41 protein-coding genes and 5 pseudogenes (2 of these 46 running past the window's edge) are annotated in these 57671 nt (G+C 67.2%); 21 read left to right on the top strand and 25 right to left on the bottom strand.

Translation table 11 applies throughout. The annotated features are described in order from the left end of the window. Window positions 1-333: the start of a hypothetical protein gene (locus ACGFIW_RS19575; protein ID WP_393317382.1), read on the bottom strand. It extends 468 nt beyond the left edge of the window; the window shows 333 of its 801 coding nt (coding positions 1-333); its start codon is at window positions 331-333; its stop codon lies off the left edge, out of view. 103 nt (window positions 334-436) lie between these two features. Between ACGFIW_RS19575 and ACGFIW_RS19570 the strand changes: the two genes are divergently transcribed. The 5 genes from ACGFIW_RS19570 to ACGFIW_RS19550 all read left to right on the top strand — a co-directional run bounded on the left by ACGFIW_RS19570 (window position 437) and on the right by ACGFIW_RS19550 (window position 12077). After that, a complete protein-coding gene (locus tag ACGFIW_RS19570) occupies window positions 437-3259 on the top strand; it encodes an AAA family ATPase (RefSeq protein ID WP_393317379.1) in 2823 nt (940 codons plus the stop codon). Between the two features lie 482 nt (window positions 3260-3741). Beyond that, window positions 3742-5328, top strand: coding sequence for a TIGR02677 family protein (locus tag ACGFIW_RS19565; RefSeq protein WP_393317376.1), 1587 nt, complete (start codon window positions 3742-3744; stop codon window positions 5326-5328). Window position 5329: 1 nt separating this feature from the next. Next, the gene (locus ACGFIW_RS19560; RefSeq protein ID WP_393317373.1) at window positions 5330-6565 is read left to right on the top strand and encodes a TIGR02678 family protein; all 1236 of its coding nucleotides are present in this window, start codon (window positions 5330-5332) and stop codon (window positions 6563-6565) included. Window positions 6566-6582: 17 nt separating this feature from the next. Next, window positions 6583-10767 (top strand): TIGR02680 family protein, encoded by a 4185-nt coding sequence (locus tag ACGFIW_RS19555; protein ID WP_393317370.1) that lies wholly within the window; start codon window positions 6583-6585, stop codon window positions 10765-10767. Further along, entirely contained in the window at window positions 10764-12077 is a 1314-nt protein-coding gene (locus ACGFIW_RS19550) for a TIGR02679 family protein (RefSeq protein WP_393317368.1), read from the top strand. The genes ACGFIW_RS19555 and ACGFIW_RS19550 overlap by 4 nt, the downstream gene beginning before the upstream one ends. 81 nt (window positions 12078-12158) lie before the next feature. Here ACGFIW_RS19550 and ACGFIW_RS19545 read toward each other — a convergent pair. From ACGFIW_RS19545 to ACGFIW_RS19490, 12 genes and pseudogenes are all read right to left on the bottom strand, one after another. Then, a pseudogene (locus ACGFIW_RS19545) lies at window positions 12159-12306 on the bottom strand (IS256 family transposase); the annotation flags it as partial. Window positions 12307-13293: 987 nt separating this feature from the next. After that, window positions 13294-13617 carry a hypothetical protein gene (locus ACGFIW_RS19540; protein WP_393317365.1) on the bottom strand — a complete coding sequence of 108 codons (324 nt, stop codon included), beginning with the start codon at window positions 13615-13617 and terminating at the stop codon, window positions 13294-13296. Continuing rightward, entirely contained in the window at window positions 13593-13868 is a 276-nt protein-coding gene (locus ACGFIW_RS19535; RefSeq protein WP_393317432.1) for a hypothetical protein, read from the bottom strand. The genes ACGFIW_RS19540 and ACGFIW_RS19535 overlap by 25 nt, the downstream gene beginning before the upstream one ends. Then, window positions 13848-14270: pseudogene (locus ACGFIW_RS19530) on the bottom strand (transposase family protein); the annotation flags it as partial. The pseudogene ACGFIW_RS19530 and the gene ACGFIW_RS19535, both read right to left, overlap by 21 nt. 957 nt (window positions 14271-15227) lie before the next feature. Continuing rightward, window positions 15228-16676: a TIGR02710 family CRISPR-associated CARF protein gene (locus ACGFIW_RS19525; protein ID WP_393317362.1), complete on the bottom strand. Its 1449-nt coding sequence runs from the start codon at window positions 16674-16676 to the stop codon at window positions 15228-15230. Window positions 16677-16678: 2 nt separating this feature from the next. Continuing rightward, window positions 16679-18865 (bottom strand): hypothetical protein, encoded by a 2187-nt coding sequence (locus ACGFIW_RS19520; protein ID WP_393317359.1) that lies wholly within the window; start codon window positions 18863-18865, stop codon window positions 16679-16681. 6 nt (window positions 18866-18871) lie between these two features. Beyond that, window positions 18872-21184, bottom strand: coding sequence for an AAA family ATPase (locus ACGFIW_RS19515; protein WP_393317356.1), 2313 nt, complete (start codon window positions 21182-21184; stop codon window positions 18872-18874). 106 nt (window positions 21185-21290) lie between these two features. Further along, the gene (locus ACGFIW_RS19510; protein WP_393317353.1) at window positions 21291-22646 is read right to left on the bottom strand and encodes a hypothetical protein; all 1356 of its coding nucleotides are present in this window, start codon (window positions 22644-22646) and stop codon (window positions 21291-21293) included. A 178-nt stretch (window positions 22647-22824) separates the two neighbouring features. Further along, window positions 22825-26082, bottom strand: a complete 3258-nt coding sequence (locus ACGFIW_RS19505) for a DEAD/DEAH box helicase (RefSeq protein WP_393317350.1) — start codon at window positions 26080-26082, stop codon at window positions 22825-22827. Continuing rightward, complete coding sequence (locus ACGFIW_RS19500) at window positions 26079-27470, bottom strand: hypothetical protein (RefSeq protein ID WP_393317347.1); 1392 nt, start codon at window positions 27468-27470, stop codon at window positions 26079-26081. The genes ACGFIW_RS19505 and ACGFIW_RS19500 overlap by 4 nt, the downstream gene beginning before the upstream one ends. Beyond that, on the bottom strand, window positions 27461-28201 hold the full coding sequence (locus ACGFIW_RS19495; protein ID WP_393317344.1) for a PP2C family serine/threonine-protein phosphatase: 741 nt from the start codon (window positions 28199-28201) through the stop codon (window positions 27461-27463). The genes ACGFIW_RS19500 and ACGFIW_RS19495 overlap by 10 nt, the downstream gene beginning before the upstream one ends. Window position 28202: 1 nt before the next feature. Continuing rightward, window positions 28203-28871 (bottom strand): VWA domain-containing protein, encoded by a 669-nt coding sequence (locus tag ACGFIW_RS19490; protein WP_393317341.1) that lies wholly within the window; start codon window positions 28869-28871, stop codon window positions 28203-28205. Between the two features lie 349 nt (window positions 28872-29220). Between ACGFIW_RS19490 and ACGFIW_RS19485 the strand changes: the two genes are divergently transcribed. The 3 genes and pseudogenes from ACGFIW_RS19485 to ACGFIW_RS19475 all read left to right on the top strand — a co-directional run. After that, a complete protein-coding gene (locus ACGFIW_RS19485) occupies window positions 29221-29460 on the top strand; it encodes a transposase (protein WP_393317429.1) in 240 nt (79 codons plus the stop codon). After that, window positions 29457-29642, top strand: coding sequence for a hypothetical protein (locus ACGFIW_RS19480; RefSeq protein ID WP_393317338.1), 186 nt, complete (start codon window positions 29457-29459; stop codon window positions 29640-29642). Before ACGFIW_RS19485 ends, ACGFIW_RS19480 begins: the two co-directional genes overlap by 4 nt. Before the next feature lie 15 nt (window positions 29643-29657). Continuing rightward, window positions 29658-30290 (top strand): annotated as a pseudogene (locus ACGFIW_RS19475) (IS3 family transposase); the annotation flags it as partial. Window positions 30291-30640: 350 nt separating this feature from the next. Here ACGFIW_RS19475 and ACGFIW_RS19470 read toward each other — a convergent pair. The 5 genes and pseudogenes from ACGFIW_RS19470 to ACGFIW_RS19450 all read right to left on the bottom strand — a co-directional run. Continuing rightward, window positions 30641-31537 (bottom strand): annotated as a pseudogene (locus ACGFIW_RS19470) (IS630 family transposase); the annotation flags it as partial. A 1161-nt stretch (window positions 31538-32698) separates the two neighbouring features. Further along, window positions 32699-33574: an enoyl-CoA-hydratase DpgD gene (gene dpgD, locus ACGFIW_RS19465; RefSeq protein ID WP_393317336.1), complete on the bottom strand. Its 876-nt coding sequence runs from the start codon at window positions 33572-33574 to the stop codon at window positions 32699-32701. Then, window positions 33571-34668: a RimK family alpha-L-glutamate ligase gene (locus tag ACGFIW_RS19460; RefSeq protein WP_393317333.1), complete on the bottom strand. Its 1098-nt coding sequence runs from the start codon at window positions 34666-34668 to the stop codon at window positions 33571-33573. Before ACGFIW_RS19460 ends, dpgD begins: the two co-directional genes overlap by 4 nt. Before the next feature lie 272 nt (window positions 34669-34940). Continuing rightward, window positions 34941-36209, bottom strand: coding sequence for a peptide ligase PGM1-related protein (locus ACGFIW_RS19455; protein WP_393317330.1), 1269 nt, complete (start codon window positions 36207-36209; stop codon window positions 34941-34943). A 98-nt stretch (window positions 36210-36307) separates the two neighbouring features. After that, on the bottom strand, window positions 36308-37300 hold the full coding sequence (locus tag ACGFIW_RS19450; protein ID WP_393317327.1) for a hypothetical protein: 993 nt from the start codon (window positions 37298-37300) through the stop codon (window positions 36308-36310). A gap of 194 nt (window positions 37301-37494) precedes the next feature. On the opposite strand from ACGFIW_RS19450, the gene ACGFIW_RS19445 reads away from it, so the two are divergent. From ACGFIW_RS19445 to ACGFIW_RS19420, 6 genes are read left to right on the top strand one after another with little or no spacing between them, the layout of a single operon-like run. Further along, complete coding sequence (locus ACGFIW_RS19445) at window positions 37495-38667, top strand: glycine amidinotransferase (protein ID WP_393317324.1); 1173 nt, start codon at window positions 37495-37497, stop codon at window positions 38665-38667. Window positions 38668-38679: 12 nt separating this feature from the next. Next, window positions 38680-39738: a 3,5-dihydroxyphenylacetyl-CoA synthase DpgA gene (gene dpgA / locus ACGFIW_RS19440; protein WP_393317321.1), complete on the top strand. Its 1059-nt coding sequence runs from the start codon at window positions 38680-38682 to the stop codon at window positions 39736-39738. A 22-nt stretch (window positions 39739-39760) separates the two neighbouring features. Next, the gene (dpgB, locus tag ACGFIW_RS19435) at window positions 39761-40477 is read left to right on the top strand and encodes an enoyl-CoA-hydratase DpgB (protein WP_393317318.1); all 717 of its coding nucleotides are present in this window, start codon (window positions 39761-39763) and stop codon (window positions 40475-40477) included. Then, complete coding sequence (dpgC, locus tag ACGFIW_RS19430) at window positions 40474-41823, top strand: (3,5-dihydroxyphenyl)acetyl-CoA 1,2-dioxygenase DpgC (protein ID WP_393317315.1); 1350 nt, start codon at window positions 40474-40476, stop codon at window positions 41821-41823. Before dpgB ends, dpgC begins: the two co-directional genes overlap by 4 nt. Window positions 41824-41831: 8 nt before the next feature. After that, window positions 41832-43127 carry a PLP-dependent aminotransferase family protein gene (locus ACGFIW_RS19425; RefSeq protein ID WP_393317312.1) on the top strand — a complete coding sequence of 432 codons (1296 nt, stop codon included), beginning with the start codon at window positions 41832-41834 and terminating at the stop codon, window positions 43125-43127. Beyond that, the gene (locus ACGFIW_RS19420; RefSeq protein ID WP_393317309.1) at window positions 43124-44341 is read left to right on the top strand and encodes a cytochrome P450; all 1218 of its coding nucleotides are present in this window, start codon (window positions 43124-43126) and stop codon (window positions 44339-44341) included. Before ACGFIW_RS19425 ends, ACGFIW_RS19420 begins: the two co-directional genes overlap by 4 nt. On the opposite strand, the gene ACGFIW_RS19415 is transcribed toward ACGFIW_RS19420, so the two are convergent. From ACGFIW_RS19415 to ACGFIW_RS19405, 3 genes are all read right to left on the bottom strand, one after another. Beyond that, the gene (locus tag ACGFIW_RS19415; RefSeq protein WP_393317306.1) at window positions 44331-46163 is read right to left on the bottom strand and encodes an ABC transporter ATP-binding protein; all 1833 of its coding nucleotides are present in this window, start codon (window positions 46161-46163) and stop codon (window positions 44331-44333) included. The two genes, ACGFIW_RS19420 and ACGFIW_RS19415, sit on opposite strands and share 11 nt — an antisense overlap. Beyond that, entirely contained in the window at window positions 46160-47779 is a 1620-nt protein-coding gene (locus ACGFIW_RS19410) for an ABC transporter ATP-binding protein (protein ID WP_393317303.1), read from the bottom strand. Before ACGFIW_RS19410 ends, ACGFIW_RS19415 begins: the two co-directional genes overlap by 4 nt. 125 nt (window positions 47780-47904) lie before the next feature. Next, window positions 47905-48942, bottom strand: coding sequence for a methyltransferase (locus ACGFIW_RS19405; RefSeq protein WP_393317300.1), 1038 nt, complete (start codon window positions 48940-48942; stop codon window positions 47905-47907). Between the two features lie 495 nt (window positions 48943-49437). Here ACGFIW_RS19405 and ACGFIW_RS19400 point away from each other — a divergent pair, with 495 nt between their 5' ends. Next, window positions 49438-49686 carry a hypothetical protein gene (locus tag ACGFIW_RS19400; RefSeq protein WP_393317297.1) on the top strand — a complete coding sequence of 83 codons (249 nt, stop codon included), beginning with the start codon at window positions 49438-49440 and terminating at the stop codon, window positions 49684-49686. 86 nt (window positions 49687-49772) lie between these two features. On the opposite strand, the gene ACGFIW_RS19395 is transcribed toward ACGFIW_RS19400, so the two are convergent. Further along, window positions 49773-49943: a hypothetical protein gene (locus tag ACGFIW_RS19395; protein ID WP_393317294.1), complete on the bottom strand. Its 171-nt coding sequence runs from the start codon at window positions 49941-49943 to the stop codon at window positions 49773-49775. Between the two features lie 243 nt (window positions 49944-50186). Between ACGFIW_RS19395 and ACGFIW_RS19390 the strand changes: the two genes are divergently transcribed. Both ACGFIW_RS19390 and ACGFIW_RS19385 read left to right on the top strand, forming a co-directional pair. Then, window positions 50187-51296, top strand: a complete 1110-nt coding sequence (locus ACGFIW_RS19390) for an AAA domain-containing protein (RefSeq protein WP_393317291.1) — start codon at window positions 50187-50189, stop codon at window positions 51294-51296. Window positions 51297-51305: 9 nt separating this feature from the next. Beyond that, window positions 51306-51461, top strand: coding sequence for a hypothetical protein (locus ACGFIW_RS19385; protein WP_393317288.1), 156 nt, complete (start codon window positions 51306-51308; stop codon window positions 51459-51461). 93 nt (window positions 51462-51554) lie between these two features. Here the strand turns inward: ACGFIW_RS19385 and ACGFIW_RS19380 are convergent, their stop codons facing one another. After that, the gene (locus ACGFIW_RS19380; protein ID WP_130402258.1) at window positions 51555-52100 is read right to left on the bottom strand and encodes a TetR/AcrR family transcriptional regulator; all 546 of its coding nucleotides are present in this window, start codon (window positions 52098-52100) and stop codon (window positions 51555-51557) included. A 177-nt stretch (window positions 52101-52277) separates the two neighbouring features. On the opposite strand from ACGFIW_RS19380, the gene ACGFIW_RS19375 reads away from it, so the two are divergent. The 3 genes from ACGFIW_RS19375 (at window position 52278) to ACGFIW_RS19365 (ending at window position 55644) form a co-directional block, all read left to right on the top strand. After that, window positions 52278-53120: an oxidoreductase gene (locus tag ACGFIW_RS19375; RefSeq protein WP_393317285.1), complete on the top strand. Its 843-nt coding sequence runs from the start codon at window positions 52278-52280 to the stop codon at window positions 53118-53120. 141 nt (window positions 53121-53261) lie between these two features. Continuing rightward, entirely contained in the window at window positions 53262-54134 is an 873-nt protein-coding gene (locus tag ACGFIW_RS19370; protein ID WP_393317282.1) for an SDR family NAD(P)-dependent oxidoreductase, read from the top strand. Between the two features lie 61 nt (window positions 54135-54195). Further along, complete coding sequence (locus ACGFIW_RS19365; protein ID WP_393317279.1) at window positions 54196-55644, top strand: aldehyde dehydrogenase; 1449 nt, start codon at window positions 54196-54198, stop codon at window positions 55642-55644. Window positions 55645-56005: 361 nt separating this feature from the next. Here the strand turns inward: ACGFIW_RS19365 and ACGFIW_RS19360 are convergent. Next, window positions 56006-56787 (bottom strand): annotated as a pseudogene (locus ACGFIW_RS19360) (transposase); the annotation flags it as partial. Between the two features lie 303 nt (window positions 56788-57090). Further along, window positions 57091-57465 carry a carboxymuconolactone decarboxylase family protein gene (locus ACGFIW_RS19355; protein WP_393317276.1) on the bottom strand — a complete coding sequence of 125 codons (375 nt, stop codon included), beginning with the start codon at window positions 57463-57465 and terminating at the stop codon, window positions 57091-57093. 171 nt (window positions 57466-57636) lie between these two features. On the opposite strand from ACGFIW_RS19355, the gene ACGFIW_RS19350 reads away from it, so the two are divergent. After that, a protein-coding gene (locus ACGFIW_RS19350; RefSeq protein ID WP_393317273.1) for a hypothetical protein crosses the window boundary here: on the top strand, window positions 57637-57671 show its 5' portion. 271 nt of this gene lie beyond the right edge of the window; 35 of the gene's 306 nt are visible here — the first part of the coding sequence; the start codon lies at window positions 57637-57639; its stop codon lies beyond the right edge, outside the window.

Genomic DNA, 57671 nt, shown 5'->3' with positions numbered 1-57671 from the left:
CTTGCCCGCCGCGATCCCAGTAGCTCCGGCACCATAGAAGGCGGCGTGCACTTCGGCGATCAGTTTGGGTGCGGCCGGCACGGACAGCAGGGTGAGCGCATGGTGCACCTGCTCGCGCACCGGGACCAGCGGCGCGTCAGACTTGGCAGCTGAGGCGTGATCCTCTGCTGAGTCGGCCAGATCCGCGAGCGCCTTCTCCCACTCACTTTCGGCGGCTCGTAGCTCAGCCCGCATCGCTCGCGTTCGGGCGGCGTCACGCGCGATCACGGCCCGACGAACCGCTGTTCGCAGGTCTTCAATCCGACGCTCGAGGCATTCTATGGACTCGGCCATGAGGAGCATGGTACAAGTTCCAGTGTATTCCAGCAATCACCCGTCGGGGAGGTTGTTGGTGTGGGCAACAGTACTTACCGTCGGCCCTTGAAGGGAGACCCGTATGGCCCCGGACCAGTCGCTACTTGACCAGGTTTTCGACCGGTTGGCCGAGGACAACGTCCCCGACGACCTCGTAGATCTCGTGCTCGCCGCGTACGTTGGGGATGGGCAGCTTGCGGCCGTTCTGGGTGGAGATGCCGTCGAACTGCCTGCCCGGGACCCGTCGACGAGACCGCGTCCACAGCCGCTCTACCTCGAGTCGATCTCCGTCGCAGGCTTCCGAGGAGTTGGTCCACAGCAGAGCCTCCGGCTGCAGCCGCACGCGGGGCTCAGCCTCGTCGTGGGTCGAAATGGCTCGGGCAAATCGAGCTACGCGGAAGCCGCCGAGCTGGCCCTGACCGGCGACAGCGTGCGCTGGGCCGACCGCAACAGCGTTTTCAAGGACGGCTGGCGAAATCTGCACTGCGGGTCGCCCTGCGAGATCGAGGTGCTGCTGCGCGCCGATGGAGCCGCGAAACCCATCCGGGTACGCCGCTCGTGGCGCGATGACCACACGCAGGCACACCAGGGCGTCAGCAACATCCTGGCCGGTGACGGCAACCGCTATGAGAAGACGGCCGAGCTGGGATGGCAGCAACCGCTCGAGGTCTACCGGCCGTTCCTCACCGCGAGCGACCTCGCCCGACTCGTCACTTCCACGCCCAGCGGGCTCTTCGACGCGCTGGCCCCGATTCTCGGCATGGACCCGATCCTCGACGCCGACAAGCGGCTGATGCGGATTCGCAAAGATCTCAGTGATCAGATCGCCCTCGTCAGGTCGGCGCGCGACGCGCTCCGTGCCGCGCTCACCGGTGTAGACGACCCACGGGCCCAGACAGCGCTCGCGCTCCTCGCGAAGCGGGCCCCCGACCTCGATGCACTCGACCAGCAACTCGCCGACGCCGGCAGCGACGTCAGCGACCCGGCTGCGGTCGCGGCTCGCCGCCTGGTCGCCGTAGCGCTTCCGGACGTGGCCTACGCCAACGAGGTGTCGAATGAGCTGACGGCTGCGGCAGCACAGGCCGCCGACCTCAGCGCCACCCGGGCCGGCACGGCCGATCAGGCGGCCCAACTGCTCCGCATGGCAGTCGCCTTTCACGACGAGCACGGTGACGGCCCTTGCCCCGTCTGTGGCTCGGGGACACTGGACGCCGACTGGCGCACTCACGCCGGCGAGACTCTCGAGAAGCTTCAGCGCGACGCCGTCGCCGTGGAGGAGGGGCACCGACGGCTTCAGGACGCCCGTGCCCGGGTCGCGAGGCTGCTCGACCTCGACCGGCGGATCAGTACCGACGATTTGGAGGTGTTGGCTGGCGCCCTCGACCAGGCTGACGTGGTGAAGCGGTTCCGTTCACGGGCGGATGAGCTCCGCCCTGCTACCGGCCAGCTTTCAGACGACCAAATCGCCGGAGACCTTCAGGCGACCTATCCGCCGCTGCTCGAGGCGCTGACGGATTTGCAGGAGGCGGCGAGCGCTTGGCTTCGGCACCGCCACGACACCTGGCGTGAGCACGCCGTAGCTCTGGAGGACTGGCTGGTCCGGGCACGGGTCGCCGCCGAGAACGAGGCGAAGCTCAAGCGCGTCAACGCCGCCCGGGACTGGTTGAAGAGCGCGATCAGCGCGCTGCGCGATCAGAGGTTCCAACCGTTTGCTCAGCGGTCCCAGGAGATCTGGGACGAGCTACGTCAGGAGAGCAACGTCGAACTGAGCGGGATGCGCCTCGACGGCACGAACACCCGCCGAAAGATTTCCTTCCCCGCCAAGGTTGACGGCACCACCACCTCCGCCATGGCGGTCATGAGCCAGGGCGAGCTCCAGGCTCTCGGTCTGTCGGTGTTCATGCCTCGTGCCTGCGCCGACGACAGCCCGTTCCGTTTTGTCATCATCGACGACCCGGTCCAGAGCATGGACCCGTCGAAGGTCGACGGCCTGGCGCAGGTGCTGGCCAGCCTGGCGGAGACCCGGCAGGTCGTGGTCTTCACCCACGACAACCGGCTGCCCGAGGCGGTACGCCGGCTGCGCATCGAGGCCACCATCTGGGCGGTCACCCGGCGGGACGAATCGGTAGTGGAAATCCGGAAGAACAGCGACCCTGTCGAGCGGTACCTCAATGACGCCAGCGCGATCCTCAAGGCCGAGGAACTGCCCGATAACGCACGCTACCCCCTGGTTTCCGGGTTCTGCCGCTCGGCTCTTGAGGCCGCCTGTCATGAGCGGATCCGGCGGGAGCGGATCGCGCGCGGCGAACGACACGGCGACGTGGAGGAACTCATCGAGAAGGCGTTGACGCTCAACCAGGTAACCGCACTGGCGCTCTTCGGCGATCTGCACCGCGGTAAGGATGTGCTCGGCCGAATCAACCGTTTCGGTGGTTGGGCCGGTGATGCGTTCCATGCCTGTAAGCAAGGCGTACATGGGCCGGCACCTTCGATCTCGAGGTGCTGGTGCGGGACGCACGCCGACTTGCGGAGCACCTGCGATGACGGCCGGTCAGCTCGTGGCCGTCCCGCAGAACTGGCTGGAGGCTGCCGACCAGCTGCTGTCCAGCGTCGTACGGGGCACGCGCGGCGCCTGGCCACGAGCCTGCGCCTGGCTCCTTCGGCTCGCGCTCGAGGCTGCCATGGACGACTACTGGCGGCGCTGTCACCCGGAGGTCTCGCCGATGCGGGCCCGGTCGCCCCAGTTCCTGATCCTCGACCGCTACGCTGGCCGGTCGATCGCCGCCCGCGCCTGATACGCCTGGTCGGCGCTGTCTCGAGCAGGCCACCACCACTGCTACGAGCTTGGCCTCACTGCAGGGGAACTGCGCCGTCTGCGGGAGATGGTGGCAACGATCATCAGTGACCTCGCTGCGGCACAGGGTGGGCGCGAACGGGGATCCGATGACCAGGATTGACGTGGGACGCACGCGGTGCGTCGATGACCGGAGGCCGCCTGCGGCCGCCAGGTCGGTGGGCGGTGGCGGAGTCCGGGTGCAGTCGCGGCACCAGCGACCTCTCGCTGCCTGCGCCAGAGACTCCACTCAGCACCTGGGGGATTCGTTGCGGACGTGGTCCCGATATCTGAGCCAGATCGCTATGCAGAGCGACATGACCAGGGCGGGATGTGGGGGCGCCTGCGTCAGCGTGTTGGCGCGCTGCGCGGGCCGCAATTGCGGGGCTCCGCGGCGGGCGCTCCGGTTGGGTGGCCGGCGCCTCTTGGTCGACGGCGCCGGAGGAGCATCCCGGTCTACGGTAGCCAATCGAGTACCTTCAGTGGCTGGTCGGGAGTGTCAGAGGCTCACCGTAGTGTTCGCGGGCAGCGACGCGGTGGCATCAGGGAGTGTGATGGGCGACGAGTTTGGCGCTGATGATCGCGTTGGCGTGGGGGACCGTTCAGATCTCGATCGCCTCGATCTGTACCGGTATGCGACCGCGGACGACCCGGCTGTGCGCGGCCAGTACATCGCGATCATGGGATTGTTCGCCGACACCCTGCTCACCGACCTGTCGGCCGCCGAGGTTGCCGCGCAACTCGCTGAACGGGGAATCGGCCTCGCTCTTGACGACGTGGAGACCAGGTGCCGGCAGCTGGAGGGGTGGGGCAACCTTGTTCGGTCGGTACGCGACAGCCGGGTAGCTACGGTTGCCGATTTTCTACGGTCTCGTTCTCGATTTCAGGTATCCAAGCTGGGTGGCCGGGTACACCGCCAGGTCGCGGACCTGCTGCGTGCCACGACCGGAGTGCGGGAGGTCGCTCGTGAGCTCCTCGGCGGCATGGCGGAGACGCTCGACCGCATCCAGACCCGGCTTTCTGACGCGCCCGGATCTGTGGATGCCGAATCACTCGCCGCCGACGTCACCACTTTGTTCACCAGCCAGCAGTTGTTCACCGACAGCGTCCGCGACTTCTACGCCTACCTACATCAGGTCCTCTCCCGTTATGACCTGGTCGGCGACGAATATGCGGCGTTCAAGGAACTCCTCCTGTCGTACGTCGATCTGATCACTGCGGACGTGGCGCGGCACTCACCGGCGGTCGCAGCTCGCGCGGCAGCCCTGGTCGACCACCTCGACGCACTGCTCGGAGTCCTCGCGACGCTTCCGATGATGACTAGCCCGGATGGCTCGCCGGCCGAGCGGCTACCCGGCCGGACCCGGGCCGACTGGGAAGAGTTCGCCGCCTGGTACGGCGGGCACGACGGCCGATCCGGCCCGCAGCAGCTGCGCGCCGCAGCCGAACAGGCCCTCGGTCAACTGCTGGCCAATGCCAAACGAATGCTGGCGGCCGCAGGCACTGGTGTGTCGCGCCGCGGAGATCTACTGCGACTGGCTCGTTGGTTCGCCGATGCCGACACCACTGCGGAGACAGAGAAAGCCCATCGGCTGTTCGCCGCGGCGTTCGGTGTCTATCCTGCCCGGCATTTGCTGCTCGGCCCGGACGAGGTCAGCCCGCGTGCCAGCGCCTCGACTTCGTGGTGGGACGCCGACCCGGTCGACGTGCCGGTGTCGCTGCGCGAGCGAGGCGATCGCGCAGCCCGAGGGAGGACCGCCCGGGTTCCCGACGTGGCGATGGAACGCGAGATCCAGCTCGCCGAGGCACGCGCCGAGCGTGAGCGCGATGAGGCCGCAGCGGCGGAACTCATCGCAGCCGGCGTCCTTGACCGGGTGCGGATCGCGCCCGCAGCCCGCGACATGGCCCTCGACAGGCTTGGCGAGCTGCTCGCCATGGGCCAGGACGACAGCGACGCGCTCGAATGGGCCGACACCGACCTCGGATTCATCCTGCACGCGCGACGCGCACCCGCCCGGTCCAGCGTGATACACGCCCTCGACGGCGATCTGACGATCGACGGCCTGATCCTCGAGGTCACCGCCATCGACAGCGTCGCATCGGGAAGCGCTCCCGGTGCGGCAACCGGAACGGACGGCTGAAGTGGCGGTATCGATTGTTGCCCATGAGGTCACCCAACGCAGAGACGCCGCACGGGCGCTACTGCGCACACCGCTGCTGACCGCGGCAACCGACCCGGACGCCCTCGCGCTGATTCGCCACCACGCCGCAGCGCTCAAGAGCAGCTTTGCGACCGCGCTTGGCTACATCCTGGTCGTTGAGCCGACTTTCGCCCGCCTCGTCAAGGCTCCGCTACCGGCCGCGGCACCTGTCCGGCCGGCCCGCCGCAACAGCGGCGGAGAGTTCACGGCTCGCACCTACACATACCTGGCATTGATATGTGCCGCGGTACTCGCCCCCGACACGGGCGAGCAGGTGCTCGCCTCTGCCTTGGTCGAACAGCTGCGCGCGGACGCCGCCACGGTGGGCATCGACCTCGACGACTCACGCATCGAACAACGGCATCTCGTCGCCGCGCTACGCCAGTTGATCGCCTGGGGCGTGATCGAGGAGACGGACGGCAGCATCAGCGGCTGGGGAGAGCGTCAGGAAGAAGCCCTGTTGACCGTTCATCGGCAGATGCTTCCGCACTTGCTGGCTCGGCCTCTTGCCGCGCTTGACGGCCCAGAGGCGCTGGTCACATCGAGCCCCGATGTGACGGAGCAACCTCGACGCAGCCTGCGCCGCAAATTGGTTGAGAACCCCCTGGTGCGCCGTGAAGATCTCACCGACGCCGAGCGTGACGTGTTGTCTCGGGAACGCACTGACCTGACCCGCACGCTCGACGACCTGTTTGGCCTGGTGCTCGAGGTCCGCGCCGAGGGAGCACTCGCCTACGACCCCGACCGGCACCTGTCCGATGTCGAATTCCCCGGTCCCGGCAAGGTGAAGCAGGCCGCGCTGTTACTTGTTGACGAGCTACTGCGGGTCCACAAGCCGACCGCAGGCAAGACCGCAGAACTGCACGGCCGCCAGGTACCCGGGTTGCTGTGCCCGTGGCCGCAGGTGACGGAGATTGTCGGAGACCTCGCGGTTCGCCACGAGAAGATGTGGGGCCCAGAGCACGTTTCCCACCCCAGCGTGCTGTGCAGGGATGCCATATCCGTCCTCACCTCGCTCAGCCTCGCCGACCCCACCGAAGACGGCCTGGTCCTGCACCCGGCCGCCGCTCGTCACCGTCCTGACGTGCAGCTCGCGCCCTCCCAGACTCGCGCCCACGAGCGTCTGGAACCCGACGCCCCCGTCGCACCGTCCCTGTTTGACTTGGAGAGTCTGTGACCCCCGCCGCTCCGACCATGGCCGCCGAAGACCTCGACCAAACTCCCCCCAAGCACCACCCGTCGCGATGGCGCATCAACCGTGGCGGCATCGTCAACGTGTGGTACTACTACGACTCCGAGTTCACCTGCTCCGGCGGGCGGATCATTTGGCGCGGCACGAATGGCGCCGGTAAGAGCCGTGCCCTGGAGATGCTTCTCCCTTACCTGCTGGACGCCGATCGACGCAACATCGACGCTTCCGGGGCGAAGAAGGTTCGCCTTGAAGACCTCATGGCTGCTGGCGCAGGTGAAAAGGCTGGCGGTAATCGCGTCGGATACCTGTGGCTGGAACTCATCGGCGAGTCCGATGACTCGGAAACCGAGTACCTTACGCTCGGCGCCTTCATCCGGTTCTCGAAAGCCACCGCCGAGGCGAAACCTTGGTACTTCATCACCCCCCTGCGGGTGGGAGTCGATCTCCACCTGCTGGACGACAGCCGCGAACCGCTATCGCGTGACCGGCTTGCCGAAAAGATCGGCTCTGACCGGGTCACCGACACCGCAGAGACACACCGCGAGCGAGTGCGCACCCAGGTGTTCGCCCTTACCGGTGACTCCGGTCGCGAACGTTACGCCGGATTGCTGCAATTGCTGCACGTACTGCGCAACCCCGACGTCGGCAACCGCATTGAAGCGGGCCTGCTCCCGGCGATCGTCTCTGACGCGCTGCCGCCGCTGTCCGAGGCCGCGTTGGCCGCCGCCGGACAGCAACTCGATGCGCTGTCAGACACACGCGATGCCCAGCAGCGGCTGGAGACGGCGGCCAACGATGTGGGCACCTTCCTGGCGACCTACCGTCGATACGCCGCTGGGGTGCTGCTGGCCGCCAACGACCAAGCGAAAACCACAGCCGCGAGTGCGCGCCGGAGCGCGCGGGACTCAGACGACGCCCACAGCCAATACGAGCATCTGCAGGCGCAGCATAAGCAGACTGCCGACACGCTGAACCAGCTGGCGGACCGTGCCGGTGAACTCGACGCGACGATCCGCGGCATCAAGGCATCCCGTGAGTACACAGACGCCCAGCAGCTCATCGAAACCGAGCGACGTATTGCGGCACTCCACCAGACCGCCGAACGGGCACTGACCAACGCCCGAATATCACGGGACGCCGAAGCCGGCCTGGTCGCCACCTCCGACGAACGCGCCGGTGAAGTGATCGCCGCAGCAAGCGCCGCTGCGCAGACCCTCACCGAAGCGCGTGACCTTCTCACGAAGGCGGGTCTGACCGCCGACCTTCTGCCCGCCGCAGCCACCGCTACTATCGACGACGAACCCTCCACCACCGAAAGCGTCCGCACCGACTGCGATAGCGCGCCCAGCCCGGTCAGGCGTCCCACGCCCAAAACTCTCACCTTCACTCCGGACGAGCCGAGACGGGCAGCCGAAACCGCTCGCCACGTCGCTCGCGCCGCCAAGGACCGAGCCGGTCAGACCCTCAACCGACATGCAACCGCGGTGGCCCTGCGGGACCAGATGCGCAAGGTCGAGGCCGCGGAGGAGCGTGCCGGCGACGCCAGAGACGAAGCGGACATCGCCGCCGAGGAAGCCGGTCAAGCAGCCGTCCGGCGCGACGACGTCGCAGCCAGCCTCGCGGTGAACTGGCGCAGTTGGGTCGCCGACCCCGCCACCGAAGAACTCCTCGGACCAGTCGACTGGCACACAACCGCCCTCGCGGCGGTCCTGGTCGACATCGAGGCCCTCGCCGTTGACGACGGCATGCCGCTCGACGGCTTCGACCGGGCAGCCGACGAGGCCGCCCGGCCGGCCCGGCAGCGGATATCCGACGGCCGCGCCGACCTCAAGCGGCGGAAGAAGGACGTCACCGACCGTCGGGAAGCCCTGCACGCTGAGGCAGCCGACCTCCGCCGGGAACGGGATCCGGAACCGGCACGGGCGCCTTGGCAAACTTCGACTCCCACCGGGTGCGTGCCGCTGTGGCGTGCCGTCGACTTCACGGACCCGAAGCTCAGTGACGACGACAAGGCCGGAATCGAAGGGGCGCTGCACGCCGCCGGACTCCTCACCGCCGACCTCACTCCCGACGGGGCCGTCACCGCCGCCGATGGCCAGATCCTGCTCACCGCTACCGGCCCGACCGTCAACCGACCGCTGAGCACCGTCCTCGCACCGGACCCAACCTGCCCGATCGAGCCCGGACTCTCCGCTGGCGTCCTCGCTCGAATCGCCCTGGACGACCCCAACGCCCCCGTCTGGGTCGCCCGCGACGGCAGCTGGGGCAACGGCCCGCTGACCGGACGCCATCGCGTACCCGCCGCCTCGCACATCGGCGCCCAGGCCCGCGCCGCCGCACGCGCCACGCGCCTCAACGAGATCGCCACCGAACTCGACGCACTGGCTGACATCGACAGCCAACACAAGGCCGAAGGGGACGCGCTGGCCGCTCGGCAACAACAGCTCGACTCCCACCTCGGCACCGCACCCCGCACACGACAGCTGACTCAGGCACGAGCGGACGCTGCCGCCCAGGCCCAGCAGGCCCGCAACACCGCCGCCAAGGCCACGCGTCTGCACGCAGAGGCCGAGCGGATGCGCCGCGATCTCGACGCCCGCCGCCGACAACACGCCGAAATGTGCCGCGCGTCCGGTGTGCCGACCGGCGTCGACGAACTTGCCGCAGCACGGCAAGCCGCCGAATCCGCTGCGGGCTCCTGCACGCGGCTCGCCGACGGCTTCACCCACCTCGGCGAATGCATCGACCGACACATCCGCGGGGTCAGCGAAGTGCAGAAGGCCACAGCAAACCGGATGAAGGCCGAGTCGACCGCTGACGAGGACTGGGCGCTATGGCACCACGAGGCAGTAGAGTTGAGTGCTCTACGCGAAACCATCGGCGCTGACCCCGAAGCGGTCTTCACCCGACTGAAGACCGCCGAAGAGGAAGCCCGCCGGACCAAGCGCACACTCTCAGACACCCGGAAGGTTGAGGGTGAACTGGGACGTCAAGTCGCCGCCGCAGCGGTGACTGCCAAGCACAAGGAGGAGGAGGCCAGCGCTGCGCGGAGGTCATTAGCGGACGAGGTAGCCCGGCTGCACCGTGTCGCCACCCTGCCCGGCATCACCGAAGCCGCCCTGAACCCAGGCCAGTCCCTCCCACACCTGCCGGCCGCAGACCCTGTCTCCATCGACCCGGCGACAGTGGAGACCGCGGCCCGACAACTTGCCGACACCGTCGACCGCAGTGGCCCAACCGTTGACGAAACCGCCGTCGTACGCGCACAACAACGCCTCGAACAGGACCTCACCGGCACATTCGACGTGCAACCCACCGTGACCGACGGAGTTCGGCTGGTCGACCTCGTCGACGCCGCCGGCACCCACACCATCGCCGCCGCACACACCACATTGCAGCGCAAAGTCGACGAAGGCCGGACGGCTCTGTCTGACCGGGAACGTCAAGTGTTCACCAAGTTCATCCTCGACGGTGTCGCCGACGAGCTTCAGCGACGACTGGGCCAAGCGCATAAGCTGATCAAGGCAATGAACGCCAGCCTGCGAGCCATCCACACCTCGCACGGCATCGGCGTCCGGGTGCAGTGGACGCTCAAATCCGACGCCACATCAGCCCTGACCCGGATCAGCGAACTCATCGCCGTTGCCAACGACGTTCGCTCCGAGGCTGACAACGCCGAACTCATCGACCTGCTCAAAGCCCGCGTTGACGGACAGATGAACGTCGACGCAAACGCCGGGTACACCGCTCACCTCAAATCCGCCCTCGACTACCGGTCATGGCACGATGTCGAAGTCATCATCCGCGGCCCCGCGGCAGGACAAGAGCGGCGCATCAGCAAACGGTCGAAGCTCTCACAGGGCGAGACCCGCTTCGTGTCCTACGTGACCCTGTTCGCGGCCGTCGACGCCTACCTCTCCGGCCTGCCCGACACCTCCAGAGCACTACGGCTCATCGTCTTGGACGACGCGTTCGCCAAAGTCGACAACCGCACCATCGGCGTACTGATGGGCCTACTCGTACGCCTCGACATCGACTTCGCCATGACCGGCCACGCCCTCTGGGGCTGCTACCCACAGGTGCCGTCGCTCGACGTGTACGAGGTCCGTCGCCGTGAAGGAAGCGCCGCAATCACCACCCACGTGCACTGGGACGGACACAGTCGGCACCTACGGTCAGTGGCATGACCGAAGCCCCGTTGCCCGACCGCCTGCGCGCCTACCTCGGACACCAGTCACTGACCCCGGTATGGGAACGCGCCCGGCACCGACTGGAACGCAACCGGCTCCAGCTCACCGGAACAATCAGCGTTGACCTCAATGAAGAGGCAGCAACCCGGCTCGGCGGTCTGCTCCGCCGGCCATATGCCGCAGGCCCGGCAAGACTACAGCTGGCAGCACTCGACGAGGCGCTACGCCGCAGCGCCGCCGCAGCCGGCCTCGTCGCTGTCCTCGGCGCCCTCACCGGACCGCTCGTCGACCGTGCCGCTGCCCGCGACCAGAAGGCGGCAGCCTGGTCGCAGGTATGGTCCGCACTCGACACCGGCCTCGCTGCGGCAGGCCTCGCCAACGCGTCATGGGCACCCGCGTTCGCCGGCAGTGTGCGACGCTCCGGGCTGCTCACCCGGGCCGGCGCACCTGCCGCGTACGCCGCAGTCAATACAGCCGTCGCCGTCCTGGCCGAAATCGCCGACGGCACCGTACTTTCGGGAGGCGAGAAGTTGGTCGAATCCCGGTGGGAGCTGGGCGAACTCGCCAGCACAACCACCGGAAACGCGCACGGGCTCGACGACGGCACTCTCACAGCCGCCCTGGTGTTACGCGCAATCGCCGAGGCCGCACGCGAACCCGCACCCACTTCACAGAGCGAGCGCCGCGCTCTCTGGGAAACGGTCGGCGTAACAAAAGATCAGGTATCGGGCACCGTCATGGTCTGGGCGCTGCGCCCGCCAGGTACACAGCGATGGTCGACCATGATGACGGACCGCGCCGACCTCGGGCTGGTCACTCACCTCACCCTGCACGAGCTGCGCGCCATGGCCGACCTTCCTCTCGCCAAACCAGGCCAGCGGGTGTACGCATGCGAGAACCCCCAAGTGCTGCAGGCCGCCATCCGCGCCAGTGCCCCAGAGCCGCTGCTGTGCTTCGCAGGTAACCCCGCCTCGGCCGGCCTCGTACTGCTATCTCGCCTGATCGCAGACGGCGCGACCGTGAACTACCACGGGGACTTCGACTGGCCCGGAGTTCGCATCGCCGCTCGGCTGTTTGCCCGCGGCGCAACGCCGTGGCGGATGGGAGCACACGACTACGTAGACGCAGTAAGCAGTCTGAACGCCAACGCCCGCCTCGCTCTGTCCGGGGCCGGGGCAGCCACACCGTGGGAACCTGGACTCTCTGCGGCAATGGAGCACGAAGGCATTGCCATCCACGAGGAAGCACTTTTGCCCACACTGCTTCCCGACCTCGCCGGGCGTGCCAACTCGCCTGTGCAAAGCTGAACCGCCCGTCAAACAGAGGCAGGCCGCGACGACAGCATGCGATCGGGCCTGTCCCGCTAACGGTATTATCGGCGATCCTGGTTAGTAGGTTTCAGTGACGCGGAAGCGGTCGCTGAAGTGATGGCGAAGGCGTTCAATGCGGTTTCCAGGGCATCGTTCATCGGGTTCTACCTGCTCCAGTGGGGTCCAGGGATCGGGTCACCAGGTACAGACACTTCGACGCGGAGCGCCTCACTCGTCAGAGGAAAACAGTGACTAGCGTCAAGCTACTGCTACCGCGGGACACGAGGTATTCGCCGAAGGTTGCGTGCAGGAACTCCTACGTCTACCGGATCGTTTCTCTTGAATGGCCTGAGCGCGTTGGATGAACGCGTTGGATGAAGAAAAGCGCCCCACCAGCTCCTGACCGGCGGTGAGCGGGCTGTTGAACGCCTCGGTGCGGCCTGGGCGCGATGGGGTGATGCGAGGTCGTCGTCCAGCTCGCGTTCGGCGGCCCACAGCCGCAGGCGGTGAAACATTGCGAAGGCGACCACCGACAGGCGCAGGAGTTCCTGTTCTACCAACCCCGGCAGGGCAGAGTCGGGCCGACCCAGGTGTACCCGTCGCACTTCGCGCTCGGCGAAGGAGGCCAGCAGCCGTTCGTAGAGCTGACCAGCGCCGAGGGCTCCGGACGTCGTCCTGCAGAGCATGGCCAGTGGCGGCGTAGAGGGCGAGCATGAGCAGTAGCAACGGCTGTTCGGCAAGGTCGCGGAAGTGTAGGACCACGTTTGCTGTCAGGGGTTTGACGAGCGGATTGGTCTCGTTCCAGGCGGTCAACCAGCGCTCAATCTGGGCTTCGTCGAATGGCTCGAGGCGTACGGCGAGGGCACCGACGGGCAGGCGGGCGCGGTCCGCGACGGCGATTCTGGTAGTGACAATGACCGCCACCGGGCGGCCCAGTGCTGCCTCCCGCTCCTGGAACCTGGCGACTTGTTGCAGGAGTCGGACTGGTGCAAGCCTGTGGCTTGCAGGAGCTCGTCGGAGCCGTCGAGGAGGATGACCGGCAGGGCGCCGTCAGCGTCGCGGGAAAGCTCTGCCCAAGAGACCGTCTCGCCGGTTGCGAGGCGCAGGGCCCGTTCGACCTGGTCCTGGATCTCGGCTTCGGCAGACACTTCGCGCAGCGCGACCCAGCAGACGAAGAAGTCACCGACAGGCAGGCGGGCAGCGAGGATCCGGGTCAGCGAGGACTTCCCAGCGCCCCGCTGACCGAGCAGCAGCGTCGGAGGGGACAACTCGGCGCGGTGAAGGCTCGGGTCGCGGCCCGAGCCGACCCGCAGCAGCAGCCCTTCGAGGCGTTCCAGGCCCGAGAGGTGGCGCGCGCCTCGAGGCTCTCGGCCCAGAGCGCAAACTCGGGAATCTCCTCGTCGAGGCGGCGATGGATTTCGTCGTAGCGGGCGACGGGCGCAGCGGGTAGCCGCCGTTCAAGCAGTTCAGCCAGTATGCGACGGGCGTGCTCGTCGGCCTGATCCCAGACGGCTAGCCCAGTGAGATGATGGTCCATGCGTGCCGCCTCGTCGGCCAACCAGCTCTACAGAGCGACAGGAGGCCCGCGTACGGAAGGTCGGGCCCTGGCAGGGGGACCGGCGTGTCCAGTAAGCGCTCGACCAGCGTCTCTATAGCTCGGCCGGCGGCGAAGCCAAGCTGGTCCTCCCGGGTCAAGCCAGGCTCGCGAATGCCGGCCGTGGTCAGGCAACTGTCAAGCCACTCGAAGAACGCGATGACCACCAGGACGGCGCTGCGGTAGACGACCATGTCGTTGCGGTCACCCGGCTGCAGGTCCCCCACGGCGATGACCAGGCGGGTGGAGGCGTCGATGGCGACCTGCAGGTTCGTTGAGTACCGGTAGTTCTTGCTCCGGGCCGTCAGCCGGTGATTGCGGGCCGGGATCAGGGTGCCGCTAACGATCGCGATCTGCGCGACCGGCCGCTTCCGCACCGGCGCCAGGGCCAGCAGCGGCGCGAGAGTGTCGATCACCCGATGCGCGGCGGAGTGCGACACCCCGAACAGCGGGCCGATCTGGCGCATCGTCAGGTTCGTGCGCCAGTACGCGGCGACCAACAACACCCGATCGGCGAGGCCAAGGGCCCACTGCGGGCCCGGCCGGCCGTCGGCGATGCCGTCACCGCCACGCTCGGCGACCAGCCGGACCAGCCGCCACTGCGGGGGCCAGCCCGCACACGCCGCCAGCACGGCGAGGGTAGTCCAAGCACGTCGAAGAGTGCACTCCAACCACCTCGGCGTCCCCGCAAATCTCGGCGGCCCCGATGCGAAAGTCGCCGGCAGTGCTGGCCGGGCTCTCAGCGGCCCGGTGGACCGCAACACGGAGTCGATCACCGGAAGGTACTTCCGCACCTGCTCCCGGTCGCTCTCCTTCTCCGCCTCAGTTAGATCGGCGTAGGCGGTCGACATTTACTCGGTCCACCTCGCGACCAGAGCGGCCGGGATGATGAGCGAGCCGTCATCGGCCGGGACGCACTGTGAGTGCAGGTAGCGTTGCCAGTGCGACCAGCGTTCGTGCCTTGTCCGGCTGACCGAGAAGGGTGGGACTCTGCGTTGGCAGCCCATCACTCTGGACCTGGCAGCGAGCCTTGGCGAACAGGCCCGACACCGTGGCGCGGTCCCAACCACCGACGCCCTGCTGCGATTCCGCCACGGCGGGGCGCTCACCAGTCGCCGATACGACCATCTGTGGAAACGCATCGGCGAACGCCTGTCCTGGGTCGCCGCCCAGGGCATCTCACCCACTGGCTGCGCCATACCACTCTTACTTGGGTGGAGCGCCACTTCGGCTATGGGGTGGCCCGCGCCTACGCCGGCCACACTGACAGCACCCGGCCCAGCCACCACCACCTACATCAAGGCTGACCTACACGCCGTCGCCACCGCCCTGGCCGCCATGACCGGACAACCCCACCCACTCGCTAGCCCCACCGACAATCCAAGAGCGAGGCAGCGGTCCTCGCTATAACCGCAGTCACAAACCCATGCTGCGGCGATCGCCAGTCGCGCGAGAGTCCGAATTAGCGACCGCTGCCGACCCGCTACCTCCCAGGCATCGGCTCCTACAGGCCGGATGAGGTTTCGGCCGGGGCCCCGTGTGGTTACGAAGGCTCATCGGTCATTTGATATAAACTGTAGTCGACCACATAGTTCGCGGACGTCGGTGTCTGTTCCGTGTAGCTGCCAGAATATCGACAGTAGGTGATCGGCTCGACCGCGCAATCGCTCGGATTGTTCGGGGGTGATTGTGCGGTATCCGTGCGCGAGAACCGAATTGTTGCGGATCTCCGCTAGATCGCGCAGGTTGGCGATCGCCGAGGGGGTGTTCAGCTTCGCTTTAGCCGCGAACTCATCGCCGAGCGAGTAGAGCAGGGTGGCGGACTGGATGAGGCTGATGCTTGATGGCAATTCGCTGCTGGGCTGACCTCCTGTAGCCTGTAGTGCCCGCTGGTAGCCGCTGGCAACGGTATCCAAGCTGCCCAAGAGGCTGTAGTCGGGATTTTTGCAGGCGAAGCCCGGAGATGTCAGTTCAAGGTGGCGCGCCAGGCAGCCCTCGATGGTCCTATAGAAAAGCAACGCGGCAAAGTCCTGGCGCCCGATTTTTCGGTAGTGTTTGCCTAATACGAAGAAGCAGACCAAAAGGGCTGCCGGATTCGGTGGTTCGGTGGTCAACTCCCGAAGGAAATTTAACTGATCAGCAATGGTCTTGCTGGTCTGATGGGTCAGTTCACGCTCAGCCGCTTGCTGTGCCACGTCGACGGCCATGATGCACTCTTGTAGGCGCGACAGATCGAGGTCGCACCACGCGCGGTACAAGGCGCTGACCGAGCGCATAAAACGCGCGCGGGTTGGTTCGGCGATTTGCTCGCACAGGTCGTGATACTGGGCGTGGGCGCTGTCGAACGCTCCGCTGCGAAACGTTTCCAGCGCTGCCGCCATCTCCTGTTCTCCAAAGAGGGCGGTCGGGTTGGCCAGCAGTAGCGGTCGTTCGTCGCCCGGCACGACACGACGGAACTCCGGGTCGTATTCTCCGTCGATATAGCAGAGATCGAGGTTCAGCTGCCAGGCGGCGAGGGCGGCCGCCGCGCTCATGACCTTCTTGCCGCCGGTTATGTCGATAATCGCCGATAGCTTCCTCCCGTCCGGTGTGTCGTATCTCGCCAAGACGTCCTTCACCTCCCGGTACACGCCCTGCGGATCGGTCGGCTGCACGGGTCGATGCATAAAGTCCTGGTACCGGAGGCGGCCGCCGCCGACGACGTGCTTACCGATGAAGTCGATGCTCGCGTCCGCCTGCGCCGAGTAGATCACGAGCAGGCGGGTGGGACGGATCAGCTCATATGCGAGGATCGTGGTGAGCGGCGAAAAGCCGCTCATGCTGATCAGCAGGTCCACGGGGCGGGTGAGGGCCGGATTCTCCCGCCGGATTCGGGTAACCACCTCGTCAAGCATCTCTCTGAGGAAGTAGGACGTCGCCTGGTCCGACGGCGATCCGTCATCCCACCGGTCCTCGCCTCGCAGGATCCGTCGCAGCTTGACGTCGTGCTGGATCGCGCCCATGGTCATCTCCTGGTTTCCCATTCGTCAGAGTCCGGGCATCGAGGGCACTCTGGCCCGGACCGCACGGCCGATCCGCCGCATTTGCCACAGTTCGGGCAGATGTATGCTGCGGTTACGGCGGCCTGCCAGCACGGCACCGCGAGCACCTCGTTGCCGGGGCCGCTCGTCGCGTCCGAGCGGCCTTTCACCGTCTGCCGGTTCCCTGGCTGGATCACCGGGTAGTTCGTCCCGCACGAGCCGCATGATCGGGTTCCCCACTCGTTGTGGCACCTGCGACAGCTGGCGACGAATGTGCCCGATCTGGCGTGGAAGTCTCGAGGGGACCCGAGCTCAGCGCCGCACACCGGACAGTGGGCCAGTCGGTGCAGGCGCACCAACGCGGCTTCGACGGCCTCGTTGAGGGCATCCGCGGCGATGTGGTGTTCCCGGCGCCTGCTCGGAGGTACGCGCTGCGCGCGCCAGCGGGCGACCCGGTCGCGCAGAGCCATCCGCTCCGCCTGGGTCGGTGGACGTTCCAAAGCGAGGTGCCGCTCGTCCGTGGTGGCGCTTAGCCACCTCTCGCCCGCGGCCGCCAGCTCGCCGAGCAGGTCCTTGGGGCAGTGGACCCGGGGCGGGTATTGGGCAGCGTCCGACGCGATCCGAGCCCACTGAAGAGCCCGCGTCATGCGTTCCACGCTGTCGATCTCGGTCGGGGTCGCCGGCAGCAGCCCGATGCCCGGGCCGCCTGGCAGGTCGTTGCCGACGGTGTCGGCGCGGGCGCGCAGGCGCGGGGGTAGCGCCTGAAGCTCCTGGCGGGTACCCGGGTAAACGACGACGCGCGGCGCGTCGGCGTGGGTGCGGGTCTGGTCCAGTTCGTCGACGAATGCGAGCAGGTCTGGGGCGCCGTTGGCGGTGAGCGGGTGCGGCAGCGGTACGCAGACCAGCAACGGGCGGTCGTTCCGGTTCACCTCTACGCTGCCGTCAGTCCTGATGCGCAGTACGACTGTGTCGTCACCCGGCCCCGTGTAATAGATGTCCGGTCCGCCGGTGGTCGGGGCATCGGCAGTGGTGGTCTGGTAGCCGAGGGTGTCCATCGACCTGGCGACGAGCAGTGCGACGAATTGGTCGTAGCTGTTGCAGAATGCGCGGGGCGCGATCGAGAAGTGAAGCCCTACCTCGCGCCTGACCCGCGCCCAGGCCCGCCACAGCGCCGCCACGCGGCGGTAGTCCTCGTGGTGGATGAACATGTTGGTTTGTCGGAGGTCCGAGGAGAACTCCGTACGCCGGCTCACCCGGCGGTCCCGGTATAGCCGAGAGGTGAGCAGCCGGACGAGCCGTCGGCGGTGCTCCCGGGTGCGCCCCAGGAGACGTCGCACCTCGTCGTTGAGATCCAGGTGGTTGGCGAACTCACCGACGAGCCGGGCGAGCCGGTGTCTGGTACGCCAGGGCCGGTCCCTGAGCTGGCCGGCGAGCTCGTCGAGGTCGGCCAGGACGCTGCTGGTCGCCTCCAGCTTCTGCCGCCGCCACTCGAGGAACGCGATCAGGTGGTCAACCAGCTGGACCGCGGCCTGATTCTCGTACAGGTCCGGGTCCGGGTCATTGTGGATCGCCCGGAGGCGTCGGGGGAACACTCCGGTGACGGACCGTCGCTGCCAGTCCTCGGTGTGTGCGGCGAGGTAGGTGATGGCATCCTGGGCCATCCGACGGGTGCGCGAGAGGAGAACGACGCTCGTCTCGGGGCGGAGCCTCGTCTCGGGGCGCTGGCACACGGCTTCCAGGCGACCCAGGTCGGCGTCGATGGCCTGCTCCAGCAAGTCCACTGGGTCGTCGCTCACCCCACGCAGTTGGGCGATGAGGTCGGTGGCCAACGGTGGCACGGCGACCCAGCGCTCGTAGGCCGTCTCATCAGGCGAACCTGGCTCGGCCGGAGATTCGTGGGCGGCGGCGCCCAGGGCATTGGCGATGGCGACGGTACGCGCCGCTAACGCTCGGTCAGGCAGCGCATCGCGGGAGAAGTATCCCTCGCCGACGCTGCCGGACATGCGGACCGACCAGCGGCCGGAACCCGTCGGAGTGACGGGCGTGTGTGGCCCAGCGTCGTGCCCGTTGGCCTTGCCGGGCACTGTCAGCTGGTAGCGGCCGAGCAGCGGACGGGCCGGTAGTCGCCCGGCCCGCGCTCCGGTTACCCGGTCCCAGAACTGGTGCGCCACGGATCCTCAGGCCCCTGCTTCGATGAGTTCGTCGAGCAGCGCCCGCGTGGTGACCGGACCGTCCTCACCGTCGACCTGGGTCGCGCCGAGCTGGGGCCAGCCCTCGTCGATGAGGTCACGCAGTTCCTGGAGCTTCTCCGGTCGCAGGTCGTAGCGGCCGCGTAGCCGTCGCAGGATCCGAGTGGCGAGGATGTGGTCGGCGGCCTCGCCGGGTGACCCACCGGCAGCCACCACGACCGGAGCGAAGTCCCTGACCTGCTGTTCGAGCCGAGGCCCCCAACCGATCTTGAAATCACTGGCGAAGGTACGGGCGAGATGTTCCCGGAGGAAGGAGACCACCTGCTCCTGCGCGTCATGGTGGTCACGGCCCGCGTTGCCGAAGCTCCTGACCAGGGCCCGGCGAGAGATCGCCTCCCGGGGCGGGACCTTCCGCGGCGTCAGCGAGGGTGGTGTGGTGGGCAGTTCGATGACGTGTGCACGGTCGTACGTCTTGTCGGCGAACTGCACGGTCGTCTCGTCGTGGTTCGACGTCCCGAAGAACCATACATTATCGGGAATCGGCAGGTGGATGCCCTTGTCCACATCGAGCAGCCGTGGCCTGGGCTCCATTTGGTGGCTGGTGAGCTGCAGCCGGAACCGCGAACCCACGTTCTCCAGCCCGGAGAGCACATCGGCGAAGTACTGTTCCGGGTGGGCCAGGTTCATCTCGTCGAGGATGATGAAGAACGGGCGGTTCCGGTGGGCCGGGCAGGCGGCCTGGTAGATCGCCTTTGTGAATGCGGTCTCGTAGTACCGGCGTTCAAAGGCGTTCAGATGGCCGATGAGGTCCTGCCGGTCACGCCATCCGGCCTGCACCTCGATGACCGCGAAGTCGGCACCGATTGCCCTGGCGAACGCCTTGGGGAACGTGGTCTTGCCGATCCCGCTGATGCCCTGGAGGATGTGCAGCCTGCTCATGGCCATGCCGCCGAGTAGGCAACGGATGTCTCGTGCACGGTACGCCAGCGGCGTGCTGCCGCGTCGATTTGTCTCGTCTGCCAGGATGCGTTGCTGGGCGTAGGCGACCAGGTCGGTGAGGTCCGGCGAGTTGTCGGTGGCCCTCCGTTCCTGCTGAAGGTCCGGATTGTCATCCAGCTCTGTCAGGCCCGGGAACGGATTGACCCCGTGCGTACTGCTGACCAGCTTGTCCAGCTCGACCTGGGTCTGAGCCAGCAACTCCTTGTGCCTGTCGACGGAGTGTTGAAGCGCGTCGCGGTGCTCGCGCAGCTCCTCAAGCTCCGTGTTGGCGATCCGGTACGCGTTCTGTTCGGTGCGCAGCTTCGCGTTGTCGAACTCCAGCCTGGCGCGAATCCCCGGGCACTCGGCGTGCTCGCGCTGGAGCTGGACCAGCAGTTCGGGGTCGGCTGCACCGGGCACCGTGGCGACCCGCTGCATCAGCCGTTCGTTCTCCTCGGTGAGGTGACGTACCCGCTGGTGCAGCAGCTCGGGTGATTCGAACCCGGCGAGGCGGAGGGACTCGTTCCGCTCGTCGAGCTGCCGTTGCAGATCGCGGGCGTGGGCCTCCACGACCTCGTACTGCCTGGCGATCCGGTCTCGGGTCAGTTCCAGCTGCCTGAGCTGAGCCGCGACAGCCAGCTCCGCCCGTTGTTGCAGATAGGCGCGGTCCTCTTCCTGGTTCTCCTCCAGCGCCCGCACCTGTCGCTCACGCTCGCGGACCTGCCTCTCCCGGGCGTCCGCCTCCGCCCACCGTTGCTCCAGCTCGACCTCCGTCCTGGCCCGAGCCGCGTCGAGTTCGGCCGCTCGCCGGTGCCACTGCTCCTCCTGCTCCGCGTGACGCCGCTCGACATCGGCTAGGAGCCGGTGGCGTTCCGCCGTGAGGTCCGCCAGCAACTGACCGCGCTGCTCGGTTAGCCGGTGCAGGTGGCCGCGTTCCTGTTCGAGGAAACCGGCCTCGGCGTCGAGGCGGCCCTGCTCGACCTCCAGTGCCTGGGCGTTCAGCTCCTTCTCCCGCCGGTCCAGCTCGGCGCGGCGGTTGTCGAGCTGCCGCTCGGCCTCGGCGTGCCGGCGGTGGTCCTCGTCCAGCTCGGCACGGGCGGCGTCGACAGCTTTCCGTGCGTCTGCCGCCGCTTCGTTCGCGTCGGCGATCCGCTTCGCTTCCGCGTCGAGTTCGTCTCGCCGGTCGGCGACCCTAGCGAGCTCTTCGTCGATCTGCTGCCGGGCCTTGCGGTACAGATCCGCCAACTGCTGTGCCTCGACCCACGCCTCCTGGGCCCGGCTCAGCGGGAGGTCCGCCGGCACGGGCGGCGGCGGATCCGGCATGACCCCTTCCCGGTCCGCCACCGCTGCGGCGTCCCGAGCGCCTCGTCGGACGTCTCGCAGGAGGCTGTCCGCCTTTGGGTTCGTCTGTTGGGGTATGCCGCCGTTCTTACGTCGAGACATCCAGGCCCCTACTCGCTGTCGTCTGCTGGAAGAGAAAGTGGGAAACGGTCCAGTAGGTCAGGTCGAGTACGTCGTCGGCCTCGTGCGCCGTGGGCTCTCGGTCCTCGCTGTGGGAACCCTGGTTGCGCAGCTGGGTCGTGCCGTTGAGCCGGTCGAGGAGGTCGGTCCGGTGCCGGATGCTGCTGCGTAACGGATGGTCTGGGTGCTCGGCGCTGGCGAGCAGCACCGCGACCAGCAACGGGCGGAGCGACGGCAGGTGCCCACGCGCGGCGCGGGCAACCTGGTCGCCGTCCTGTTTCCGCATGCCGTCCGGTATCTGACCACCGATCTCCAACAGCTCGCAGGCCCGATCGAGGGCGGCTGTGAGTGCCTTCGACCGCAGCGTGGCATCGCGGAGCTGGCGGAGGAGGCTCTCGGAGAGCGGATACGCGTCGCGGACCGTGGTGAAGACGTTTTCGAGGACCTTGCCAAGGTTGTTGACGGCGGTCTGCCGGTACCGGCCGCCAACCTCGGCCAGCAGGCGAGCCTCGGCGAGGTCGGCCTCCACCTCGGTGAGCAGTTGGAGGATCTTCCGGTGGTCCGGATCGTGGATCCGGGCGCCCAGCCGGCGCTCGATCCGCACCGCAGCCTCCGCGCGTCGGCGGGTGTATTCCGCCCGCCGCTTCTCGGCGTCGTCCGCGGTGAGCTGGCCTTCGATCCCGGCGACGAGAGCGGCCAGCGAGTCGTCTTCGGCCAGCCGGGCCCGCACCCTTTCCTTAAGCCAGGCGTTCGGCCAGCCAGTGAAGGGATCGAGTACCTCCCAGTCGGCGCTGGTGACCGCGTCATCGGGCAGATACAGGTAGCCGGCGAGCAGCACCGGATCAGGCCGCTCGGCGATGAAGGAGACCCGGGAGACCTGAGCCGCCGGCGGCGGCGACGCCTCGTCCCTCACACCGTCGGGTTCACCGGCCGTGGCCGTGGCGCGCGCCGCGGCGATGACATCCCCCGGGCTCGGCCGGGACGGCGAGTCGACCCGGCGTGCCTGCACCACCACGGGCTCGACCGGTGGCGAGTCCCGTCGGTTGTCCAACCGCAGCCGCGGCCGGCCACCCGATCGGTAGTCGACGTGGGCATAACCCAGGGTTTCGACCAGCGCAGGCCACAACCGATGTGTCGACGGACCGCCGAAGGGGTCCTGGAAGATATGTACCAGCCGGGTCTGCGACGCGTCCGTGCTCTCGCCGGCCACCATGGCCCGGCCCGTCTTTGTGAGATTGCCCCGCTGATCGACGAGTCGCTGCTGCTGCAACATGAGCAGGATCTGATTGCACAGGTCGCGGTGCAGCCGCGTCAGTCGGGCCATCTCCGTCGGATCGGTGACTCCGGCCTGACAGAGCCGGGCGATCACTCGGGAGAAGGCGTCCAGGCGCCGACCCGTCAGATCCGGGACCAGTACCCGCCAGCACCAGGCCGGCCACAATATCCACCGGCCGCCCTGCGGCAAGTCCTTTCGAAAGGCGCCCACCTCGAGCACGGGTGTGTCAGGGGCGAACGACACGGCCGTACCGCCCTTCGCAAAGTCTCCGGAACTCGACCAGTCCGCGGACCTCGCGGCCGGTGGCCGAGGCGTCGAACATCGCTCCGTCACCGACCGCGATGAGCAACCGCTTCTGCCGGCTCATCGCGACGCAGAGCCGGTTGGCGAGCAGGAGGTGGCCGTACTTGCGGCGATTGGCCCTCGGCTCGCCGCCGGGCAGGTCGTTGCTGCGGGTGACCGACAGAAGTACCACGTCGAACTCCCGCCCCTGGAACGCGTCGACGGTGCCAATGTGCAGCCGGCCGGCAAGGGCGCCAATCGCCTCGTAGCGCCCCGACACGTTCCGGTCGGCCAATCCGGCGGCCTCGAGCGCCGCCCATACGGCCTGCACCTGCGCACGGTAGAAGGCGACCACGCCGAAGGTCAGGTCGGCTGCAACCTCGCCACTGAGCCGGACCAGCTCGCCGGCGATCCAGTCCGCCTCCGCCTTGCGGGACTTGCTGCGACCGGCGGTCTCCCCGCCGTGCCTGGTGCGCGGGAGATCTGCCCAGATCGCCACGGCGTCGCCGTACCGGTCGACGCCGTGGTGCAGCGCGGCGCTGTCCGCGCCCGATCGGAGTGCGGTGTCGTCCGAGTAGAAGGCGTTGCTGACGAAGTCGCCGAGCACCTGGTGCATCCGGAACTGGGTGTCGAGGGTGATCTCCCGCTCCGCCTCGCCCTTGGCCTTCGCGGTGCGCAGATACCGGAAGAGCCGTTCGAACATGCTCTGCCGGAGCGCCGAGAGAATCTCGTCCTCTGCCGAGGACTCGAGCTCGCGTTCAATGTCGGGTTCGAGTAGGTGGGGGAGCTGTCTATGGTCGCCGACCAGGATGATCCGCCGGCTGGCCAGACAGAGCGGGATCATCAGGTCGAGCGGGTTGGCCCGGGCCGCTTCGTCGACGATGACGGTCTCGAACCGGATCTGCTGGCCCCGGACCTGGTCGGCCATTGTGCCGGAGTTGGCCTGCTGGCAGGTGGTGGCGAGCACGGTGGTGAAGTTGCGGATCGCCTCAGCGACGCCGTGCGGGTCGTTCTCCAACTCGTCTATGAAGGCGGTCACCGCGGCGGTGACGCCGTCGGCCGAAGACATCAGGCGCTCCCGGAGGGCGCGGACGACGTCGCTGAACACCTGAACGAGATCGTCGTCGGGGACGGCCTGCACCGGGCCGGTGACTGGCGCGGCGAGGTCGAGTAGCCGCTCCCGCAGGTCCGTGAGACGTTCCAGGAACGGCGGTGGCCCGGCGTTGTCGAAGGCCGCTGCCTCCGTCAGCAGCGCCCGGTCCGCGTCGGCGAGGACGGTTGGCTGAGCCGAGAGCCGTAGCAGGGCCCGCCGGGCCATGTGTGGACCGTCGTCGGCAAACGCGACCGGGTCGACGCGGATCGCCGCGATCGATCGGCGCAAGGGGGTCAGGTCGTCCACAGGGAACCGGGGTCCGCCGGACGCCTCCGTCAAGTCGACGTGCACGGCGGTCAGGCGGGCCCGGATCGCGACGGGCAGGTAGCCGCCGACCAGATTGTCGATCTGGGCGATCAGGTCGGCGGTGCGCTCCGGGGCCGGCGGCTGTAGCCCGTATCCGACGACCAGCGTCTCGACGGTGCCGACGGCGCGCAACAGATGGCCCTCCGCCGGAAGCTCCGCGCGGAGCTCCGCTGACTTGCGGGCACACCACTCCTGTACGCCACGGTCGTCGCCCGCCCGTGGCCGCGCGGTGACCTTGACTGCCGGCAGCCCGAGAACCTCCGTGCGCCGGACGACCTCATCGACCGCGTCGTGCTGGAAGCTGGTTAGCAGCACGCTGTGCCCGACGTTGCCGGCCTCCTTGCGAAGCTGCGCCAGGCACTCCTGGATGGCGGTGATCACCCGGGTCTTGCCGGTGCCCGGTGGGCCCTGGATGAGTGCGACGTCCGGGGTGTTGAGCGCGATCCGGACTGCATCCTCCTGCTTGGCAGTGAAGTCGCGGTATTTCCGGAACGCGGCGAGTTCCCGAGGCTGGATCATCCGCATGGGCGTGGTGCGTGCGGACAGTAACTGGCCCTCAAGGATCGGGCCGAGCTGGGGCATCGGGGTGCGCAGTTGCTCGATTAGTTTCCGGGCGTTGCGCTGGCGGTTGATCCGGACCCGATCCCCGGTCAGGCTCAGATAGAGATCACCGGTCGGCGGCGGAGGGGTGAACTGCCGCCCTGGCCGGGCCTGGAGGGAAATGGTGCAGGCCGAGTGGTTGATCTGCGTGACATCGCCGTTGAACTCGGACGCCGGTGGCCGGTCCTCCAGGTTCAGCGTGTGGTCGCGCAGGCCGTCGGGCGCCCGGTCGGACGCGGCGAGGGCGTTCTCGTCGCCGAGCCGGGACAGGAACTCTCGCCCGCCGTCGGGATCGAGGTGGAAGCGGTAGGTGCGGCTGTCCACCCGGCGCACCTGGAGATACCGCGACACGCCGACGGTGAAGGCTCGGTCGATGACCTGCCGACGTTCCTTCTCGCTGTATTCGTCCCAGCGGTTGAGGTACTGGCGGCCGCTGCTCAGCAGTTCGGCGAACTCGGTGTGGTGCCGCTCCCGGAAGGTGGCGGCGAAGGTCTCGTCACGGAACGAGGCGTTCGCCTCGACCAGCGTCAGGGCGACGGCCGCGCGGTCGGCCTGGTTGGCCCACCGCACCGTACGAAGCCATAGCCGACCGTCCCGGTTCTCGATATGCGCCGTGATCCTCGACCCGTGCAGTCGGAATCCCTGGTCGAAGCTCACCGCGCGTTCGGGCGCTGCCGATGCGAGGAACCGGGGTGCCCGGTCCGTCCCGGCGGGAGCCGCGACTAGGAACTGGTCAGCCAGCCACTTCGCTGTCTGGTCGACGCGCCGCCGACCGGGCAGCACCCGGGCCAACGCCTGCAGGCTGTGGTCGTCGAGGCCGAACACAAGGTCCGGATCCCACCGGACGTGGTGGGCGAAGCGGTGCACCTGTACGGTGACCGTGTCGTCCCCGACCCTGCTCACCCAGGCGATCCGTGCCCCGCCGCTGTCGAGGACCTCGTCCAGGTGGTCCTGGTCGGCCGGTCCATGGCCCTCGACCGGCCAGACGTCTTTATCCACGACGAGCATGGCCGCACTGCTGGCCCGCGACGTGCGCAGCGTCGCCTCGTGACCGATCTTGACTGAGTTGCCGGAGAGTGCCTGGTCGAGCGGCTTGAGGACGATGCTCGTCGTCGCGCCGTACTGGAGATCCTGGATCCTCACTGTCGACCCCCCGGGTCCGTCGCGAAGCACAGCCAGCGGTTCGGGCGGCCCAGCCGGGCGAGCCGGAGGCTCCACATCTCGCCCGCCCTGCCGGCCCGGATGCTTGCCACCCTCTCATGCGGCAACGTGCGGAATTTACTGCCGTCTGGAGCGACGAGCTCGATCGCTTGGCCGGCGTAGTTGCCGATCTTCATGTGGTCGCCCTCCCAGCGGAGCTGGAGCATTAGCCGGTTGGGGTCGGCCACTCGGCCGAGCACGAAGCCGCGCGACACAAGGAGTTCGTCGCCCTGGACGGTGACCAGCTCACCCCGGTCTGCGACGGGCGGCCGGGAGTGGTCCGGTGTCATGCCGTCGGGAAGATCGAGCAGCAGCCGGACGTGCAGGGTGGGCGGGCGGGGAGCCTCGTCGCACCATGGGCAACGCTCCGCCGACAGGTCGAGCTGGTACGTCAGGCCGCACGCCGGGCAGGGCACGACGGACGTGCCGGCGTCGCGCAGGGCGTCAGCCCATCGCCCGGCGCCGGGTCTCCGGTCGCGGCGCCGCAGCCCGTCCACGAAGGTCGCCCGGAACATGCTCTCCAGAGCGGGAGGGAGCACTAAGCCGCGCGGTTGGATTCCCCTAGTCGACACGTTGGAACGGTCGGTCGGATGGTCGACCCAGGGGTGGGAGCCGTTTAACGCCTCTGCCTCTGCCTCCTCGTCATCCTCGTAGAGTTCGTCGCCCACAAAGGGGTGGTCCAGGGTGAGCAGCTCGAAGGCGACGACCGCGAAGGCGAAGATGTCGCTGAGGCTGTCCGCCCAGCGGCCCGCGCCGGCCCGCAGCTCGGGAGCCGAGTACCGGCGGGTGTAGACAGGGCGCCCCCGGGCACCGGCGAAGGAGACGTTGTCGGTGTCGATGAGCCACACATGGTCGCGATCGAGTAGCTCGGAAACGAAGATGTTGCTCGGCGACGGATCCTGGTAGACGAGGCCCCGGGCGTGCAGTGCGGCGAGCACGTCGGCGAGCCGGGCGAGCAGGCTGAGCCGTCGCCTGAGCCCGCCGGTGTCGCGATAATGCTCGACCGCTCGAGACCCTGCCGGAACGGAGGTCACCCTGCTCAGCGGGGTGAGGCCGTCGAGCAGGTCCATCACGTATCCGACGTGTGGTGGTGCGAGGGTGTCGATCGGGCTGGCGACCGACAGCCCGTCGAGTGGCAGGCGGCGGAGCGCCTTCAGTCGTCCCGCCCATTCGGCAGCTCGCTCGGACGATGCTTCCCGGAGCACTTTGACCGCGTGCCGGCCCCCCTCGACCTCGTACACCGATCCCTGGCCGCCCCGCCCCAGCTCGCGGATGAGCTTCAGTGTGGTGCCGCTTGCCGTGCGGACCTTGCCCGGAAGGGTCAGTGACATGCTGACACACCTCGATTCGTCCAGTGCAGGGCCAGCGTCTTGTCGTCGAAGTGACCGGGCGTCGGCCAGGCGCGCAGTTCGGCGACGAGGCGACGGTGCCGTTCCGGGGGTGGCAGCGGCCTGAACTCCTGTTCCAGGTGATCGATGAACTGGCCGATCGACTCCGGGCGGAGGTCGTCGGCCACTCCGTCGGTGGCCAGCAACACCCGGAATCCGCTGGGCGGCGACGGCAGCCACCGGCTGCGCCATAGCGGCCGGCGGCCGGGCAAACCCAGCGCGTCGGTCTCGTTGCCGAAGCCGGCCCGCTCGGTCACCAGCCGTTCGGTGGCGTGCCCGGAGCCGAAGGCGATCAGTCCGTCGCCGACCTGGCCCACCAGCACGCCTCCGGAGCGGTGGATGAGAGAGAGCATCACCGTGGTGCTGCACTCGGCCGGGTCCCGGTGAGCCAGCTCGACGCACCAGTTCGTCTCGATGCGCGCGAAGAGGCGCGACGGGTCTGGGACCTCGTGGTCGGCGAGTCCCCGCACGGCCCGGTGGGCCGCCCGGCACACCGCGACCGCGCCGAGTCGGCTGTGCGGCCGGGACCCTAGCCCGTCGGCGACGACGACCAGCGAGCCAAACCGCCCGGCGATTCCCCACCAGGCGTCCTGCTTCGCGACATGATGCCGGCGGTGCGCCGGCCCGCAGACCGAGGCGCCGAACCAGGTTCGAGTGGTTGGTCCCGTCCCCACGTCAGTCGATGACGATGTCGGCCGAGCGGTCCGCGAGTGGCGGCGGCCGGAAGTCGAGCTCGCCGCCGGTCGCCTGCTGACTGACGCTCATTGTCAGCCAGTCGAAGAATTCGACGATACGGTGGGCGTTCTCCGCGCGGACCACTCCCTCGGCGCCGGCGGTGGCGAACCGTTCGAGCACGTCCATCGCTTCCTCGTCGACGTCGTTGCCGATGGCCACCGCGAATCTGGTCGCCTTCCTGGCTCTAGGCGCCCCGAGTAGTTGCTCCATGGCGCCTTCCCAGTCGTCGGTGGGTCGACCGTCGGAGGCGAGGACCAACACCGGCTTGGCAGATCGGCCCGGCACCTGTGTCCGGTCCTCCAGCAGGTCACCGGCGATGCCGAGGGCCCGGCCGAGCGGAGTCGGCCCCTCGGCGGGCATGTCGCGCCATTCGAGGCTGCCAGCCGGGGTGAACGGCTGGTGGATCCGGGCGACACCCCCGAAGGTGATCACCGCAACGGTGATCACGTAGGTTGTCTCACGCAGCTCGGTGAACGACCGGATCATTTCCCCGATGCTTCGGTTGAGTGTTTCGATCTTCGATTCGTGCGCCATGCTGCCGCTTACATCCGCCAGAATCAATACTGGCAGCGTACGTGGCGTTGTGGTGACGAAATCCTTGAGGGGCATCTGAATCCTCGGAGTCACGGAAGCCAAGGGCCGCGGAGGCGCGCATGGCATCCGAGGGGCGGGGCCTGATTCGTCGTTGGATAATAGTGGCCCACCGGGAATTACTGCCACCGAGAAGCTCGCCTGTCGGAATACCGACACCGCTCTAGCGCGCTCGTCGCGGCATATGTGAGGCGACACCTTGGCGCTCCAACGCTACCCTAGCCCTGATCCAGAGTTGCCCAGCCGCTGGGTGTCAATCCCCTGTAATCGTGGAGGGCGTCGTTATGGGGCCCGGGCCTCCACAGCGGTCTCCTCCTCCTCAGCAGGATGCCAAGTCAGGAGGTGTCCGGACTCAGGGGCGGCGTTGGTGCTCGACTCCGGTCGCACGCTCCGCTACGTGGGCCGGGAATTGGGCGTCAACCACGAGACGCTGCGCAACTGGGTCGACCGGATGCGGCAGGAACGCGATGGCGGCCGGCCCAGTGACCTAGCTGTGGACGAGCGGGCCGAGCTGGTGCGGCTGCGGCGGCAGGTCGCCCAGCTGGAGCTGGATAAGGAGATCTTGAAAAAAGCCGCGGTCTTTTTCGCACGCGAGACGGAGCGGTGAACCGGACCGACGTCTACCGGTTCATCGACGCGGAAGAGACCACCTACCCGGTCCGTCTGCTCTGCCGCCTGCTCGGCGTTGGCCACAGCGCCTTCTACCAGTGGCTGCGCGCCGGTCGACAACGTGCCGCCGACCGGCAACGCCACGACGAACAGCGCGTCGAGGTCACCCGGCAGGCATGATCGGAGCACCGAGGCGTCTACGGCGCCCGCCGGCTTACCGCTGAGCTGCACGAGCGCGTTCACCGGTGGAACCGCAAGGCGGTAGCGAGACTGATGCGGCTGGCAGGGATCGAGGGCGCTCACCGGCGCGGCAAGCCACGCCGCAAGGCCGCGCCCACGGCGACCGCACCGGACCTGATCCAGCGGCAGTTCCACGCCATCGCACCGAACCGGCTCTGGGTCGCTGACATTACCTACCTACGCACCTGGGAAGGATTCCTCTACCTCGCCGTCGTGGTCGACGCCTACTCCCGTCGCGTCGTCGGCTGGGCGATGGCCGATCACCTGCGCACCGAGTTGATCCTCGACGCGGTCGGCATGGCCATCCAGCATCGCCGACCCGCCCGCGATCAGCTCATCCATCACTCGGATCGGGGAACGCAGTACACGTCGTTCGAGTTCGGCCGCACCCTGCGCTCCTGCGGCGTTCTGGCCTCCATGGGCTCGGTGGCCGACTGCTACGACAACGCCATGGCGGAGACTTTCTTCGCCACCCTCAAGACCGCACTGGTCTACATGCGCGCCTGGCCCAGACGACACGAACTGATGGAGCTTCTCCTACATCGAGGGCTTCTACAACCCCCGCCGCCGACACAGCCGTCTGGGTAACGTCAGCCCCGACACCTACGAGAAGATCCACCAAGAGTCCCTGACAGACATCGAGGTGTCCGGCCGATAGGAGTCACTTCACGGACCATGCCTGCCATTGCTTAACCCAAGTGTCGAAAGCACGCACAATCCGTTCAGGCGGTGCCTCGTGACTGTCATCGCCGCTCAGCCGAGCGTCAACAGGCGCCGCGCAGAACCAGCGAACCCGCCCACGGAGTCCATGTCGATCCACTCGTGCAGCAACTCCGGCGGCGCCGGCTCCGTCGGTGGCCGCGACGGACGCAGCCGCATGATCACATCATCGGCAGAGCTAGTGCCTTGACCACAAACGTTCGCGGGGTTGGTTAGGCGGCCTTGGACGCGTAGGTCGGGGTGAAGCAGAGCTCGACCTTGTTCCGAGCCGCCCACTGCCGGATGGCGACGCCCTTGTGCGCGGACAGGTTGTCGAGGATGACGTAGATCGGCGCACCGTCCGGCCGTTTCGCGCGGATCGATTTCAGAGCGGCGAGGGTGTTGACCGCGGATTTCTGCTGGTGGATGACGCCGAACATGGTGTCGTCACCGACGGAGTAGCAGCCGTGGAACTGCCGGACGCCATGCAGTTTGTGGTAGTTCGCAGGCAGCCGGTCCGGATGGTTCTTGCGCTGCCACCCGGACCCGGCCTGCGGTCGGATCGCCAGCGGCCCGAACTCGTCGAACGCGAACACCCGGTGCGGGAAGTGGTGCATGACGTGCTCGATGCGGGCCAGTTTCGCCTCACGTTGCGGGTCGTTCGACTCCTTCCACGTCTTCGCGCGCTGGAAGGTGATCTCGTGTTTGCGCAGGAGTTGCCGCAGCCGTTCGCGGCCCACTAGGACGCTGCGGTCGGGGTTGGTGGCCAGGTACTCGGCGAGTTTGCGGATACTCCAGCGGATGAACGGACGCCGGAGTTTGGTCGGGCGGGTGTTGGCCGTCGAGACGATGAACTGCTCGTCGTCAGGACTGATCTGGCGGGGACGGCCACCCGCCCACTGAGGGTCCAGGCTGGGCACTCCCATCTCATTGAACCGGTGAATGACACCACGCACGGAGTCCTCGTCGGCCTGGACCAGCCGGGCGATGACCGGCACGCTGTTACCGCCAGCGGAGGCCAGCACGACCATCGCCCGGCGCAGCCGGACCGCTGAACCGGTCCCGCGACGAACGAGGCGTTGCAGCTTCTGGCCTTCTGGATCGCTTAATCGGCGTACTCGAACGGGTTCTGCCACCTATTCAGCCTTGACCGTCCCCGGGTCCACGCAGCGGACCCGGCCCGGTGTGTCACCCAACCCGGCCAACGTTTGTGGTCAGGGCACTAGCCATTCACTGAACGCTCTGCGGTAGGGCATCGAGCCAGATGACGGGATCAGGCGCGTCCGGGTCTTCCAGAATGTCGCCCACTGGGGTCCCGCTTGGCTGCGGTTGTCACCTCAGCGAGAGACTCGACCAACTTCGTCGTCTTCTCGATCGCATCCTGACTGAGAGTCACGCTCGCATGCACCCCCTTTTAGTTGACAGGCAACGTCACAGACCGCGCTGCCGGATGCTCTGGCGCTGTGCGCGGTTGTTGTGAATTTCAGAGTTCGACGAAGGCGGTGAACCTGGTGCGCTCGCTACCGAAGAACGCGAGCGGCACGGGCTGCCGTCAACGCCGGTCGACTGGAACTCACCAGGACCCCTGCGGTGGGGCTCAAGCTTGATGCCTGCACGGTCATTTCGGTCAGTCGATAACTGAGCCAGCTGGCTGGCAAGCTTGGACCCTACGCGTCTTAACTTCGATTCATGCTCACGCACGGTAATGAGCGCGCGAGGTTGAGACAAAGCTGCTCGTGCCGTAATCTATAGGCATGTGCACCCCTAATGGAGCACAGATGACACGTGCAAAAGTTCGAATCCCCCCTCGGACACCAGTGTGTTGCATACGTGCAACGTTTGACGTACCGGTGGTCAAGCGTGCTTGACCAGGCCGAAGCGGATCCGGCAATGAGCCCGTAGCACTTTCCGTCGTGGGCTGGGGGCAAGTGCTGTGACGACACATGCTGGCTCATCGGTTATCCCCGCCGTTGCCCTTCCTGGCCAGGCGTGGGGGAGCGCGGCGGACCACCCCCACGGGCGTGGGGAGCACGACCTCGACGGCGGCCGTGGCCGCCGGAGTTGCGGCCCACCCTAAGACGTGGGGAGCACCCTTCTCCAAGCCCGTCGCGCCCTCGGGCGGCTGACCCACCCCCACAGGCGTGGGGTGGACCGGCCATCGGCGGTTCGCCGCCGACGCCCGCGCCGTGCTCCCCGCGCCCGTGGGGGTGGACCGATGATGTAGATCAGTCGCCTCTCCGCGCCTCAGTACCGGCGCGCGGCGCTCGCCCCACCGAGCGTCCCGGCGGCGCAAGAGATCAGTTGCCTTCCCATTCCGGCTCACGTTTCTCGACGAAGGCTCGGGGCCCCTCCCGGGCGTCCCGGCTCCGCATCCTCCGTTCCTCCCACTCGTACCGGGCGGTGAACGCCTCGGGTAACGATAACGACTGTCCTTTCGTGGCGGCCTCCTTGGTGGCCCGTACCGCCAGTGGGGCGCAGCGCGCGATGTCAGATGCCCAGGCGTTGACACAGGCATCGAGCTCATCGGCGTCGACCACTTCGTTGACCAGGCCCAGTTCGTATGCACGGATGGCGCTCATAGATCGGCCGGTAAGCAGGTGTCCCATCGCCACCCGGTACGGGGCTTGTCTGGTGACACGGAAGACACCCCCCGCCCCTGCGATCAGCCCGAGTCGGACCTCGGGCAGGGCGAAGCTGGCGGACCTTTCCGCGACGATGACATCGCAGGCCAGCGCGAGCTCGAATCCGCCGCCGAAGGCATGTCCCCGCACCTTTGCGATGACCGGTTTGCTGAGGTCGAAGCGTTCGGTTAGCCGCGGCCATCCCGGTTTTCCGCGACTACCGAAGGTGGAGGTGCCAGCGTGCGTACCGGAACCGTCCAGCCGGGCGAGTTCCTTGAGGTCCTGACCGACGGAAAAGGCCCGGTCCCCCGCGCCGCTGAGAACCGCGACCCGTAACTGGTCGTCAGCGTCGAACTCGTCCCAGACGGCGCCGAGTTCGACGTGCGTCTGCCGATCGAGTGCGTTGAGTACGTGTGGCCGATTTATTGTGACGTACCCGATATGCCCTTCTCGATGGAAGGTCACCCTCGGGGTGGCGTCATCCGTTGCGATGTCGTTTGCCCAGGACGCGTTCTCCGCCGGGACGCCGCCGTCGCCGAGCGGGTGGGTCATGGCTTCGCCAGCAGGCGTGCGAAGTGCCGGAACGCCGCCCCGCTTACCCGGTCGTCGGACGCGCGACGTTCGAACCAGGCCCAGTCGCCGTTCACGTTGTACTCCAGGAACACCGGTTCGCCGTCGGAGGGCAGGAGAAAATCGAAGCCGGAGAAGCTAAGCCCGGTGCGGACAATCATCGACATGATCTGTTTCCGCAGGCCCTCGGGGACCTCGACCGGCGTGACCCGGACGGTTTCCGGGCTCGCCCAGACGTCCCTGGGATCGTCCTTGCGAACCTCGTAGCCGAACAGTTCGTTACCCACGCTGAACACACGGAGCTCCCGGTCGTGGGGTACGTACCGCTGGAACATCAGCGGCACCGGCTCGGTCGTTGCGCCAGTGGCGAGTGTCACTCGGCGAGGGAACACCCCCGTCACCTGGCCGGGGGCATGTTCGACGAAGTGGTCCCCGTTGACCTTGACGACCAGCTTCGACGGCGCGCAACCGAGCGCGGCGGCGGCCACCGTCGCGTTGTTGCCGACCACGGTGGCTGGAACGACGAGACCGAGTTCGGCGGCGAGACGCAACTGTCCCAGGCGGCTAGTCCGCCGCGAGTCGGGCGGGTTGACCTGCGTGGTCGGCCACTCCCGCAGTATCTCAAGGACTGCCGCCCACTGGTCCCGGACATACGCCCCGATCACCGGGTCCCCGCTGCGGACGGAGACCGAGTTGGGGCTGAACTGTCTAATCCATAGCAGATCCGGCCGGACGAGCCGACCGTCGATGTACATGATGTTCTTGGCCAAGTCGAGCAGAAGGGCGAGGTCGGCGCATTCGTCAGCGTCGACTCGGTACATCGGGAATCCCGCTTGGCCGAGTTCCAGTGAGAGCCGGTCGATCTCGGCATCACAGGCATTGGTGAAGACAACCAGGGCGGGCTCCGGAACCTCGTCGGGGACGCTGCGCAGCCGATCCCGGAAGTGGTTCTGGTAGTCGACGCTGAACTGCCGGTACCGGTCCTGGAAGCGGTCGCCCCGCAGCAGGATGGGATCGTGACTCGGCTCCGCACGTACGGCCGTGGGTTCGCTCATGGTCCCCTCCTGTCCCAGCATGACGGCGCGGTATGCGTCACCGTTGCGGGCAAGTGCCTCTCCGGCACCTGCCCGCAACGGTCCCGGGTTACCGAGGCTCGGGCTTGGCGAGGCGCTCACGCGACGCCTCGTACTTGCGCATGAAGTCCTCGAAGTCCTTGTCCTCGAGGTCCTTCTTCGGGTTCCCCTGCATCAGAATCACCTCCTTTCCGATGTCGGCGGCAACTAGTCCAGTCCCCGGGGCGAACCCAGAGGACGGTCTGTGCTGGCGCGGCGAGCACGGTGCCTGGGAATCAGGACTTCAGCCGCTTCTCCAGCCGCTCTGCGGCTTCGACGTCCTCGGCGACGAGGCAGTAGGGAACGGCTTCGGACGCGGCCCGCCACGCATTGAGTAGAACGACTCCGGTTCGGGTGGCGTGGTCGTACGCGAGTCCCTCGCGGGCGAGGTGGGCGCGCGCATGCCCGAACGACTCCACCTTCCATGACACTTGCTCCCGGAGCACACGGTCTCGGGCGTAATTTTCCCCGACCAGGCGACGACCCATGTGATAGACGTGGGTCGAGCCGGTAACGAGCCCGTTGTACTCGGTGAACAACACCTCGTCGCCTACGATAATGGCGTCGGCGCTGAGCACGCCCCGGTATCCCATGGCCTGGAGCACCTCACAGAGCCGGCGTCCTCCCGCCATGAGGGCGCCTTCCTGTTCCGGGATCAGGGCCGGCGTGGGGATGTACGAGTGGTCGGGTACGGGGGCGGCCACCATCTCTCCCTGGCCGCCGAGTTCGATGCTGTCGTCCGAGATCCAGAACTCGGCAAAAATCGCCCGGCTGCCGGGGTAGAACCGCTCGACGACCACACGGTGGCGCCTACCCTCGCTGAGCCACTCCCAGTTCTCGTCCAGGTACGCGCGGACGGCGTCGCCGTTCTCTTCCAGCACCAGGGTGCGCTCAGCACCGTTCACTTGGATTTTCCCGCTGCGGGTGAGCACCTGGTTGCCGCTACCGCCAGCAAGAAACTCCTTCTTAACGATCACTGGTCCAAGCTCCAGCAGGCGGGTGATCAGCCGGTGGGCGTCCTCTGGGTTGGCGCACACGCCGCCCTCGGGTAGCGGCAGTCCGCTCCCCGCGGCGAGGGCACGGAAGACGGCCTTGCTGTCGGCGATCGCCGCGCCACCCTGGGTGAGAAAGCTGAAGCCCGGCAGGGCGGATTCGATCTCCAACCGCCTCGCCAGCTCCGCCACGCTGCTGTCCGGGCTCAGGGCGAAGACGGTCTCGATGTCCCGTCCGGCGAGCGCCTCGCGTAGCTGTGTCAACAGACCCGGCCCGAGCAGCCAGTCTCCCGCTAGATCGTCCGGCACCACGAACTTGACGGCCGCCCGGTCGATGCCGAGCAGTTCGACCACGTACGCGAGGAAATCCTCGTCGGGCGTTTCGGGAAGCACCGCGACGTCCCCCTCGCGGACGAACCACAGTAGCCGCTGGGCCCACCAACCTAGTGCACTCTTGCCCCAGGTTCCTATCAGATCATCGCTCACACGGTTGCCGACCAGAAGCCTGGGCATGTAGCCACCTCGTTGAATTACGGGAAGGGGTTGCGGGGGAGCGGTTCGCGTCGGTCGGGAGGCATCGGGCAGGATCGCGCGGGCAGAGACGATCGGCGTCAGCCTGCGGGAGTCCCGGTCAGTGTGTCGAAGCAGGCGGAGGCAAGGCGGATCGGACGCCCCCGGTGCGTGGCCCGGGCGTGCGGCAGGTGGGCACCCCGCATGAGCAACGGTTCGGACGTGATCGGCACAGTCTCGTCGGGTTCAGGAAATCCGCTGTTAGCCATGGCGACCTCGACGAGCGTCTCGGAGCTCGCGCCGCGGAGGCTGGCGTAGGTGTTTAGCGGGGGCACCTCTCCCGATATGGACATCAGGACCACGTACTTGCACTGCGCACCGTCGGTGTGCATGCCGAGGAAGTCCTCGTCCTCATAAACCAGATACGACGTTCGTACCAGGAACAGCGGTTCTCCGGCAAGCCGGAACAATTCAGCGAGAAAGTCGGGACTGGAGAAGAACTGCCAGGCGGTCTCTTCGCTGTCGGCAAACCTAGTACGCGATGGTGAGTAGAGTCGGCCGTCTACGTCCACTCCGAACGACTCGTTATCCACCCGCCGGGCGGTTGGGCACGCACTGTTGGCGTCCTCGCGTAGGACGGAGAGGTCGACGGTCGGTAGTGATCCGACGCGCCAGGTCGTCGGGCTGTCGGTTGCGACGGACTCTCGGTAGTTGACGGCGCGTACCGCCGGTAATTCTTCACTCTGACCCAAGAACAGCTCACGATTTCCGTACGGGACCATCGAATCGTATAGTTCAGCCGTCTCGGCGTGGGTCATCTCGGGGCCGTCGTCGGGCTCAATCAACCCCTGAGACCGGGCGATGGAGGCGTAGGCGCGTACTGCGGCCGAAGCCGCCGGGCGAGCCCCGGCCCGCCGCGCCATGACTAGGTAGCGGCGGTATTCAAGTTCCAGCTCACTTGCCATCCGCTGGCGGTTTCCGACACCGGCCGCCTCCAGTGCTTCGATTACGGGCCGGCGTGCGGGACTGAGATCTGCGGTGGCGATGTCGCGGACGCCGCGAGCGTCGAACTGACTGTCAGAACTTAAAACCATGTTGACCCCTTAACTCGGGCAACGGCAGTTCACGTGGCCTGATCTTCGTTTCGGTCGGCCCAATGCTCATCGCAGTCTATAGAAGTGGTGGATGGAGTTCGGAACAGATAGTGATGTACGTCACATCGACGGACATGCATCTCGCGTGCTTCGATCGACATCAAGCGCCTTGACAGTAATCAATGGAGCACGCGATGATGCTGAACAGCTTCGACGAATGGTCTCCCCTAAAAGAGGTAGTCGTCGGCTCGGCGATGAATTACAATTCCCACGAGCGGGAGTTGTCGTTTGATCTCTTTTTCCATGACAACATCGCGGGTGACAACGCCTCACGGTCCGAGTGGTACTACCCGAGGCTCACACCCGCCGGGCGGGGCGGATCCGCCCACGGGCCCTCAGGCGGCAGCGACCGTCTTCTGATCAAACAGCGGTACGTCGAGGAGCTCAACGAGGACGTCGAGGCACTCGCTCAGACCCTCGCCAGCCTCTCCGTCACGGTGCACCGTCCGATGCACCTCGATCCCTCGACGAGCGAGGTACGCACTCCTGGCTGGACCGCGTCGGTGGTGCCCCCACTGAACGTCAGGGACAACACTCTTATCGCCGGCGACGAGATCATCGAGACGCCTCCGATGATCCGTTCCCGCTACTTCGAGACCCAGTTCCTCACCCCGGTTTTCCAGCGCTATTTCGAGCAGGGCGCCCGGTGGACGGTGATGCCGAGACCGCTCATGACAGACGCCTCCTTCGACCTGTCCTACGCCCGAGAGAGCACGGTGGGTGGGCCGACCGAGCCGATCGGCGATCCGCAGCCATCGCCGTACGACGTCGGGTTGGAGATGATGTTCGACGGCGCCCAGGTGCTGCGGCTGGGCCGCGACCTCGTGGTCAACATCTCCACGATCAACCACGCCATGGCGTGTGACTGGTTGGAACGCCACCTGGACGGACGGTTCCGGATTCACCGGGTGTACCGGCTCAGCGACAGCCACATCGACAGCATGGTGCTTGCCCTGCGCCCCGGCACGCTCCTGGTACGGTCGGAGGCCGTCGCCGAGAAGCTGCCAGCGGCGCTGCGTTCGTGGGACCTGATCGTCCCGCCGGCCCCCGCGAGCGACAGCTTTCCTCGGTACGACGACGACGACCTCGTCCTGACTAGCCCGTTCATCGACCTGAACGTGCTGTCGGTGGGTCCGGATACCGTACTGGTCAACGACGCCTGCCTGGAATTGGTGCGGACCCTCGAGAAGCACCGGTTCACGGTCGTCCCGGTCCGGCACCGGCACCGGCGGTTGTTCGGGGGCGGTTTCCACTGCTTCACCCTCGACACGGTGCGCGAGGGCGGGCCCGAGGACTACCTCGGCTGAGAGAAGGCCATCATGCCCGTTCCCGCCAGGATCATTGGTGTGGGCACAGCCGTGCCGGAGACGTCCTATACCCAGCCGGAACTGCTCGACATCCTCTCCATCACCGACCCCCGCGTCCGGTCGGTCTTTCTCAACAGCGCGATCGAGCGGCGCGGTCTGTCGCTGCCGCCGCTGGCGCACGACCATGGCCGTGCCGAGGAGTCACAGGGCGATCTGCTGCGCAAACACGCCGTCGAGGGTGTCTCTCTGGGTCGTGCGGCGATCGAGGCCTGCCTCAGGGATGCGGGGGCGGAATTGTCGGACGTCCGCTACCTGTGCTGCGTCACTTCCACTGGCTTCCTCACCCCCGGGTTTTCGGCTCTGCTCATCAAGGAGTTGGGCATCAGCACCTCCTGTTCCCGCTTGGACGTAGTCGGCATGGGCTGCAACGCCGGGCTGAACGCGCTGAGCGCGGTGGCTGGTTGGGCCCGCGCGCATCCCGATGAACTCGCCCTCATGGTGTGCGTGGAAGTGTGTTCGGCGGCGTACGTCCTCGATGGAACCATGCGGTCCTCCGTCGTCAACAGCCTGTTCGGCGACGGGGCAGCGGCGGTTGCCGTCACCGCGCCTGCGGCACTTCAGATGCCGAAGGGTCCCGCTCTGCTGCGGTTTTCCAGCCGGATCATTCCCGAGGCCGTGGACGCCATGCGCTACGACTGGGACGAGGACAAGGGCAGGTTCAGTTTCTTTCTCGACCCGCTGGTTCCCTACGTCGTGGGTGCCCACGCCGAGGAGGCCCTGGACCAGCTCCTCGACGGCACGGGGCTATCCAACTCCGAGATCGCTCATTGGGTCATGCACTCCGGTGGGAAAAAGGTCGTGGACTCTGTGCGGATCAATCTCGGCCTCACTCGGCACGACGTCCGGCACACCACCGGTGTGCTGCGCGATCATGGGAATCTCTCGAGCGGGTCCTTTCTCTTCTCCTATCAGCGGCTGATCGCAGACGAGCCGGTGCAGCCAGGGGACCATGCGGTCCTCATGACGATGGGACCTGGATCGACGATCGAGATGGCCCTGGCGCGCTGGTGACACGACGAAGGGACGGCAGGCAGTGCAGACGGAAAGCGAGTTGAGCCGGCTGATGCCCGACGGACTCGGGCTGGCACTGGAGATAAACGGCACACGCCCTCTCAGAGAACTGACCGCCGGGCTCAACGCGGCCTGCGACCGGGTGGAGGGCAGCGCGCAACGCTCCGTCCTGCTCCTGCGGCTGCTGCCCACCCCGACAGACTCCCGGTCTTGGCCTGGCGCGGTCGGCATCCAGGACATCACGCGCTGGGAGCGGGCGGTACGTCGGCTCGAACGGCTCTCCGCGATGAGCATCGCCGTCGCCGCGGGTGCCTGTGGAGGCCCCGCACTGGACCTGCTGCTAGCCACCGACTTCCGCATCGGCGAACCCAACCTGTTGTTGATGCTCCCGGTCAACGACGGGCACTTCTGGCCTGGGATGGCCGTCTACCGGCTTACCCAACAATTGGGTGCTGCCAAGGCCCGGCAGATCGTTTTGTGGGGTGATGACCTGGACATCGATCGGGCCCGTGGACTCGGGCTGATCGACCAGATCGCCACCGATCTCTCGGAAGCCGCCCACACGGCGACGGTGCTGATGGGGCGGATCTCCGACCGCGAGCTGGCCATCCGACGGCAGTTGCTGCTCGAAGCGTCGTCCGTGGAGTTCAGCGACGCGCTCGGCGCGCACCTGGCCGCCTGTGACCGGGAGTTGCGGCGCCTGGCGTTCGCCACCGCGGACAAGGAGGACGCCTCATGATCAACCTTTCCCAACCCGCCGCGCACCGACCGCCGGAGCCCCCAGTCCTCACCGGCGACCTCGATACGGACGCCGCAGCTCTATGGCACTGCACCGACCAAGGCGAACGGCTGCTCGCGCTGCTGCCGCCCAAGCCGGATCGCAACGCGGCCGAATCGGCACAGGCCCGGCGGGTCCACGATGCCTGCCGCAACGCACGGCAGGCGTTCCTCGCCCGCCACGCGGAGCGGGTGTACGACGTCCTTACCTCGGGACGTACCCGGCGCCTCAGGGTCGGGGAGCTGGTTCGCACGGCGGCTGAGGGTTTCCCGGGGCTGGTGCCGACCGCTGCCCAACTCGCCGAGGAGCGGCAGCGTATCCAGGCACACAAGGAAGGCCGCGAGATTGACCAGGGGATTTTCTTCAGCGCCCTGTTGCGTTCCCCTGGCGCGGGGATCCATCTCATCGAGACCATGCGGCATCCCACCCCGGGATCGATCGCCCTTCTAAACCGTTTCCGCAGCTCGGGCACGGTGGAACTCGATACTGTCCTGCTCGAGCGCCGGGGGGAGGCCGCCCATTTGACCTTCCGCAACGGGCACTGCCTCAACGCGGAGGACGACCGGCTGGTGGCCGACCTGGAAACGGCGGTCGACCTCGTTCTGCTGGACGACCGGGTGCGAGTCGGTGTGCTGCGCGGTGGGGTGGTCACCCACTCCCGGCACGCGGGACGCCGGGTATTCAGTGCAGGCATCAACCTCAGGAGCCTGCACGATGGGAAGATTTCCTTCGTGGGCTTCCTGCTCGGCCGCGAACTCGGTTACCTCAACAAGATGGCGCGCGGACTGCTCACGGCAGACCCGGGCGGGTGGGCGCCGACAACCGTACAGAAACCATGGGTGGGTGTCGTCGACTCGTTCGCCATCGGTGGCGGCATGCAGTTGCTGCTGGTCGTCGACCGCGTGATCGCCGAGGAGGGTGCTTTCCTCAGCCTCCCCGCTGCCGAGGAGGGCATCGTGCCCGGCTTAGGCAACCTTCGGCTCACCCGGCTGACCGGTGCCCGGATGGCGCGGCAGATCGTCCTGTCGGGACGGCGGCTGCGCGCTGGCGACGCCGATGCGGCCCTAGTGTGCGACGAGGCATTGCCCGCCGACTTGCTCGACGAGGCCATCGAGCGGGCGGTGCGGGACCTCGCCGGCTCCGCCGTGGCCGCCAACCGTGGCATGCTGATTCTGGCCGAAGAACCGCTGGAGCTTTTCCGGAGCTATCTGGCCGAGTTCGCGCTCGTGCAGGCCATACGGATCTACAGTGACGACGTCCTCGCCAGGGTCGAGCGCCGCTGGGCCCGTTCGCGGTCGGCCGGGTGAGGGCACTCGTGGCATCACTCACCTCTGCCGATCTGCACACGTCGCTGCGAAATCCGGTCTTCGGGTCGGTCGAGTTCCTCAACGAAGTTATGTGCCGCTATCCCGACGCGGTGTCCTTTGCGCCCGGCGCGCCGCACCCGGACTCCTTTGCTGACCTGGACACCAACCGTTATCTGCAGCGCTTCCTCGAGCACGCGGTTACCCGACTTGGGCACGGCCCCGCAGGAGCCCGACGGCTGCTATACGAGTACGGACCGAGCCGCGGCCTGATCAACGACCTCGTCGCCGACGCCCTCTGTCGCGACCAGGGCATCGATGTCACCCAGGACGCCCTGGTGGTCACCGTCGGTGCGCAGGAGGGAATGCTGCTGGCGCTACGTGCCCTGATCCGGTCCGCCGACGACCTCTTGGCGGTCGCGGATCCATGCTTCGTCGGGATTGTCGGGGCTGCGCACCTGCTCTGCGTCGGTATGGTCGCGGTGCCGGAGTCGGGTCATGGGGTCGACCTCGACGCCCTACGCGCGGCGTGCCGAACGGCGCGGCGAGCTGGCAAACGGGTACGGGCCTGTTACGTGGCACCCGACTTCTCCAATCCCAGTGGTAACCGCATGCCCCTGGGCTGCCGAAAGAGGCTGCTACAACTCGCCGACGAGGAGGACTTCCTGATTCTGGAGGACAACGCCTACGGCTTCACGGCAGCACCTGGTACCGAGCTGCCCATGCTAAAGGCGTTGGACACGACACGCCGCGTAGTCCACATCGGCACCTTCGCGAAGGTGTGTTTTCCCGGGGCTCGGGTCGGCTACGTGGTGGCCGATCAGACCATACATGGTCCCAACGGCGAGAAAAGACTGCTCGCCGACGAATTGGCGCGCCTCAAGACCATGGTCACGGTCAACACGTCGCCGGTGTGCCAAGCGCTGATCGGCGGCATGCTGCTGGAGCACGGCGGATCCCTGGCGGAGACGAGTCGCCGCAGGGCCGCTCTCTACCGGCGTAACCTCGCGCACCTGCTGGACGCCCTCGACCGCGGTACGGAGTCCGGGCTCCCACCAGGCATCGAGTGGAACCGGCCCGAGGGGGGCTTCTTCGTCCGCATGCGGCTGCCCGTTCCGGCCGATGAGGCGCTGCTGGAGATCTCCGCCTCGGTGTACGGCGTCTTGTGGACGCCCATGGCCCCATTCCACCTCGCTGGTGGCGGCGAGCACACCCTGCGGCTGTCGTGCAGCTACCTCAACCCGGACCAGATCGAGACAGGGGTAGAAAGACTCGTGGCCTTTCTGCGAGCGGAGATCCGGCCATGACGGGCCGACAGAGCCTTGCGTCATCGCAGAATGTTCCTTCGCTGCCGACGGAACGGGCCAACCCGTTCGATCCGCCGCCCGAGCTGGCGGCGTTGCGTCCCACGGCACCACTCAGCCGTCTGAGTTATCCCGACGGGCATGTGGGATGGCTGGTTACCAGCTATGACCTGGCACGTGAGATCCTGGCCGACCCTCGCTTCAGCGCCCGATCAGAGTTCAAACGGGTGCCGGTGGCCCGCCCCGGCGCAGGCTCCTTCTACGGCAGTTCCGCACTGCCCGGTTGGCTTGTCGACATGGACGCGCCCGAGCACACGCGGATCCGACGGCGGCTCATCGGAGCCTTCACGGCGCGCCGGATTCAGGACCTGCAGCCGAAGATCGAGCGGATCGTCGATGACCGCCTGACGGCAATGGCTGATCTAGGGGGATACGCCGACCTGGTGGAGGCGTTCGCGCTGCCCGTACCATCGCTGGTCATCTGCGAATTGCTCGGGGTTCCCTACAGTGAGCGAGCCGGTTTCCAACGCAACAGCGCCACATTGTTCAGACTGGAGACGACCAAGGAGCAGGCGGCCCGGGCGATGGGAGAGCTCGACGCCTTCTTGACCGACCTTGCCCGGCACAAGCAGCGGCAGCCGAGTGATGATCTGCTGGGCGCGCTCGCTGCGGACGGGGTCCTGTCGACGACGGAGATCGCCGGAGTGGGCGCGCTGCTGTTGTCGGCCGGCCACGAAACAACGGCCGGCTCGCTGAGCCTCGGGACGTTCGCGCTGCTGTGTCATCCCGATCAGCTGGCGAGGATGACCGCAGACCGCTCCCTGGTCAACTCGGCGGTGGAGGAACTGCTCCGTTATCTGACGATCTTCCACTTCGGCGTGCCCCGCACTCCGCTGGAAGACGTCACCCTCGCCGGAGAGACCCTGCGGGCCGGGGAATCGGTCACGATTTCCCTCTCCGCGGCCAACCGCGACCCCAAACGATTCGAGGACCCAGACCGCCTCGATGTCGGCCGTCGCGCCCAGGGCCATCTCGCGTTCGGCCACGGGGTGCACCAGTGCATCGGCCAAAACCTGGCGCGCGCCGAAATGCGGATCGCTTTCCCTGCTCTCTTCGCGCGTTTTTCCGACCTACGGCTGGCCGTTTCCCCGAAGGAGGTCCCACTTGGGAGGGACATGGCGTTTTACTCCGTGCACCAGTTACCGGTCAGGTGGTGAGCCGCGGCACCTCCTGGCGCTGCGGAGCCGGAACTCGGGAGATGGCTGGGCCAGGAACGGGCTGGTCCTGCTCTCCGCCATTCCAGGAGCGCCACAGCTCGGCATAGGGACCGCCGCGCGTGACGAGTTCACGGTGCGGCGCGGCCTCCACGATCCGGCCCTCCTCCAGCACGATCACGCGGTCGGCGTCATGGGCGGTGTGGAGACGGTGCGCGATGGCTACGATGGTGCCGCTCAGCAGGTCGTTGAGGGATCGTTCCAGGGCCCGGGCGGTGTTCGGGTCGAGCAGGGCGGTCGCCTCGTCGAGCACCACCACACGCGGATCACGCAAGGCGAGCCGGGCGAGCGCCAACTGCTGGGCCTGCGCGGGCGAAAGCGAGGTTGCCCCGGAGCCGACAGCGCGGTCCAGCCCGATCGCCGACGCCCACTCCCAGGCACCAACGGCTCGCAGGACCCGTTCGAGCTCCTCCGGGGCGGCGTCTGGCCGGGCGATGAGAAGGTTGTCGGCGAGAGTTCCGCTGAAGACGTGGTATTCCTGCGTCACCAAAATCACATCACGCCGCAGTTCCCTCAGAGACAGCCGGTCAATCGGCATCCCGTCGAGAGTGACAGTCCCGCGGTCGGGCGGATGGATGCCGGCAATCAGCCGGCCGAGGGTGGACTTGCCCGCACCGGACGGACCGACGATCGCCAGCCGCTCTCCCGGTCGGATGAGCAGGTCAACTCCCTTTAGGATGTCCCGCCCGTCGCGGTAGGCGTAGTGGACGTTCCGTAGACCGATGCCGTCGCTGTGCCCCGGACGTCGAGCATCGCGGTCGCGGTCCGGCTGGACCTCTGCCGTCCGCACCCCGAGGATGCGCGCCAGGGACGCACCACCGACCTGCAACTCGTCCATCCAGTACAGCAGCATGTCCACCGGCGCGATGATCTGCTGGACGTACAGGGTGGCCGCGGTGACCGCCGCCAGAGTCACCCGCCCGTCGATGTACATCAGGCCACCGACGGTGAGGGTGGCCACCGCCGGCAAGATGTAGCCGGTGTCCGCAATCGGCAGGTAGACGCTGCGCAAAAACAGGGTACGGCGCTCGGCCGCAGATGACTCCGCGATGTCATCGTCGGTCTTCCAATGACGGCGCGACGCCAGTCGGAGGGCGTCCACGGTGCGCGCTCCGCCGACCGTCTGCGAGAGGCCATCGTTGAGCTGGGAATAGGAGGCGTTGGCGCGCAGGTAGCCCGCGCGGGCACGGCGCAGGTACCACCGGGTGGAGAAAAACAGCACTGGGACCGCCACCAGGCAGGGCAGGACGAGCAGCGGATCGGTGAGGAAGACGGCGCCCACGGTCAGGGCGATGGTCGCGGTCGCAACTAGCGTATCGGGCACCGCACGCTGCACAGTGAGGGCCAGTACGTCGATATCGCGGGTGGTCCTGGTAACGAGGTCACCTGATCCGGCGCGTTCGACCGTGCTCGTCGGAAGAGCGAGCACCCGTTGGACGAACTCCTCGCGCAGCTCCGCGAGTACCGTCTCGCCGAGCCGGAGAGAGGCGAACAGCGCGAAACGCGTGAGCACAGCTTGGAAAGCGACCGCCGCCAGGATGGTCAAACCGGTACGGGTAATGTCGGCGGTGCCGCTCGCCGAAGTCTCGACCAGGTCACCGAGGAGCCGTGGCGCTACGAGTCCCGTTGTGGCTGCGAGTGCGTGCAACAGGATGGCTCGCGCCAGTTCCCTCCTGTGGCGCAGTGCCGCCCGGCGGGCATAGGCGCGCACCTCGCGTTGCGAGGCCACTGGCAGGGACCGGATCATGTTGGGGCTGTCTTTCATGCCAGCACCTCCCGCATGACGACAGCCCGATAACGCGCGTCGGACATCAGACTGGCGTGCTCGCCCTCGGCAAGGACCTTGCCGTCCTGGACGTACACGACATGGTCGGTCCGACTCAGCAGGATCGGGCTGGTGGTGAACACCACGGTGGAACGGCCTTCGCGGTGGGTGCCTAGCCGATGCGCCACCCGACTCTCGGTGTGCGCGTCCAGGGCGTTGGTCGGCTCGACCAGGACGAGGACTTCCGGGTCGGCCACCAGCGCACGGGCCAGCCGCAGCCGCTGCTGCTCGCCGCCCGAGAACTCGCGCCCCCCGACGATCTCCTGGCCGAGCCCATCGGGCAGCGCTTCGACCACGTCCTGCGCGACAGCGGTGTGCAGGCCTCGGAGCACGGCCTCCACGTGAGGAGCCCCGGACGGGGTGTGCCAGGAAGGGTCCAGTTCTTCGGCGAGGCGACCAGAGAACAGCACTGCGTCGTTGTCGACCACCACGATGCGGCGGCGTACGTCGTCGAGGGGGTACGCGGACAGCGGGGTACCGCCATAGGTGACCTGTGAGTCCGCGTACCGGCCAAGCCGGTCGGCGAGCGTGCGGTCCTCGCCCGCGGTCGCGCAGACCACGCCGACCAGACGCCCAGGTGGGATCGTGACGCCGGACTCGGCATCGTGCAGCTCGGCGCCACGCGGCATTTCTGCGGTGTCGCCTGGAGCGGACCGGAGGCCCGGGGCCAAGCGCAGGAATTCGACCACGCGATGACCCGCGACCGCGGCGCGGGTCAGCTGCGCCAGCATGCCGGTGACGTGGCGGAGCTGATCTGCCAGCAGCATGGCGTACCCGTAGAAGGCGATGAGTACCCCGGGCTCGATCCGGCCGGTCCGCACATGGTGAGCGCCGAGCCAGACGATGGCGGTGACGAGCAGTCCAGGCAGCAGGACCCGGGCGAGTGAGATATTTGCCTCCGTCGACGCGACGCGCACGCCGTTCCCGCGGATCTCCTGAGAGGCGTGCTGGTAGCGGCGGGCGTAGACGTCCTCGCCGCCGATCCCCCGCAGGACTCGCAGCCCTTCGATGAGGTCGACGGACAGGGCTGTAAGTGCGCCCTGGCGGTCCCGGAGCTGCTGCTGACGGTCGTGCAGGAGCCTCATGAGCAGCGTCATGACGCTCGCAATCAGGGGTACACCGATCAGCACCACCAGGCCCAACTGCCAGGACGTGACCAGCATGAACACGGCCACGAAGATGATCGCGGCGACGGCCCCGGCACCGCGTGCCGTGCTCTCCAAGGCGCTGCCGAGCCGGCCCACGTCCATGGCACCGACGCCGATGACGTCCCCGGTAGAGACCCGACCAGAAAGTTCGACGCCGAGCTCGGTGGCCTTGCGGGTGACGAGTTGGGTGGTGCGGTAGGAGGCTCCGAGGCGGTTGAACATTGAACTGCGGTCGCGGAGCGTGCCGGTGACGGCCTGGGTAACGCCGAGCAGGAGGACCGCAGCCCCCCAGAGCATGAGCGCTTGCCGGTCGCGGGGGATGAGCCCGCGATCGATGCCGAAGCCGATGGCGGCGGGCACGAGGGACTGGGCGAGCGTAGACACGACACCGAACACGGTGGCCAGCACGAAACTCCACCGGTGCTGGACGACCAACCAGCGCATATAGTGCGACGGGGACCTGGTGTCGGGCGTGCCGGGATCGGGGACGGGGAATCGGCCCCGATCCGGGGCCGGCGACTGGAGCACCGGCATCAGGCCTTGACCCCGACGGTCAGCCCGTGCTCGTAAGGCAACCCGGTGAGCGTCCGCACGGATGAGAAGCCGGCCAGGCGCATCCACTCCTCGTAGTCCCGGGCGGGGTACGCCATCCCCTGGCCGCTAGCGAGGACGTTGAGATAGAGCGAGAGGCGGGCGGAGTACCACCCGTGGGTCTCGTCGTCGGAGACATTGTATCCGTAGACGAAGACCCGGCCCCCTGCGGGAAGCGCATGGTACGCCTTGGTCAGTAGTTCCGTGATCTGTTCGCCGGAGAAGATCTCTAGGACATGGCTGAAGAGGATGGCGTCGAAGCCGTCCGGGAAGGGATCTCTGAAGAGATCGCCGGGACGCACCGTCACACGGTCACCGAGGTCCTGGGCAGTCGCCTCCGCCGCGATCTTCGAGACACTCGGAATGTCGAAGATCGTAATGGTGAGATGGGGATGGCGCGCGGCCAGGCGGGTGCTGGTGGTGCCATCACCGCCGCCGACGTCGAGTACCCGGCGTACGGAGGCGAACTCACCGGACTCCACGAGCGCATCGACGCTCTTGAGCGTGAACGCGCTCATGGCCCGGTGGAAGACAGCTTCCAGTTCGGGGTTGTGCGAAAGCCGCTGATAGAGCGTCGGCTCGTCTCCGGGGTGGGCAGCCAGGGCTGTGTTCGTCCCCGCCCTCAGCGCCTCTGTCATGTGCGCGAAGGCGGGATAGTAGATTTCCCGCCATCCGATCAGGATGTGCCGCCAACTGTTCGGGGCGTCGGTCGTGAGCAGGTCTTGGGCCACTCGCGAGTTGACGTAACGCCCGTCGCGCCGCTCTAGGAGCCCGGTGCTGCAGACGGCGTGCAATAGCACCCGCAACTGGTGAGCCGGAAGACCGGTGAAGGCATGAAGCTCGTCGAACGACACCGATGGGTTGTCGGCGAGAAACCGGAAGATGTCCAATTCCACTGCGGTCACGGTCGCGTTGAAGAGCGCTGGGGCATTCACCAGAAGGTCGAAGCGCTCGCGGACCGGATCGTCCTCTTCAGACACGGGGGGAGTGTACATCACTTATTCCCTCGGCGGCATGCCACAACCCGGCCACCGTCCCGACCCGGCGTCGCCCGTCGCCAGCTCGACGTCACCCACGCCCAACACCCGTGCGCCAACACCACCCACCTACACACCATCGCCAACCAGCACCTCGCGGGCGCGGCGGAGGTTGACCTTCTGCTGTTTCCCGAGTGCTTTTGTACGGCTGTTCCGTCAATTACCAGCATCTGCAAGGTCGGGCGTTGGAGGTCGGCGCGCCGGGTCTCACCGCGGCGCTCACGAGGCTCACCGGGATTCGTCAGATGCTGGTGCTCGGCGTGAGCGAGCGATCGGGCGAGTCGGCGGGCAGACTGCCACACTCGACCGCACCGATGCGTTCCTGTCGACGTCAGCACCGGTGATCGACACGTCGAAGTCCTGCAGCTTGGCGACATGGGTGCGGGACATCGAGACGCAGATCCAGGGGCGACACTGACCAGCGTGCCGGGATGCGACATGGCCATCGCCACACAAAGCGGCGAGTGCACCTTCGGATTCCTCTTCGGCATCGTTCTAAACGGCGGCCCGAAGTGGAACGCGACGACCCACAACGGTGACTGCACCGGCTCCGAATGGACCTCGCTGTTGAGCCGAGCAGCGGTGTGCACGGCGATTCCGACCGAAAGTGCGTCGGCCTGGTCGGTCTTGCTGCTGTGCCCAGCGGACAACAGCCGCACGCGGCGGGCCAGCTTCGCGGGCAGGTAGACCACGTCGGCGCCGTCGGCGCTCAGACGGGCGGTCAGCGCGGCGCCGAGACCGGTGGCGCCTTCGACCGCCCAGGTCGCGTGCGGTCAGCGGCCGGCGAAGCGGCGCAGCTGTCGATAGCCGCCGCGGTTGACCTCGATGCGGATCGAGGCCAGTGGCTGGAGTCGGTTGTCGACTGCGACGGCGGTCCAGGACGTCTTGTGAGGGTTGATCGCGATGACGACCGGGGCAGGTGCTGAGGGTGAGGCGGAGGGCACAGGGTCTCCTTGCAGGGCCGGGGAAAGGGGCCCGGCGAGGAGAGCAGACCAACTTCGGGCTCAACATATTCCTCTCGAGCCACTCCCGCCGGCGGTTGTGGCCGGGGCGCAGACCGTTAGGGAGCCAGCCCGTGGTCGGCAAGTGTTTTCCGAGCGACCCCGACCACAACCTCGAAGGGCATGGCTGCAGACCCTGATCTCCGGCCACCAATCCAACAAGTTGGAGACTTCTCTGCTGCCGACATGGCCTTGAACCTGCGCAACGGTTTCCTCCCCGCCTCGAATCTCTACGAACTCCTAGCCACCCGCTTCTCCGATGTCATTCGACTCTCCGAACAGTTCCGATGCATGCCCGAAATTATCGGATGGTCCTCTGCGCAGTTCTACGACGGCAGACTTATCCCACTCCGTCAGTTCGGGGCCGACCGCCTTGACCCCCTCAGAGTCGTGCAGGTCGACGACGCCATGGAAGAGGGACAACGGGCAACCCTGCGCAATCAGGTCGAAGCCAGCGCCGTCATCGATCACGTTCAAAAGAACATCGACGACCCGATGTGCCGCAACAAGACCATCGGCATCATCGCGCTGCAGAGCGGCAAGCAAACTCAAATCCTTGAGAATCTGCTCTACGAACGCATCGACCCGGCCGACATACGCCACCGACAAATCCGAGTTGGCCAACCACCCGACTTCCAAGGCGACGAACGCGACATCATCCTGCTGTCCATGGTCGTAAGGAAGGCCAGAACGGCTCTCACCGGCCGCACCGAGCAGCGCCGGTACAACGTCGCCGCCAGTCGCGCCCGCGACCAACTCTGGCTGTTCACCTCGGTGCCCCCTAACAGCCTGAATCCCACCGACCTTCGCCACTCCCTGCTGACCTACATGCTCCACCCTCCGGCGACCTTCACGATCGATCCCGAGCTCGATGACGTCACCCCCGACACCCGCACCGAACCCTTCGCCTGCCTGCTGCAGCAACGCGTCTTCCTGGAGCTGCGGCGCTGCGGCTACGCCGTAGTCCCGCACTACCCCGTCGACCACCGAGCCATCGATCTTGTCGTCGTCGGCGACAACGGCCGACTGGCCATCGAGTGCGACACACCCTCGCGGTACCGACAACCCGAGCAGGTCCAGCAGGAACTACACCGCGAGCGAGAATTACGCCGAGCCGGTTGGCAGTTCATTCGCATCCGGGACAGCGAATACCTGCATGACCCCGCTGCCGCCCTCGAACCACTCTGGCAGCAACTACAGCAACGAGGCATCGAACCCCGTTCACTGCCCGCAGCACCACGCCAGCAGCCACGTTGGAGACCCACAACGCTGTCCGACGACGAAGACGACCTCTAGGAGACCCGCGTGCTCGAGACTATCGACGACAACACCCTCGATGAGATCGCCCGAATCGCTTGTGGCGACGACTATCCCGTGTATCGACGTGGGGCCGAGCTGCCCAAGCTTCTCCAACAAGCCGGCTGGGAGAACGTCGCGCGGGTCTGCTGCACCGATAGGTGACAGTTTCAGTCGGGTCTGCTGCACCGCCGACCCCTGGTGCCGGAGAAGCGGGATCCCGGACCGAGGCCGAACTTCGGTGGCGGCTCCCGGTTGTCACGACGGGCCGAGGCCGTTGAGGAAGGTCTCCACGACCAGGTCGGCCGCCCGTGGGGGAGCCGTTTCGGGGAAGTGATGGGCGGCGGTCTCCACCAGTTGGTTGAGGACCGCCCGCGCCCAGGCCGGGGAGGTGTCGGGGCGAAGGTAGCCCTCATCGGAAGCGCGTTTGAGGAAGTCATTCAGTCGCTGACTCTGCTGCTGACGTCGTCTGTCGGCGGCGGGATCCGCGCGCATCATGCGGCGCGTGTCGACGGGCCAGTCACGGCTGACCGGAATGATCCCTTCCACGTAGCGGTGCAATGCGACCGCTACCGGCGCCTCCGTAAGCCGTGAATCGTCGAGGACTCGCTCCGCAGAGTCGAGCTTGGCCTGGAAGACGGCGCTGAGCAGGGCTTCGCGATTGGCGAAGCGGCGGTGAACGGTGGTGCGGTCCACTCCCGCCGCGCTGGCTATGGCGGAGATCGAGGTGCTCGGGTCCTCCGCCAGCAGGCGGGCCCCGGTGCGCAGGACGGCAGCGAGGTTGCGGGCGGCGTCAGCTCTCATGATAGCTCCAAGCGTAACAGTGGTAGTGGATAACCTCACGATCATCCTCGCCGAGGAGGTGTTCGAGGCCATTAGTGCTACAGTCAAGTTGTGGTTAGGTGAAGATCTACTACGCATATCTCGCGGCACAGGCGGGCTGAACCCGAGTGGGTTCAGTTCCAGACAGAAGGAGGTGCCATGGCACGGACATGGCTGATCACCGGCGGTTCCCAGGGTCTCGGGAAGGCCCTGACCCTGGCGGCACTCGGGGCAGGCGATCGAGTTGCGGTGACCTCGCGCAACCCACATTCGCTGACGGACCTGACTCGGGAGCACCCGGAGCGACTCCTGACCCTGCTGCTGGACGTCACCTCGCCTGAGGCGTGCCGCAAAGCGGTCGCGGCGGCCGTCGACCGGTTCGGCTCCCTCGACGTGGTGATCAACAATGCCGGTTACGCCGCCAGCAGTTCGGTGGAGGACTTCCCGGAGGACGAGTTCCGGGCACAGGTCGACGCAAACCTGTACGGAACCGTCAACGTGACCAGGGCGGCGCTGCCCGTCCTGCGCCGCCAGCGCGCCGGACACATCGTGCAGATCTCGTCCATCGGCGGGCGGGTCGGCGGCACCCCAGGCCTCAGCGCCTACCAGACGGCGAAATTCGGCGTCGAGGGCTTCTCCGAGGTGCTGGCGAACGAGGTCGCCCCGCTGGGCATCAAGGTGACGATCGTCGAGCCGGGCGGCATCCGTACCGGTTGGGCCGCCGGTGCCGCGACCGCCTCCGGCCAGCTCAGCGAGGGCTACGAGCAGACCGTCGGCGCGTGGTTGGAACGGTTCGCGGCCTACGCCGGCAACGAGCCTGGTGACCCGGCCCGGATGGCAAAGGCGATCGTCGACATCCTCGACGTGCCGGAGCCCCCGCGCCGACTGCTGCTCGGCAGCGACGCCCTGGAGATCGCGTTGAAATCGGGCGACGAGCGCAACACGGAGGCCCGGACGTGGGCCGAGGTCAGTCGTTCCACGGACCACCCGGTTAAGTCCTGACCGCCAGAGCCCGGCGACCTGCGGACTGTTCGTGGCCGAGCATGCGCTCAGGTCGCTTGTCGCGGCTCGGTGTGGAGGGCGCAGCTGTGCCCCGAAATTCCGTGAAAGTGTGGGTGGGACGCAATGACAAAGACACTCTTGGTGACCGGAGCGGGCGGAGGCCTCGGTCGGCACCTGGTCGATGCCGGGCTGCAGGCCGGGCACAACGTGCTTGCGACGGATTTGACCACCGACGTCCTGCCGGTGCCCGACCAACAGCAGGACAGGTTGCGCGTACTCGCCGTCGACGTGACCTCCAGCGCTGACGCACGGACGGCGGTCCAGTACGCGGTCAGCGAGTTCGGCCGCCTCGACGTGCTGGTGAACAGCGCCGGATACCGCAGCGTCGGCTCGATTGAAGACATGCCGGAGGACGAGTTCCGCCGGACCGTCGAGATCAATTTCTTCGGTGCGGTCAACATGGTGCGGGCCGCCCTGCCGGTGTTACGCCCACAGCGCTCCGGCAGCATCGTGAACGTCTCGACGATTGGCGGCCGACGCGCCCAGGCCGGCCTGGCGGCATATCAGGCGGCCAAGTGGGCGCTGGGCGGTTTCACGGAGATCCTCGCACGCGAGGTGGAGACGATCGGCATCCACGCCACCCTGGTCGAGCCGGGCGGCATTCGGACGCGGTGGGCGGCTGCCCCGATGTCCGTGCCGCCCATGCAGGACGAGTACGACGAGACAGTTGGCGCCTTCGTACGGACGTACCGTGACAATCCGGACGTGCAGCGCGGCGATCCAGCAAAAATGGCGCGTGTGATCCTGCGGATCACGGAGGAGCCGCAGCCGCCGGCGCGGCTCCTCCTGGGCTCGGACGCGGCCTGGCTCGCGCCATTGATCGCCGAGGCCCGGGCCACGGAGGACGCCGCGTGGCGCGAGGTGAGCCAATCCACGGATCTCGACGGTCTCGGCGACTTCACCGAGACCTCGGTCGCCAAGATGGTCCGCCCCCCAACTTCCCCAATCAGCTAGGGCGCACGCCCCACCGCGCCTGACGCCCGATTTCCCTCCCCTCACTAGAAAGACGTGACTGATGATTGTTCGCGACAAGCTCTACATCGGCGGTACCTGGATGACGCCCAGCAGTTCGAAGCTGCTGGAGATCCGCTCCCCGCACGACCAGTCCGTGCTCGGCGCGGTGGCCCAGGCCGCCAACGCCGATGTGGACGCGGCTGTCGCCGCCGCCCGCACGGCGTTCGACAACGGGCCGTGGCCGCATACGATCCCGGAGGAGCGCCAAGAGATCATCCGCCGCTACGACGCGTTGCGCGCCGCGCGGGCCGACGAGATTGCGGCAGCGATCTCGGCCGAGAACGGATCGGCCGGCTGGTTCACGAAGGCCGGCCAGCCTTTCCTGACCCGGCAGGTCAACGCCTACCTCAAGGCGGCCGAGGAGTTCGGCTGGGAAGAGGTCGTCGAGCCCTCCGACCCCACGGTGGCTTTCGACACCATCGTTCGGCGCGAGGCGATCGGCGTGGTCGCCGCGGTCATCCCGTGGAACTCGCCGTTCTCCGCCGCCACCGCCAAGCTGGTCCCCGCGCTGCTGGCCGGCAACACCGTGGTACTGAAGGTCTCCCCGGAGAACTCGCTGAGCATGATGCTGCTTGCCGACCTCTGGCACGAGGCCGGCCTCCCCGATGGCGTGCTCAGCATTCTCCCGGCGGACCGGGAGACCAGCGAACACCTCGTCTCGCACCCGGACGTTGACAAGATCTCGTTCACTGGGTCGACCCGGGCCGGCCGTCGTATCGCCTCGATCGCCGGGGAGCACCTCAAGCGGGTTGGCCTGGAGTTGGGCGGCAAGTCCGCCGCCATCATCCTGGCCGACGCCGACCTGCCAGCCGTGATGCAGGGGCTGCGCTTCGGTTCCCTGGGCAACAACGGCGAGGCCTGCATCCTGCAGACCCGGATCCTGGCGCCGCGCAGCCGCTACGACGAGGTCGTCGCGGCGCTGAAGGAGATGGTGGAGTCGCTGAAGGTCGGAGATCCGTCAGAGCCGGACACCTTCGTCGGCCCGATGATCCGGCCGGACCAGCAGCAACGCGTGATCGACTACATCAAGCTGGGTATCGCGGAAGGCGCCCGCCTGGTGACCGGTGGCCCCGAGGTGCCCCAGAGCCTGGAGCAGGGCAACTACGTCACCCCGACCGTCTTCGCCGATGTCAAGAACAGCATGCGCATCGCGCAGGAGGAGATTTTCGGCCCGGTCCTGGCTGTGATCGCCTATGACGACGAGGACGAGGCAGTGCGGATCGCCAACGACTCCGACTACGGTCTCTCCGGTGGAATCTGGACGACGAGCCCCGAGCGGGCCCTGGACATGGCCCGCCGACTGCGCACCGGCACTGTCACATTGAACGGCTCGCCGATTAGCTTCGATGGCCCGTTCGGCGGCTACAAGGCCAGCGGCCTCGGTCGCGAGTACGGCCAGGTCGGCCTGACCGGCTACATCGAGCACAAGACGGTCACCCGCCTGCGGTGACAGCCGACGGAGGGCTTTGAATCGCTGGTGCGCCCCGGTCCCCGCTGGCCGCATGCGTGGCGCTCACCACCTGCGTCCCCGCTCGGCCGCAGGCAAGGTGCCCCAACTCCTCGCGACTTTCGTCGGGCAGGAAATCCAGTGCCAGGCCCCGGAGGATAGTGCCAGGCCCCGGAGGATATAGCCCAGCGGCGGCGCGCAGGTCTCCTTCGAGGATTAGCCTCGGTCTTTCACTCGAATGGGAATCCATAGCTGCTGTTCGATGAAGTTGGTTGGCGTTTCTGTTGCCGCTTTGTTGGCATGCTGAGGGCCCGGCGCGGGGCCGGGTTCCTCCGTGTTGCTGGTTGGGGCGTGGGTCTCGAAGTCAGCCGGTGGGTCGGGGTAGTGCGGCGAGCTTGTTGAATGCGCTGGCCAGGGCGTCGGTCCAGGGCCAGTTGGCGGCGATGGCGAGTCGTGTCCGGCGGGCGGTGCGGGTGATTCGGGCTGCGACGTGCAGGAGCCGGTAACGCAGCTTCTTGGGCTCTGCTGTGGCCAACTCGCCGTCCAGGAGCAGGTTCTGGGTCCAGGCGAGCAGGTCGATACCGGTCAGGGCGAGTTGCAGCCATGCCTGGTTGATAGCGAACACCCGGGACGGGAACCGGCCGAAGCCGGTGTTCTTGGCGGTGCGGATGCGGTCTTCGACGCGGGCGTGCGCGCGGTGTCGGGCCTCCAGGTGCTGGATGCTGCGGCCGCCGGGTGGGGTGTCGGTGGCGACGACCTGATGCCGTCAGCCTTCGATGGTGTCGAGGACAGTTGGGCGCCGGGGTGCGGGCGTTCCCGGCGGACCAGGAACCGGGTGCCCTCCGGCCAGCCGGCGGCGTCGACTAGGCCGGTGATCTCGCAGACCTGCGCGTGATCTCGCAAGTCACCATCGGTGTCGACGGCGGGGACCCAGCCGGTCGCAGCCCGGATCGCCGCACGCACACCTTCGGTGATCGCGGCACTGACGGAGAGCCGGATGTCCAGGTGTTGCTCGCGCAGGCCGCGGATGTGAGCGAGGAAGCCATGGCTGGAACCAGCCGTATCGGCGCGCAGCAGGATCGGGGTGCCGTGCCGGCGGGCGTCGGGAATCTGAACGAGTGCCTGGTCGAGCACGGCTTGGTGGTCTTGCTCGGGCGTCGGTGGGGGCGCCCGATGGGATATCCGGCTGATAGCGGTGCCGGCGACCGCCCGCCTGGTTCAGGGACGGGCGCGGTTGGCCGTTGACCTGACGGCGCGGCATCGCGACCTCTTGGCGGAGGGCCAACAGTTCCGCGAGCACAGCCTGTCGCATCGGGCCGCGCAGAGCCGGGCTTCGAACATGCAAACCGACCAGATTGATCAGTGGAAACGCCATGACCACGCCGGTGCCTCAAACTAACGGAAACCCAGCTCACACCGGGTGCGACAAGTATTGGCAACGTAGAGCGGTCAGCCACTCGTCTCGCCGAAGACAGCAACGGCGATCTGGTACGAGTCAAAGGCCCGCGCCGCTCCGGCGTACGCCTCAAGGTGGATGAACAACTCGACGATCTCTTCCCTTGTCACACCACTGTTGAGGGCGATGCGCAGTTGGCCCCGCAACGGTTCATGCGTTCCGAGAGTCGCCGCGACGGCGACGGAAATCAGCGCGCGGACGCGGGTGTCGAGAACTCCACGGCTCCACGAGTCACCGAAGGTGTGTTCGGTGGCCAGCCGGCGGAAGTCCTCGCCGGAGGGCGGTTCCCCTTCTGCCAGGGGGAGCGTCAAGGGTTGACCGAGTAGCCGCCCGGCGGTATCGAGCGCGTCACGGTAGCGGTCACTCATGGCCGGTGTAATCCAGGGAGATGAGCATGCCGTCAACGTTTCCCTGTTCGGCGGCGCAGGGCCCCTGGATCGCGGAGGTTCACCCCAACGGGGTGCCACCCAGGGCCGCCTCATCGAGGCGAATGCCTCCGCTGACTGAACCCGCCCCATTCTATCTAAACGATCTATTTCATGTTCGCCTCGGACATGGAACAGTTGGTGCCGTC

Source organism: Micromonospora sp. NPDC048935 (assembly GCF_043197875.1).
GTDB lineage: Bacteria > Actinomycetota > Actinomycetes > Mycobacteriales > Micromonosporaceae > Micromonospora.
Note: the sequence above shows the minus strand (reverse complement) of the source record. Positions and strands in the feature narration are given on the sequence as shown.

Coding starts and splice junctions, on each gene's coding strand:
- ACGFIW_RS19570 (WP_393317379.1), top strand. CDS start 437: ATGGCCCCGGACCAGTCGCTACTTGACCAGGTTTTCGACCGGTTGGCC.
- ACGFIW_RS19565 (WP_393317376.1), top strand. CDS start 3,742: ATGGGCGACGAGTTTGGCGCTGATGATCGCGTTGGCGTGGGGGACCGT.
- ACGFIW_RS19555 (WP_393317370.1), top strand. CDS start 6,583: ATGGCCGCCGAAGACCTCGACCAAACTCCCCCCAAGCACCACCCGTCG.
- ACGFIW_RS19550 (WP_393317368.1), top strand. CDS start 10,764: ATGACCGAAGCCCCGTTGCCCGACCGCCTGCGCGCCTACCTCGGACAC.
- ACGFIW_RS19540 (WP_393317365.1), bottom strand. CDS start 13,617: ATGGACCATCATCTCACTGGGCTAGCCGTCTGGGATCAGGCCGACGAG.
- ACGFIW_RS19535 (WP_393317432.1), bottom strand. CDS start 13,868: ATGGTCGTCTACCGCAGCGCCGTCCTGGTGGTCATCGCGTTCTTCGAG.
- ACGFIW_RS19525 (WP_393317362.1), bottom strand. CDS start 16,676: ATGGGCGCGATCCAGCACGACGTCAAGCTGCGACGGATCCTGCGAGGC.
- ACGFIW_RS19515 (WP_393317356.1), bottom strand. CDS start 21,184: ATGCCGGATCCGCCGCCGCCCGTGCCGGCGGACCTCCCGCTGAGCCGG.
- ACGFIW_RS19510 (WP_393317353.1), bottom strand. CDS start 22,646: ATGGCCCGACTGACGCGGCTGCACCGCGACCTGTGCAATCAGATCCTG.
- ACGFIW_RS19500 (WP_393317347.1), bottom strand. CDS start 27,470: ATGTCACTGACCCTTCCGGGCAAGGTCCGCACGGCAAGCGGCACCACA.
- ACGFIW_RS19490 (WP_393317341.1), bottom strand. CDS start 28,871: ATGCCCCTCAAGGATTTCGTCACCACAACGCCACGTACGCTGCCAGTA.
- dpgD (WP_393317336.1), bottom strand. CDS start 33,574: ATGACCCACCCGCTCGGCGACGGCGGCGTCCCGGCGGAGAACGCGTCC.
- ACGFIW_RS19460 (WP_393317333.1), bottom strand. CDS start 34,668: ATGCTGGGACAGGAGGGGACCATGAGCGAACCCACGGCCGTACGTGCG.
- ACGFIW_RS19455 (WP_393317330.1), bottom strand. CDS start 36,209: ATGCCCAGGCTTCTGGTCGGCAACCGTGTGAGCGATGATCTGATAGGA.
- ACGFIW_RS19450 (WP_393317327.1), bottom strand. CDS start 37,300: ATGGTTTTAAGTTCTGACAGTCAGTTCGACGCTCGCGGCGTCCGCGAC.
- ACGFIW_RS19445 (WP_393317324.1), top strand. CDS start 37,495: ATGATGCTGAACAGCTTCGACGAATGGTCTCCCCTAAAAGAGGTAGTC.
- dpgA (WP_393317321.1), top strand. CDS start 38,680: ATGCCCGTTCCCGCCAGGATCATTGGTGTGGGCACAGCCGTGCCGGAG.
- dpgC (WP_393317315.1), top strand. CDS start 40,474: ATGATCAACCTTTCCCAACCCGCCGCGCACCGACCGCCGGAGCCCCCA.
- ACGFIW_RS19420 (WP_393317309.1), top strand. CDS start 43,124: ATGACGGGCCGACAGAGCCTTGCGTCATCGCAGAATGTTCCTTCGCTG.
- ACGFIW_RS19415 (WP_393317306.1), bottom strand. CDS start 46,163: ATGAAAGACAGCCCCAACATGATCCGGTCCCTGCCAGTGGCCTCGCAA.
- ACGFIW_RS19400 (WP_393317297.1), top strand. CDS start 49,438: ATGGCCATCGCCACACAAAGCGGCGAGTGCACCTTCGGATTCCTCTTC.
- ACGFIW_RS19390 (WP_393317291.1), top strand. CDS start 50,187: ATGGCCTTGAACCTGCGCAACGGTTTCCTCCCCGCCTCGAATCTCTAC.
- ACGFIW_RS19380 (WP_130402258.1), bottom strand. CDS start 52,100: ATGAGAGCTGACGCCGCCCGCAACCTCGCTGCCGTCCTGCGCACCGGG.
- ACGFIW_RS19375 (WP_393317285.1), top strand. CDS start 52,278: ATGGCACGGACATGGCTGATCACCGGCGGTTCCCAGGGTCTCGGGAAG.
- ACGFIW_RS19365 (WP_393317279.1), top strand. CDS start 54,196: ATGATTGTTCGCGACAAGCTCTACATCGGCGGTACCTGGATGACGCCC.
- ACGFIW_RS19355 (WP_393317276.1), bottom strand. CDS start 57,465: ATGAGTGACCGCTACCGTGACGCGCTCGATACCGCCGGGCGGCTACTC.